We start from the raw sequence: 56860 nt of genomic DNA on the forward strand, positions 1-56860 counted from the left end.
CTTCCCCACATTGGCTCATTGACGCAGCAACCCTGACCGGCGCCGCGCGCGTGGCTTTGGGCCCTGATCTTCCCGCGTTATTCTGCAATGACGAAAAAATGGCGAGCATTTTCCTTCATTCCGGGATCGTTGCGGCAGAACCGTTCTGGCGCCTCCCCCTTCACGAAGGCTACGCCTCTTGGCTTGACAGCCCGGTTGCTGATCTTTCCAATGTTTCCAGCAAGCCGCATGCCGGCGCCATCACCGCCGCTTTATTCCTTAGCCGTTTTGTTTCACGAAATGTTTCATGGGCGCATATCGATGTTTACGCCTGGAACGATTCATCCCGCCCCGGCCGGCCGGAAGGTGGCGAGGCGCAAACTCTGCGCGCACTCACCACCGCGCTTGAGACCCTTTCCCGCGGCGCAACATAGCTCATACATTTTGTGATAGCGGCTACGCGTTTTCATCAATCATGAAACAAATTTTCGACATGTTAGCATCCAAGCCACAAACTAATGTTGTTTTTTGATACAGCCCGGATTGCAAGGATGCCTTTTCTACCCACATGAGTTGTTGAAATGAACGCTTACTTTCCTGTTACTTCCTAGTAGTTGTACCGTTTTATTTCGATATTTCGTTAAGCACACTTGCCGAAATGACTAAGCGTTAATAAAATGGACAAAGATTTTGTATCTATCTGTTAGAAGCTATTGGAATTTCGTGATCAGATAGTGTACTGATCGTTTACCGTATCGGTTGCCTGAATTCATATCGGTGGCATCCGTGTATCTTCGCTTCATTAAGGACCAACAGAATATGGCTGCTGCGCCACTCTCTTCCGACCAACTTGTCGGGATTCTTCGGGACACTATTGTTTCTCTCGTCCGCCGCGACGGGGTCGATCTTTCCGCCCGCCAGCTTGGCGTGTTTCTTACCTGTTACCTGACCGACGGCGCCCACACCGTCCGCGGCCTTGCCCAGGAGCTTAACGTATCGAAGCCGGCGATCACCCGCGCGCTCGACCGTCTGACCGAGCTGGATTTCATCCGCCGCAAGGTCGATCCCTCCGACCGCCGCAGCGTGCTGGTGCAGCGCACCGTTAAGGGGGCTGCTTTCCTGCGTGAAACGCGCCATATTATGGCCGATGCTCTCGCTGCCAACAAAACCGAAGCCGCCAGCCGCCGCGCCGCTGGCTAAACGCAACATTAGCCGCCGGTTCGCACTGGCGGGATTGCTCTTAGGGCTTAGTCTGGCCGCCCCCGCACGGGCCCAGACTACCCCTATGCAGCTCAATGCTGCCGATCAGCAGCTTATTTCGCAGGTCGAAAGCTATCTGAACGAACAAACAGGGCTGACCGCGAATTTCCTGCAGGTCGCCTGGGATGGTTCGACTCGCACGGGCAAGGCATGGCTGCAACGGCCCGGCCGCATGCGCTTTGAATACGACCCGCCAGATCCGGAACTGCTCGTCGCCGGTTTCGGAGTGCTCGTCTATCACGACCCCGCCCTGGACCAGACCACCTACATCCCGCTCGACAGCACCCCGCTTGGCATTCTGCTGGCCACGCATGTCAACCTGACCTCGGCCAATGTCAGCGTCACCGGCATCGACCGCGAGCCCGGTGAATACGACATCACCCTGATCCGCAAGAACAAGGCCGCCCAGGGCACGCTTACCCTGGTGTTTGGCACCAACCCACTGCAACTGCGCCAATGGGTGGTTACCGATGCCCAGGGCAAGCAAACCCGCGTCAGCCTGTATGACGTGCTGCCCGGCGGGCCGTACCCGGACAAGCTGTTCCAGTACAACCGCCCTGCTAACCCGGCGCATCACGGGGGGTAGTTTTTCCCCCAAGCTGCGCTAGGAAGGAGCGATGCAACTCACCATCGCCACCTGGAACATTAACTCGCTGCGCCTGCGCCAGGCGCATCTGCACAAGCTAGTCGCTGAACTCTCGCCGGATGTCATCTGCCTGCAAGAGACCAAGGTGCCGGACGAGTTGTTCCCCGAGGGCATCGCCCAAGCCATTAATTTCCCCCATGTGCTCAAGCGGGGCATGAAGGGCTATAACGGCGTGGCGATCCTCTCGCGCCTGCCGCTTACCCTGGCCGAGAACACGCCCGATTGGTGCGGCAAGTCCGATTGCCGCCACCTCTCCGCCGAAGTGGCCACGGGCGGCGCGCCAGTCACCGTGCATAATTTCTACGTTCCCGCAGGCGGCGACATCCCCGACCGGACGCAAAACGAGAAATTCGCCCACAAGCTTGATTTTCTAGCCGAGACGACGGCGCATTTCGCCAAATATCCGCCCCGGCGCGCCGTGCTTGTGGGTGATCTCAATATCGCGCCTCTGGAGCATGACGTCTGGAGCCACAAACAGTTGCTCGGCGTCGTCAGCCACACGCCGGTGGAGGTGGAGGGGCTGAATGCCTGGATGGCCCAGGGCTGGCACGATGCAGTGCGCCATTTCGTGCCGCCGGCCGAAAAGCTCTACACATGGTGGTCCTACCGCAACCGCGACTGGGCAGCTTCCGACCGTGGACGCCGCCTCGACCATATCTGGGTGACCCAGGACCTCTCCGCCGAACTTAAGAGCTACAAAATTCTGCGCGAGGCCCGGAGCTGGGAGCAGCCCTCGGACCATGTTCCGGTTGCCGTCACGTTAAGTGTGTGACGCGAATGAAGCATGGCTCAGGTTTAAAATATTCGTAACAATAAAGGCTCATTCGCGCCCATATAGCGGGCCGACGGAGCCTTTAGATGAGATTCACCCTCCCCAAACCCGCGATCCTCGGCCTTGCCTTTCTAGTGGGCATGGCCATCGCCGCCCTGACTGGGTAAGACCGCTACTCAGCCTCGGGCGGAAATTCCACACGCCAGTTCCCGTCTTCAGGCAGGCAGAGCATCGGCACCGCGTTCCTGGTCAACCCCTGCTTGGGCAGCCCCATCAGATCCCGCACCGCGCGGAAAATCCCGCCATGCGCCACGATCAGCAGTGGCCCCGGCATTGCGGTGAGCACGCGCTCCATAGCGTCTTCCACGCGCAGCAGCACCTCTGCGAAGCTCTCCGCCCCTTCGGGCGTATTCCGCCCCTCCAGCCATTCGCTGAACCACGGATAGAGCGGCTTGCCTTCCATGCCGCCGAACACCACCTCACGCAGCCCGGGCTCAAACTCCACGGGCAGGTTCAGGAACTCGTTGATGATGCTCGCGGTCTGGCGGGTACGCTGCATCGGCGAGCAGATGATCGTGGTAATCCCCCGCCCAGCCAGCATCGGCCCCGCAATGGCGGCCTGTGCCCGGCCGGTGGCGTTGAGTGAAGTATCCAGCGCCCCCTGGCTCAGCCCGGCGGCGTTGTAATCGGTCTCGCCATGGCGAAGAAACCAGAACGGGACCTGGGGCAGCGCCAAGGCTTAAGTCAGCCCTTCGGCGGCCAAGGCGCGCTGTACGGCCGGGCGCGCACGCATGCGCTCGAGATGCGCGGTAAGGTTCGCGGGCAGCGAAATATTGGCTCGGCCGACAGCCCAAAACTCGAGGCAGAACAGCATCGCATCGGCAATGCTGTAATCGCCCATAAGATACGCCTTGGCCCCCAGCGCTTGGCTCAGCAGGTTGAACCCGGTGGCGGCGACATCCCGCCCGGTCTGCGCCACGGCGGGCTCATCGGCATTGGTCGGGGTAAAGTTGGCAGGACGGAAAATGCGGGTAAATCCGCGCATATGCACGGTGGCAACCATATAATCCAGCAGCTCCAGCGTCCGGACCTCGCCTTCCAGATCCTCGGGCAGCAGCCCAAGCTCGGGGTGTGTCTTTGCCAGATACCAAGCGATGGCCGGCCACTCGGTGAGCAACGAGCCATCGTCGCGCACCAGCGCCGGCACCTTCGATTTCGGATTGATCGCGGTATAGTCGTGCTTGTACTGCGCGCCGCTGGCGAGATCGAGCCTCACCAGTTCGAAAGACTTGCCGATCTCTTCCAGCAGAATGTGAATGCCAAGCGAGCAAGCACCAGGCGCATAGAAGAGTTTCATCGGCATTCCCTTACATGATCAGTCGAACAGCGAGCTGACGGAGCTTTCGGTCGAGATGCGGCGCATCGCCTCGGCCAGCAGCGGGGCGATGGAGAGCTGGCGGATGTTATGCGCCAGACGCACCGCCTCGGTGGCCGCGATGGAGTCGGTGATGGTCATCATCCCGATCGGCGAAGCGGCAATGCGCGCCACCGCGCCGCCCGAGAGCACGCCATGCGAGACATATACTTCCACGGACTTGGCGCCATTGGCCAGTAGCGCCTCGGCGGCATTGCACAGCGTGCCGCCGGAGTCACAGATATCGTCGATGATGATGCAGTCGCGGCCCTCAACATCGCCGATGATGTTCATCACCTCGGAGACACCGGCGCGCTCGCGGCGCTTGTCGATAATGGCGAGGTCGGTGTTCAGGCGCCGCGCGATGATGCGCGCACGCAGCACGCCGCCCACGTCGGGGGAGACGATCATCGGCTCACGGCCCGCGAAACGCTCCTCGATATCGCGCGCGAAGAGCGGAGCGGCGGGGAGGTTGTCCACGGGAATGTCGAAGAAGCCCTGAATCTGCCCGGCGTGCAGGTCCATGGTCAGCACGCGGTTTGCGCCGGCCTCGGTGATGAGGTTGGCGACGAGCTTGGCCGAAATCGGCGTGCGCGGGCCGGACTTACGGTCCTGGCGGGCATAGCCGAAATACGGAATCACCGGCGTGATGCGGCGGGCGGAGCCGCGGCGCAGCGCGTCGAGCGTGATCAGCAACTCCATCAGGTTGTCATTGGTGGGGTAGGACGTGCTCTGAACGACGAACACATCCTCGCCGCGGACGTTTTCGTGGATTTCCACGAACACTTCCATATCGGCGAAGCGCCGGATGGAAGCCTTCGCCAGCGGAAGGTTCAAACCGGCGGCGACAGCTTCGGCCAGTGGGCGGTTGCTGTTGCAGGCGACAATTTTCATGCTGGCTCTTCCCGGTGAAAGTCTGGTCGGGCGCGGTGTAGCAATCAGGTTCCACCTTGTAAATTAAGCGGAGAGCTCCCGTGACCGTTCCGTGGCGGCCTGGATGGCCTCTCGAAAAGATTTTGGCCAAGCGTCATCCGCGCGCAACACTGCCAAAGCACGCTCGGTGGTCCCCTTGGGCGAGGTCACGGCAATGCGTAACTGCGCGGCATCCTCGGCCGAGGCGGCGAGCAGGGCGGCGGAGCCGATTACGGTCTGACGGGCCATCTGCCGGGCAAGTTCCGGGGGCAGCCCCTGGTCCAGGCCAGCCTGCTCAAGCAGCTCAGTCAACAGGAAAACATAGGCCGGACCGCCACCCGAGATGGCCGTCACCGGGTCCAGCAGCCCTTCCTCCTCCACCCAGGCGATCTCGCCGGTAGCACCGAGCAACGTGTCGGCCAGGGCCTTTTGCACAGGCGTCACGGCCTCCGCGGCATAGGCCACGGTGATGCCCTGACGCACGGCGGCAGGGGTGTTGGGCATGGCACGCACGATAGCGGCGGGAACGCCGAGCAGCCGAGTCACAGCCTCTACGGTCTTACCTGCCATGATCGAGATGAATACCGCGCCTCCCGCAAACCGCGCATAGGCGGGCAGCGCCTCAGCCGCCGATTGCGGTTTTACCGCCAGCACCACCGCTTCTGGCGCGAATCCGGCGGGGATCGCCGCCGCATCCGCCACCACGGTGACATTGGGGCCCGCGAGCTTGGCGGCCTCCGCCGAAGGGTCCACGACGATGGCCTGGGAGAGGCCACGCTCACGCCAGCCTGCGAGCATTGCGCTGCCCATGCGGCCACCGCCGACGAGCAGGAGAGAAGGTAATCCAGTCATGCCAAGCGTTATGTCACGCTTCTCCGGCGCACTCCAGCATGGCCGCATCCAGCGCCTCATCGGCGCTCTTGCCGCCCCAGAGCACAAACTGGAACGCCGGGAAGAAGCGCTCGCACTCGGTAACGGCGATGTCGATCAGGTCTTCGACCGACTCCGCCGAACCCGAGACGCCGCGCAGCAGCACCGAATGGCGGTACACCGGCATGCCGGTCTCCTCATCCATGCCAAAATGCCCGATCCAGAGCCGCTCATTCGCCTTGGCCAGCAGCTCATACATGGCGCCGCGCTGCTTGGCAGGGGCCTTCATGTCGAAGGCGCAGGAGAAATGCATAATGGAGATTTCGTCCGACCAGCAGAAGAACATGCCATAATCGCACCATTTGCCACTGGCCTCGGCGGCCAGCTCGGCATCCGAGCGGCGGTCGAACATCCAGTCGTTACCGGCGATCACCTGTTCCACTAGGTCGAGCGGGTTGGAGACGGTGGCGGTTTCGTCTTCGTGGAGGGCGAGGCTCGTCATGACAAGTCTCCTGGTGCAGCCAGAGGTGCCGGGTGAGACGATGCTGGGGTTTTTCGTGCCGCCGCCAGTGTTTCTCCCCACGACTCCGACTCTATGCGGATTCCCCAACCCGGTGCAACGAAAAGCTTTTCCGCCAGCGCAAAAATACAGCTAACAAATGGTTAGAAAAGCAGCATGCCGTTACAGCCCGTTACCATGTTTCCGGCTGTGGCACCCCCGAGGGGCGTGCTAAGCTGCGGGGCGTGGATATTCATCCGCCCACTCCCCATATGTGGCGTGGTTACAGGAGTTCTTATGAACAAAGTCTTTCTTGCCCCCTTCGCGCTGGCGGGCGCGCTGCTGCTGGCTCCGGCCGCGCAGGCGCAAACCCCGCGTGATATCCAGAACATGATCGCCAACGGCCAGGAGACCCAGGCCATCCAGGCGCTGAACAATGTGCTGGCCCAACACCCGCAGAGCGGCGTGGCGTGGTATCTGCTGGCCGAGGCGCAGGACGCCCAGGGCAATGAGTCCGCCGCCGCCCAGGCGCTGACCAAGGCGCAGACCATCTCCCCCGGCCTGCCCTTCGCCAAACCGCAGGAGGTCTCGGCCCTACAGGCGCATATCAACGCCCCCCACGCCGCCGTCACGCCCGAGCGCCATCATGGCATCAGCCCGGCGATCATGGTCATTGGCGGCTTCATTGTTCTGTTCGTGCTGCTGCGCATGTTCGGGAGGCGGCGCACGGTTTACCCCGGCTATGGCGCGTCCGGCCCCATGCAAAACGGCCCGATGGGCTACGGCGCCCCCCCCGGCTACGGCCCCGGCGGCGGGTTTGGCGGCGGTGGCGGCGGGTTTGGCAGTTCGCTGGTCTCCGGCCTTGCGGCTGGCGCGGGCTTCGCGGCGGGTGAACGGATCATCGACGGCCTGACCGGCCGCGGCGAGGCCCGCGCCGATACGCCGCAGCAGAATTTCCCCGACGATAATCGCGACGACGGGCTTAACGGCACCCCTGGCTGGGGTGACTCCGGCAGCGACGACGACCTGAACAACAATAGCTGGTCGTAAACAAAGAAAAGGGCCGAAGCGGCGAGAGTACCGCTTCGGCCCTTTCTTTCCGACATTTTTGGAAGCGCCCTTTTCCAAAAGGGCGCTTTTTCATACCTTAGACGCGGCGCATCTTGGGGCCGTAGTAACGGCCGGTGCCACCCAGCTCAGCCTCGATGCGGATGAGCTGGTTGTACTTCGCCGTGCGGTCTGCGCGGGCGAGCGAGCCGGTCTTGATCTGGCCGCAGTTCGTAGCAACGGCGAGGTCGGCGATGGTCGCGTCCTCGGTCTCGCCGGAACGGTGCGACATCACGGCGGTGTAGCCGGCGCGGTGGGCCATCTCGACCGCTTCCAGCGTCTCGGTCAGGGTGCCGATCTGGTTCACCTTCACCAGGATGGAGTTGGCGGTACCCGCCTCGATGCCACGGGCCAGACGCACCGGGTTGGTCACGAACAGATCGTCGCCAACCAGCTGCACCTTGCCGCCCAGGCGCTCGGTCAGCAGCTTCCAGCCGGACCAGTCATCCTCGGCGCAACCGTCCTCGATGGAGGCGATGGGGAAGCGCGCGCACAGATCGGCCAGATAATCGACCATCTGTCCGGCGTCGAACTTCTTGCCCTCGCCCTCGAGGTCGTAGATGCCGTCCTTGAAGAACTCGGTGGAGGCGCAATCCAGCGCGAAGGTGATGTCCTCGCCCGGAATATAGCCAGCCTTCTCGCAGGCCTTGGAGATAAAGCCCAGCGCCTCGTCGGCCGATTTCAGGTTCGGGGCGAAGCCGCCCTCGTCACCAACGTTCGTGTTGTGGCCGGCATCATGCAGCTGCTTCTTCAGCATGTGGAAGATCTCGGAGCCAATGCGCACGGCCTCGGCGATAGAGGACGCGCCCACGGGCTGGATCATGAACTCCTGGATGTCGATCGGATTGTCGGCATGCTGGCCGCCATTCACGATGTTCATCATCGGCACCGGCAGGGTACGGGCGGACACGCCACCAATGTAGCGGTACAGCGGCAGGCCGTTATCCACGGCGGCAGCCTTGGCCAGCGCCAGGGAGACGCCCAGGATGGCGTTCGCGCCCAGGCGGGACTTGTTCGGGGTGCCGTCCAGGTCGATCAGGATATTGTCGATCCCGACCTGGTCCTCGGCGTCCAGCCCGCCGATGGTGTCGAGGATCTCGCCCTCGACAGCCTGAACGGCCTGCAGCACGCCCTTGCCGTTATAGCGGGACTTGTCGCCATCGCGCAGCTCGACGGCCTCATGCGCGCCGGTGGAAGCGCCGGACGGCACTGCGGCGCGGCCAAACGCGCCGGATTCCAGCAGCACGTCCACTTCCACGGTGGGGTTGCCCCGGCTGTCGAGAATCTCCCGGGCGACGATATCGGCAATGGCGGTCATCTGACTGGCTCCTGCTTGAATTATGCGGCGCGAGTAGCCCAGCCACGCCCCCCAGGCAAGCACAAAGCCCGCTCTAGGCTTGGCGGTTGCCATTCCCCATATAGAAGGATAACCGAACCGGCAGTATTCCAACCCATCAGGACGCAACCATGCCCGCATATCGCTCCCGCACCTCCACCTCCGGCCGCAACATGGCCGGCGCCCGCGCGCTGTGGCGCGCCACGGGCATGCAGGACGGGGATTTCAACAAGCCGATCATCGCGGTGGTGAACTCCTTCACCCAGTTCGTGCCCGGCCATGTGCATCTCAAGGATCTCGGCCAACTCGTGGCGCGCGAGATTGAGGCGGCGGGCGGCGTGGCCAAGGAATTCAACACCATCGCGGTGGATGACGGCATCGCCATGGGCCATTCCGGCATGCTCTACTCCCTGCCCTCGCGCGAGCTGATCGCGGACTCCGTGGAGTACATGGTCAACGCCCATTGCGCCGACGCCATGGTCTGCATCTCCAATTGCGACAAGATCACCCCCGGCATGCTGATGGCCGCGATGCGCCTCAATATCCCGGCCATCTTCGTCTCCGGCGGGCCGATGGAGGCGGGCAAGTACATCCATAACGGCAAGACCGAGGCGCTGGACCTGATCGACGCAATGGTGTCCGCCGCCGACCCGAACGTGACCGACGAGGAAGCGGCGGGCATGGAGCGCTCCGCCTGCCCCACCTGCGGCTCCTGCTCCGGCATGTTCACCGCCAATTCCATGAACTGCCTTACCGAGGCGCTGGGCCTCTCTCTACCGGGCAATGGCAGCCTGCTGGCCACGCATGCCGACCGCAAGGAGCTGTTCCTGGAAGCCGGGCGCAAAATCGTGGAGCTGGCGAAGCGCTGGTACGAGAAGGACGACGCCACCGCCCTGCCACGCGGCATCGCCACCTTCGAGGCCTTCGAGAACGCCATGTCGCTGGACATCGCCATGGGCGGCTCCACCAACACCGTGCTGCACCTGCTGGCCGCCGCCGAGGAAGGTGGGGTGAACTTCACCATGGCGGATATCGACCGCCTCTCCCGCCGCGTGCCCAACCTGTGCAAAGTCGCGCCCTCCAAGGCCGATGTGCACATGGAGGACGTGCACCGCGCTGGCGGTATCATGGCCATTCTGGGCGAGATGTCCCGTGGCGGGCTGCTGCACACCAATGTCCCGACCGTCCACGCCCCCACGCTGGGCGACGCCATCGCCTCCTGGGACATCCGCGCCCCCGGCCATACCGGCAACGACGCCGCCTCCACCCTGTTCCTCGCTGCCCCCGGCGGCGTGCGCACCACCCAGGCCTTCAGCCAAGCCCGCCGTTACGAGACGCTGGACACCGACCGCGAGAAAGGCGTGATCCGCGACATCGCCCACGCCTTCAGCCCGGATGGTGGCCTCGCCGTGCTCACCGGCAACATCGCGCTGGACGGCGCGATCGTGAAGACCGCGGGCGTTGATCCCTCCATCCTGGTGTTCTCCGGCCCGGCCCGCATCTTCGAGAGCCAGGATGACGCCGTCTCCGCCATTCTCGGCAACCGCATCAAGGCGGGCGATGTGGTGGTGATCCGCTACGAAGGCCCGAAGGGCGGCCCCGGCATGCAGGAGATGCTGTACCCGACCAGCTATCTGAAGTCGAAAGGCCTGGGCAAAGCCTGCGCCCTCATCACCGATGGCCGCTTCTCCGGCGGCACGGCGGGTCTATCCATCGGCCATGTCTCGCCCGAAGCCGCCGAAGGCGGCACGATCGGTCTGGTCGAGGAAGGCGACACGGTCGAGATCGACATCCCCAACCGCGTCCTGAAGATCGCGGTGAGCGACGAGGAACTCGCCGCCCGCCGTGCGCGCATGGAGGCCAAGGGCAAGGATGCCTGGACCCCGAACCGCGAGCGCCACGTCTCCGCCGCCCTGCAGGCCTACGCGGCCATGACCACCAGCGCCGCCCGTGGCGCTGTGCGCGACGTAAGCCAGCTCAAGCGCTGCTGAACGAGAAAAGGCCATGCTCAACAGAGCATGGCCTTTTTGTTTGAGACGCCGCTTTTTTGAAAAAAAGCGGCACCAAAAAGCTTTTATTCGTTTTAGGCCGCAGCCTCTTTCGAATACACAGCAAGTGCCTCCAGCACCTTCGGCGCCAGATGCTTCTGGCAGATCAGCAGATCCGGCAGATACGGGTTGGCGTTGTTATACGCCAGCGGCGACCCATCGGCGCGCGAGGCATGCAGCCCGGCGGCCAGCGCCACGGCGGCGGGGGCGCAGTTGTCCCACTCATACTGCCCGCCAGTGTGCAGATAGATATCCGCCTCACCCCGCAGCACCGCCATCGCCTTCGCGCCCGCCGAGCCCATAGGCACCAACTCGGCGCCGAGCGCCTCAGCCACCGCCACCGCCTCCTTGGCCGGGCGGGTGCGGCTGACCAGCATCCGCAGCTTCGGGGCCACTTCAGGCAGCATTTGCGGCTCGGAGGCCAGGGTTAGCCCCAGCCCAGGCAGTGCCACCGCGCCAATCTCCGGCTTGCCGTCGATAGCCAGCGCCACATGCACCGCCCAATCCCCGCGCCGCTCACCATATTCGCGCGTACCGTCCAGCGGGTCCACGATCCACACCCGCTTGGCGGCAAGCCGCTCCTCATTGTCCTTCTCCTCCTCGGAGAGCACGGCATCATCCGGGCGCTGCTGCTTCAACGCCTCCATGATGAAGGCATTGGCCACGCGGTCCCCCGCCTTGCCCAGCGCTTTCTCGGCGAACAGCCCGCAAGCCTGCAACTCCAGCAGCAGCTTGCCCGCCGTGGTGGCGATATGCTTCGCCAGTTCCAGATCGTTCACGGAATCAGCCTTTCGATGATGAGATCCGCCGCTTCCTCCGGCGTGATCTTCGACGTATCGATATGAATCTCCGGGACCTCCGGCGGCTCATAGGGGCTGTCGATGCCCGTGAAGTTCTTCAGCTCGCCGGACCGGGCCTTCTTATACAGCCCCTTCACGTCGCGCTTCTCGGCTTCTTCCAGCTTGGTGTCGATGAAGATCTCGATGAACTCGCCCGGCTGCATCATCTGGCGCACCATCTCGCGCTCCGAGCGGAACGGCGAGATGAACGCGGTGAGCACGATCAACCCGGCATCGGTCATCAGCTTCGCCACCTCGCCCACGCGGCGGATATTCTCGATCCGGTCCGCCTGGGTGAAGCCGAGATCCTTGTTCAGCCCGTGACGGACATTATCGCCATCGAGCAGGAAGGTATGCCGGTTCATCCGCACCAGCTTCTTCTCGACAAGGTTGGCGATGGTGCTCTTACCCGCGCCCGAAAGCCCGGTGAACCACAGCACGGCGGGCTTCTGGTTCTTCAGCCCCGCATGCACCTCACGCGAGATATCCAGCGCCTGCCAATGCACGTTCTGCGAGCGGCGCAGCGCGAAATGGATCATCCCCGCCGCCACGGTGGCGTTGGTCATCTTATCGATGAGGATGAACCCGCCCAGCGTGCGATTGCTCTCATAAGCCTCGAAGGGGATCGCCCGATCGGTGGCGATATTGGCGACACCAATAGCATTCAGCTCCAGCGTCTTAGCCGCCATATGCTCCAGTGTGTTCACGTTCACCTGGTATTTCGGCGCATGCACGCTGGCCGAAACCGTCTGCGTGCCCAGCTTCAGCCAATAAGCGCGGCCCGGCGTCAGCGCCTCGTCAGCCATCCACACGATCGTCGCCTCGAACTGGTCCGCCACCTGCACAGGCGCATCGGCCAGCGTAATCACGTCACCACGCGAGCAATCGATCTCATCGGCAAAGCACAGGGTAATAGACTGCCCCGCCACCGCCTGCGGCAGATCGCCATCCAGCGTGACAATGCGCGTCACCGTCGAGGTCTTGCCCGAAGGCAGCACCCGCACCGCATCGCCCGGCTTCACCACGCCGGAGGCAATCAGCCCGGAGAAGCCACGGAAATCGAGATTCGGGCGGTTCACCCACTGCACCGGCAGGCGGAAGGGCTTGGCCTGATCGGCCGCAACATCCAGTTCCACCGTCTCCAGATGCTCAATCAGCGGCACGCCATGATACCAGGGCGTGTTGGCCGATTTGGTGGTGATGTTATCGCCCATGAAGCCCGAGATCGGCATCGGCACGAAGCTCTTGATGCCGATGCTGTCAGCGAATTTGCGATACTCCTCGACAATCGCCTCATACTTCGCCTGATCATAGCCGATCAGGTCCATCTTATTCACGGCAAGCACGATATTACGGATGCCGATGAGATGCGCCAGATAAGAGTGCCGACGCGTCTGCGTCAGCACGCCTTTGCGCGCATCAATCAGAATAACGGCGAGATCGGCGGTGGACGCGCCGGTGATCATGTTGCGCGTGTACTGCTCATGGCCCGGCGTATCAGCCACGATGAACTTGCGCTTCTCGGTGGCGAAGAATCGATACGCCACGTCGATGGTGATCCCCTGCTCGCGCTCGGCGGCAAGACCATCGACCAGCAACGCGAAGTCAATATTCTGCCCCTGCGTGCCAACCTTCTTGGAATCCGCCTCAAGCGCTGCAAGCTGGTCCTCAAAGATCATCTTCGAATCATACAGCAGCCGCCCGATCAGCGTGGATTTACCGTCATCCACCGAACCGCAGGTGATGAAGCGCAGCATCGACTTATGCTGATGCTTCTCCAGATACGCGTCGATATCCTGCGCGATCAGTTCGTCGGTCTTGTAGGAGCTTTCCTGAACCTCGGACATCAGAAATACCCCTCCTGCTTCTTCTTTTCCATGCTGGCTGAGCCTGCATCCTTATCAATCACACGCCCCTGGCGCTCCGATGTGGTGGTCAGCAGCATCTCCTGAATCACCTCAGGCAGGGTGGTGGCGTTGCTTTCCACCGCGCCGGTCAGCGGGTAGCAGCCCAGCGTGCGGAAGCGCACATTCTTCATCTCTGGCACCTCGCCAGGGCGCAGGCGGAAGCGCTCGTCATCGACCATGATGAGCATCCCATCGCGCTCCACCACCGGCCGCTTGGCCGCGAAGTACAGAGGCACGATAGGAATTTTTTCTAACTGGATATATTGCCAAATATCCAGCTCGGTCCAGTTGGAGATGGGAAACACGCGGATACTCTCACCCTTGTTCTTGCGGGCGTTATAGAGGTTCCACAACTCCGGGCGCTGGTTCTTCGGATCCCAGCGATGGTTGGCCGACCGGAAGGAGAAGATGCGCTCCTTGGCGCGGGATTTCTCCTCGTCGCGCCGCGCGCCGCCGAAAGCCGCGTCGAACCCGTATTTGTCCAGCGCCTGCTTCAGCCCTTCGGTCTTCCACATATCGGTATGCAGCGAGCCATGGTCGAACGGGTTGATCCCTTTCTCCATCGCCTCCGGGTTGTGATAGACGATCAGCTCCATGCCGCTCTCACGCGCCATGCGGTCGCGCAGTTCGTACATGGCCTTGAACTTCCAAGTCGTATCAACATGCAGCAGCGGGAAAGGCGGCGGGCTAGGGTAGAAGGCCTTGCGCGCCAGATGCAGCATCACGGCGGAATCCTTGCCCACCGAGTACAGCATCACCGGCTTCTCGGTCTCAGCCACCACCTCGCGCATGATGTGGATCGATTCCGCCTCAAGACGCTGTAAATGCGTCAGTCTCACCGTCGCGTCCGCGGCTGCCATGCAACTCTCCGTCCTAGCCAAACCAGCCCCGGCGCGAATGCGGGCGGAGCATCATTCGGCTCTCTTGGCACGCTCCAGCAGGCTCCGCAAATTAGAAAATTTTTTTATCGAGCCAGCCATGACCCGGCAAAACCATGCCAGCACCACAAAAATGGAGAGGATTCCCCTCTCAGCCTACCAAGCACCTAGATGAAATTACTTTATGCCGCCGTGAGTTGCAGCGGCTTCGCCACCGAGCCATTGGTCAGGCGGTAATTCGCCTGGTCGGCATAGAGCGCACGCAGCAACTGGTTGTTCAGCGCATGCCCGGTGCGGTTGCCGATAAACCGGCCCGAGATCGGCGCGCCGGCCAAAGCCAAGTCACCAATCACGTCCAACAGCTTGTGGCGCACGAACTCATCCGCATAGCGCAGCCCTTCCGGGTTCAGCACCTTGTCATCGTCCACCACCACCGCATTGGCCAAAGAGCCACCACGGGCAAGCCCAGCCTTGCGAAGCGCCTCGATCTCGCCCACCAGCGTAAAGGTGCGGGCCTTGGCAATCTCGCTGGCAAAGCCCTCTTCCGAAAGGTGGAAATTATACGCCTGCGCCCCGATGGCCGAAGCCGCGAACTCGATCGAAAGCGAGATATCGAACCCCGCCCCACCAGGATTATGCGGGCGCAACTCGGCAAAAGCACCATGATGCTCCACCCGCACCGGGCGCAGGATCTCCAGCCGTTCGCGCAGCCCCCCATGCTCGGTAATCCCGGCACTCTCGAGCAGAAACAGGAAGGGGGCCGCTGATCCGTCGAACACCGGCAGTTCCGGGCCATCCACCTCGATCAGCAAATCATCCACGCAGCATGCCGCCAGCGCCGCCATCAGGTGCTCGATGGTTCCGATCTTCGCCTCGCCCAGCGAAATCAGCGTGCAGAGCCGGGTGTCTGTCACGTAGTCGAACCGGGCCGGAATGCTCACGCCCAGATCGCTGCGATGAAACACGATGCCACTATTCACCGCCGCCGGCTTCAGCCGCAGCATCACATCCGCACCGCTATGCAGCCCGCGCCCGACGGCGGAAATCTCCGCCTTCAGCGTGCGCCGCGGGGCCGGAGCGGCCTCGGACGGGGTAAAGCTGTACTTCTCGCGCAGGGACGACATCGTGAATCCGTCAGTTAACATCAAGTTTAATCTAAACCCTGCAGCGCCCCCGCCTCCAGTCAATCATTATTTCTAATTATTTCCGCACAAATATCTGATATTAAATTGTTTTATCATCACTCGACATCAGGTGTGTCAGCCTCCGGCCTGTGCACCGGCACCGTGTCATGAAAGCGGCGGTAATCAATCGTCGCTCCACCGTCCGGCGAGCGGGTCACGATATCGATAAAGCGGTGATTGAACCGCACATCCTCGGCGCCATACACATATTTGGCGGTGATGGTGGCGCTCAGCGCCTCGTCCGTACCGGTAAGCAGGCAGACAAACACATTGCCCGCCGCCGCCAAGCTCTCGCGGTCTCTGCCCCAGAGCGGGCTATCCTGAGTGATCTTGTGCGAGACCATCCAACTCAGCGCAAAAACCGGCGAGAAGTCCCGCTCCAGCTTCAGCGGGAGCATCCGACGCATCACCCCGCCTTCCGCCTCATCCTCGTCCATCAGCATCACCACGCTCATATGCGCCTCGGAGATTTCCTCCCGCCGCTGATTGGCGACCCGGAACATCAGCGTCTGCACCCCTCCTATCTCGCGCACCACCATCACCTTGGAGAACAACACACGCGGGCGCGGGCGCGAGAGCCGGGCGAAAAACACGCCCGTGGAAACCGCCAGATTGATCTGGCCGAGCAGAATCTCAACTGTGACGACGATATTGGCCAGGAGAGAGACCGGATAAACGGTGCTGAAACCGCTGGTGGAGAAGGCCTGCACCGAGAAGAAAAAGGCCGAGGCAAAACGGCCATAATCGCCGCCCGGCACCCCGGCAAGCCCACCGATCAGCGTATAAACGCTGGCGAAGATGAGATTGACGGCCACAAAATACAGCCCCAACAGCCCGATGAGCGCCGGCAGCGGCATGGTCATCAGGTCGTAGTACAGATCCTTCAGCCCATGCCGGGCAATGCCGCGCCGCTCAATGGCGCGGATCGCCTCGGCTGAGAGCGGCTTGATCCGGCCGCGCCGCGCCCTGTGCTGATGCTGCTCCATGGCTGGCAGCTTTGGCCCCACTGGCAGCGCCGTCAAGCCGCACGGAAAACGTTGCCGCGGCACAGCAGAAATGCTCTGCTAGGGACCATAGGCAAGGAGGGTTAGCGATGATCGTCGTCACCACCGAAAATGTCGCCAATCATCGGGTCAGGGAGACGCTGGGCCAATGTTTCGGCGTGGTCGTGCGTAGCCGTGGCCTCGGCGGCAATATCATGGCGGGCCTGCGCTCGCTCGTCGGCGGGGAGATCGTGGAATACACCCGCATGCTGGAGGAAGCCCGGCGCCACGCCGTGGACCGGCTGGTGGCCAACGCCACGATGATGGGCGCCAACGCCGTTACCATGATGCGCTTCGACTCCTCGGAAATGGGGCAGACCATGAGCGAGGTCGTGGCCTACGGCACCGCTGTTATCGTGGAGCCATTGTGAGATGCTGCGCAGCTTCGTCATTGGCCTGAGTCTGCTGGCCCTGGGTGGCGGCCTGCTCGGGCTTGTCGCGGGTGGCGGCCCGGGCATGATCGGCTCGATGATCTTCGGCCTGTTTCTGCTCACAGGCACCGTGTTCGAGCGGCATTATCATCGCAACCAGCGCCAGATTCCCGGACCAGGCTGGGAACGCACCGGAGAGACCTTCAAAGACCCGACCGAGGGGGGCGTCGTCGAGGTCTGGTTCAACGAAACCAGCGGCGAACGCCGCTACGTGGAACGCTGACAAAAAACGGCCCCTTCCGGGGCCGTTTTAATATTGGGTCGAGCCCCTTACTGGTTGCGGCGGAGGAAGGCGGGGATTTCCAGCCCCATCTCGTCGATCTGCGCCGGACGCACGGCGGCGCGGGCATGCTCGCGGGCTTCCTCATGCTGCGCCTGCGGCTCAGCGCGCATGGCCGGCTCCTGCCGGTGCGCGGGAGGCTGCGGCGCGGGAGCAGGCTGCTTGGAGCCGAAGCCAAACACCGACTTGAAGATGCTGGTGCTCTTGGGCGGCTCAGGCGCACGCACCGGGTCCGGCGCCACATTGCGCACCGGCACGGCGGGGCGCTGCGGCTGCGGCTGCGGCTGCGGCGCCCGCGGGGCGGCTTCCGCCGCCGGGGCAACGGGGGCTTGATGCATCGGCTGGGCCGGGGCAGTGGGCTGCTCAGCGCCAAGGGCGATCTCGTAGCCACGGTCGACATAGGCCTTGGAGACCAGCGGCGCGGCAGGCGGCTCCGGCACATAGCCAGCGGGCCGGGCGGAACCGGGCAGCACCGGCGCACCGGCATGACCTTGCGCGTTTACCGACTGGCCAGATACGGCATTGGCGAACTGCACGGGCTCGGCATTGCCGCCATTCACCACCTTGAGGTTCGGCATCGTCTGCGGCATCGAGTCGATGCCGGTGGCTACCACGGAGACGCGGAGGCGCCCCTGCATGCTCTCGTCGAGCGACATGCCGAACATAATGTTCGCGTCCTTATCGACTTCCTCGCCAATGCGGTTGGCGGCCTGATCCACCTCGAACAGCGTCACGTCGGTACCGCCGGTGATGTTGATCAGCAGGCCGCGCGCGCCCTTCATATTGGTATCTTCCAGCAGCGGGTTGCTGATGGCGGCCTCGGCGGCGCGGATCGCACGATCCTCGCCCTCAGCCTCGCCGGTGCCCATCATGGCCTTGCCCATTTCGCGCATCACGGAGCGCACATCGGCGAAGTCCAGGTTCACAAGGCCGGGCATCACCATCAAATCGGTCACGCCGCGCACGCCCATGTAGAGCACGTTGTCGGCCATCTCGAACGCTTCTTTCCAGCTCGTGCGTTCGTTGGCGACCTTGAAGAGATTCTGGTTCGGGATGACGATCAGCGTATCCACATAGGCCTGCATCTCGATGATGCCCTCCTCGGCGGCACGCAGGCGGCGCCGGCCCTCGAAGGAAAACGGCTTGGTGACGACACCAACGGTGAGAATGTCACGCTCGCGCGCCATGCGGGCGATCACTGGCGCCGCACCCGTGCCAGTGCCACCGCCCATACCGGCGGTGATGAACACCATATGCGTGTTCTCGAGGTGACGAGCGAGTTCCTCGGCGGCTTCATCGGCGGAGAGCTTGCCGATTTCCGGGCGGCCACCGGCGCCATTGCCCTGGGTGAGATGAGGCCCAAGCTGGATGCGCTTCTCGGCCAGCGAACGCTGCAGCTGCTGCGCGTCCGTGTTGGCAACAACGAAGTCAACGCCAGGCAGATTCAGGCTGATCATGTTGTTAACGGCATTGCACCCGCCGCCGCCCACACCAAACACGGTGATTCGCGGTGTGAAGTCCGTGTGCAACGGCTTCTCGATTGTCAGGTTCAGTGTCATCTGCTCATCTCTCCTCAAGGACAATCGGTAAAGAACGCGCCGATTTCATGTCAAACACGATTTTTCAAAAAATCAACAAAACCGCCGAACCAACCGCGGCCTCGTTCCGCTTCGAAATTGATATCCTGCATATTTTGCCCATCGCCGGTGGCGAAGGCGAGCAGCCCGATCAGCGTGGCGAAGTTCGGGGCGTTCGCCGAGTCGGGCAAGGCTAGCACGGCACCGGGGCGGCCAAGGCGCACATGCCTATCGAGAATTTGCGCCGCGAGTTCGCGTACACCGCCAAGCTGCGAGGCGCCGCCCGTAAGTACCACGCGCACGCCACCCGCGCGGCCAAGGCCCGCGGTTTCGAGCTGGTCCTTCACCAGTTCGAAGATCTCCTCGATTCTCGGACGGATGCAGGAGATGAGATGCGAGCGTGGCATCTGCACGATCTGGTGCTCCGCCTCGCCCACCATCGGCACCGGTAGCAGCTCGCGCGAATCGTCAGGGCTGGAATGGCAGTTGCCATACAGCGCCTTCAAACGCTCCGCATGCGCAATGGATGTCGAAAGCCCTTGCGCGATATCCGTGGTCACATGGTTGCCGCCCACGGGGATCTGCGCCGTGTGTAGCACCTGGCCTTCGGAGAACACCGCCATGGTGGTGGTTCCGCCGCCCATGTCGATCACCGTGGTGCCAAGCTCACGTTCATCGCCCACCAGCGTGGCAAGGCCCGAGGCCAAAGGCGCCGAGATCAGCCCCGCGATATCCAGCTCGCAGCGCGAAAGGCAGGCCGAGAGCGTGCGCAGCGCGGTGTTCCCCGCATCGATGACATGCAGCTGCGCGGTCAGCGTGTTGCAGAATAAGCCGCGCGGATCGGTGATGCCCATCGTCTCGTCGGTGGAAAAACTCAGCGGCAGCGCGTGGATCGTGGCACGGCCATCGGCGGCGGCGCGGGCACGCGCCTCGCGCACCACGCGGCGAATGTCATCGGCCGTCACGGCGCGGCCATCCACCGGCCACTGCACGTTGAACAGGCGCGACTCAGGCTGGCCGCAGGAAAGGTTCACGTAAACGGATTTGAGCCGCATATCCGCAAGCTCCTCCGCCGTGCCCACGGCGGCGCGAATCGCCCGCTCCGCCGCATCGAGGTCCACGATCCCGCCGGATTTGATCCCCTGGCTCTTCTGCCAGCCAAAGCCCAGCGAGCGCAGCCTGCCATCGGACTCCGCGCGGCCGATCAGGCAGGCAATCTTCGTCGAGCCGATGTCCAGCACGCCGAACGGGCCGGAGCGCATCCGGCGCGCGCGCGGCGCCTCATCCTGCTGCGGCTTGGCTGAAGTCTCGAGCGCGGGTGCGCGGCGTGGCGCGTTAGCCATGTTTCTGCGTCGCTCCCTGTTTCGTTGCCGCAGGCGGCGTGGGCGCCGGATAAGGCTTCACCACCAGCCGTCCCTCCTGGCGCAAATCAATCACTTCCACCGGGCGTTCGAGCAACTGCATGCTGGTTTGCAGCGCCGCGAGCTGGCCGATGGCATCCGCCTCATTCTCGGTTGGCAGCTTAACCACGGTCTGGTTCTTCAGGATCAGGTTCCAGCGCAGCCCATCCACACGCTGCGCCGCCGCCACATGCGAGAGCACGGCGGGAGCGGCCTGCAATTCGGTAACGAGCGCATTGGCATTGACCGGCGCATCCTCGCCAGAGAGCAGCAGCAGCGAGGGCTCGCGCCGCTTCGCCTCGGCGGCATCCTGGTTGGCAATCACATTGCCCTGCTTGTCGATGAGCACGAATTTCGGCTGCCCGTTGCTTGTGGTCTGCCAGATCGCAAAGATATTGCGCTCGGTCACGTTCACCACCAGCGTGCCCGGCAACTCGCGCGCCACCACGGCGCTCTGCACCGGCCCGAGCTGTTCCACCCGGTCGCGGATCTCCTGCAATGAGAAGCCTAGCGTCGGGTCGCCCGGCTTCACGCCGATGGCCTGTTGCAGCAAGGCGGGATCGGTCGTGGTGGCGCCGTTGATTTGTACATTGGAGATGCGCAGGCCGAGATCGGCGGTGAAATCCGCCAGAGGCGAGGTCGAAGGCGTTGCCACGGGTGCGGCGGCCTGGGCTATCTGCGGCGCGGGCGGGGCTGAAGGCAGGCTGCGCACCAGCTCATACCCCACGATGCCCACCGAGACGATGACAAGGAACCACAAGCCCGGCTTCAGGCTACGCTTCACACGGCGGAAGAACAACTTGCGCTGGGTCAGGCGGTCCTGCGGTGGCGCCGGCTTGCGCGCGCGCGAGGTGCGCGGGCGCTGCGGCAGCACGTCAACGCGCGACGCCGCAGAAATCTCGATCGTCGGCGGTGCTGCTACACGCGGCATGCCGCCCTCTCAACCATCCAGGTGCAGAGTGTGGAGAAATCCATGCCGGTATAGGCCGCCTGTTCCGGCAGCAGCGAGGTCGGCGTCATGCCCGGCTGGGTGTTCACCTCCAGCAGCACCAGCCGACCGGTCTCTTCGTCGTAACGCAGATCAGCGCGCGAAGCGCCCCGGCACCCCAGCGCCTTATGCGCCGCTAGCGCAATGTCCATCGCCTGGCGTGCCACACCTTCGGGGATTTCGGCCGGCACCACATGGCGCGAACCGCCAGCGGCATATTTGGCGTGGTAGTCGTAAAATTTCTCGGTCGGCAGAATTTCCGTCACCGCCAGGGCATTGTCTTCCAGCACCCCCACGGTCAGCTCCCGCCCCGGGATATACTGCTCCACCATGGCTGGACCGTAATGCCAGTTGGCCACGATCTCGGCGCGGTTATTGTCGCCAGCCTTGACGATGGACACGCCAACAGACGACCCCTCATTCACCGGCTTCACCACGTAAGGCGGCGGCAGCGGATCATGGTCGGCCAGCTCGGCAATGTCGATGATCCGGTGCGGCGCGACCGGCAGCCCGGCGGCGGTGAACACCGCCTTGGCGGCGGCCTTGTCCATGGCCAGAGCAGAGGCCCGCACACCGGAATGCGTATAGGGAATGCCTATATAGTCCAGCACGCCCTGGATCGTCCCATCCTCGCCGAACGGCCCGTGCAGCGCGTTGAACACCACGTCCGGGCGCGGGGTGAGCGCCTTGAGCAGCGCGCCGAGATCCTCGGTCACCTCGACCGCCGTCACCTCGAACCCAGCCTTTTCCAGCGCAGCAGCCACCTGCGCGCCGGAGCGGCGGGAGACCTCGCTCTCCGACGACATGCCTCCAAGAAGAACAGCCACGCGCGTCATGCCGGCACTCCAATCCGTTTAATTTCCCAACGCAGCGCCACGCCGGAATTCTCCTGCACGCGCCGCCTCACCTCTTCACCCAAGCCCTCAAGTTCCGCCGCCGTGGCCTCACCCAGATTCAGCAGAAAATTACAGTGCAATTCAGAAACCTGAGCCTGTCCTTTGGTTAGCCCCCGGCAGCCAGCGGCGTCGATCAGCTCCCATGCCTTCTGCCCTTGCGGGTTAGCGAAGGTAGAGCCGCCCGTGCGCGCCCGCACCGGCTGGCTCGCCTCACGCTTGGCCTTGATCTCCGCCATCTTCGCGCCGATCAGCGCCGCCTCACCTGGCCGCCCACGCAAACGCGCACGCACCACCACGGAATCCAGCGGCAAATTGGCGTGACGGTAAGACAGCCCCAGCTCCTGCGCCGGCACGCGGATCAACTCACCCGCGCGGGTAACAATCTCGGCCCAGTCCAGCACCTGCGCGATCTCGCCGCCATAAGCGCCCGCATTCATCGCCACCGCGCCACCAATGGTACCCGGAATGCCCGAGAGAAACTCCAGCCCCGTCAGCCCGGCCTCTGCGGCGTATTCCGCCACGGTCACATCCAGCGCCGCAGCCCCCGCGATGATGGCATCACCCTCCATCACCACATCGCCAAACCCGCGCGCCAGCTTGATGACAACGCCATTGATGCCGCCATCGCGCACGATCAGGTTGGACGCCGCGCCGATCACCGTCACTGGCATCTCCAGCGGTAAATCCTTCAGGAAAGTGCAGAGATCCTCCACATCAGCCGGGCGCAGCAAGTACTCCGCCGGCCCGCCGACGCGGAACCACGTCATCGGCGCCAACGGCGCATGCTCGGCCAGACGGCCGCGCGTGGCGGGGATCGCCGCCGCCATCATCGCCTGACTCCGGCGGCGCGCGCCGCGTTCTGCAATTCCGCGAGCTGCACCGGCAACGCCGCCGCCCATTGCGTGATATTCCCCGCCCCCAGGCAGACCACGTAATCGCCATGCCGGGCGATGGCATGCACCATCTCGGCCAGATGCGACGGATCGGACAGCGCCACCACCTGCCGGTGCCCGCGCGCGCGCAGGCCTTCAACCAACGCCTCCTTGTCCACACCCTCGATCGGCTGCTCGCCCGCCGCATACACATCAGCCACGATCACCGTGCCCGCATCATTCATGCAGGTGCAGAATTCCTCGAACAGCGATTGCAGGCGCGAGTATCGGTGCGGCTGCACCACGGCGATCACATCGCGCGCTCCGGCCTGACGCGCCGCGCGCAGCACCGCCGCGATCTCCACCGGGTGATGCCCGTAATCGTCGATCACGGTGATTCCGCCCGCCTCGCCGGTCTTGGTGAAACGCCGCTTCACACCTGCGAAATTGGCAAGCGCGGCCTTGATCTGCTGCTCGTCGATGTCCATCTCGGTGGCCACGGTAATGGCTGCCAGCGCGTTCTGCACATTGTGGTTACCCAGCATCGGTAGCTTGAACGGCCCCAGCCTGTGCGCCCGGCCGGTGATACGGTCGGAGATCCGCACCTCGAAACTCGCGCCATCCTTGGAGGTGATGATGCGCTCGGCGCGCACATCCGCCTGCAGCGAAAACCCGTAGGTAACAACGCGATGATCCGAAAGTGTGGGGATCATCTGCTGCACGGCCGGATGGTCGATGCACAGCACCGCGAAACCGTAGAACGGAATATTGGAGACGAACTGCCGATACCCGGCCTCCATCGCCTCCTTGGTCCCCCAATGGTCCAGATGCTCGGGGTCCATATTGGTAACGATGGCAATTACAGCCGGCAGGCGCAGGAAGCTGCCATCGGATTCATCGGCCTCCACCACCATCCAGTCGCCCTTGCCCAGACGCGTGTTGGAGCCATAGGCGTTGATAATGCCGCCATTGATGACGGTCGGATCGAACCCCGCTCCCTCCAGCACCGCCGCCACAAGGCTGGTGGTGGTCGTCTTGCCATGCGTGCCGCCAATGGCCACGGCCCATTTCAGCCGCATCAGCTCGGCCAGCATTTCCGCGCGCCGCACCACGGGAATCAGCTTGCGCCGCGCCGCCAGCACCTCGGGATTGTCCTTCGGCACGGCGGTGGAGATCACCACCACCTGCGCGGCTCCCAGGTTCTTCGCATCATGCCCTATGGCGACGGGAATCCCCGCCTTGCGCAGCCGCGCCACATTGGCATTCTCGGCAATATCTGAACCCTGCACCTGATAACCCAGCTCGTGCAGCACCTCGGCGATCCCGGACATGCCGATACCGCCAATGCCAACAAAATGCAGCGGCCCGATGGAAAGCGGAAGCGCCCTCATGCCACGGCTCCTTGTTGCACGAGGTCCGCCAGCTTTGCCGCGGCATCCACACGCCCGGCCTGCGCGCACACAACGGCGGCATTCGTCAGAGAATCAGAATCCATCAACAAAGTCTCAATCTTTTCAGCCAATATTTCGGGGGTCAACCCAGCTTGGTCCAACCGCCATGCCCCGCCCGCCGCCGCCAGAGCATCGGCATTGGCACGCTGGTGGTCGTCGATCGCCGTCGGCAGAGGAATGAAGATCGCCGGCCGTCCCGCCACGGCCACCTCGGCCACAGTAGACGCGCCTGCCCGCGCGATGACCAGATGCGCCTTGGCCAGCAGCGAGGCGACATCGGTGAAGAACGGCGACAGCTCAGCGGAAATCCCAGCCAGCTTGAACACCTGCCGCGCGGTGTCAATCTCCTCGACCCGGCATTGCTGCGTCACATGCAGCCGGTGGCGCAGCGCCTCGGGCAGCCGCGCCAATGCCTCGGGGATCAGCGTGCCGAACACCTTCGCTCCCAACGACCCACCCAGGACCAGCAGCTCAATGCGCTCTTCCGGAGCATGGTAACCCTCTCCATACAGCGCCACGATCGGCTTGCGCACCGGATTACCCAGAACCTTCGTCTTCACCCCGCGCGGCACCAGCTTGGTGTTGGCAAAGTTCAGCGCCAGCACATTGGCAAAGCGCGAAAGCAGCTTGTTCGCCCTGCCCAGCACCGCGTTCTGCTCATGCAGAATCACGCGCGGCTTGCCCATGAACATAATCGCCACCGCCAGCACAGGCGGTACGGAAGGATAGCCGCCAAACGCCACTACGGCGGAAGGACGAAGCTGCCGGAGCAAAGCCCGCGCCTCGAACACTCCGCGCAGCAGGGCCACCCCCCCCTGCAGCGCACGCTTGAACCCGCGCCCGGAGAGCCCGGCGCCGGAGATGACATGCCGCTCCGCCCGTGCGAAGACCTGCGAAGTCAGCCCGCCAGAGCGCGCATCGGTGAGCAACACCACGCGCTCGCCCCGCGCCAGCAGCTCCGCCGCCAGCGCCTCGGCAGGGAAGAAATGACCGCCCGTGCCACCAGCTGCGATCACAACAGGTTTCGGCGCCCCTGTTCTCATGCGCCCTCTCCGCCATGACGCTTGCGCGTCAGCGCCAGCAGAAAGCCCATCTGGATCGACACCGCCAAAGCCGAGCTGCCGCCATAGGAAAGGAACGGCAGCGTCATGCCCTTGGTAGGGATCAGCGAGAGCGAGGACGCCATGTTCACAAAGGCCTGCAAGCCAAAGCCCACCACCAGCCCGCCCGCCGCCAGCACCACGAACAAATTCGGCTCGGCCAGCAGGCGGAAGAAGGCGCGCAGTACGATGGCGGCAAACACCAGGATGATGAAGGCGCAGAAGAACAGTCCGAACTCCTCGCCCGCCACAGCGAACACGAAATCCGCGCGCGCATCGGGCAGGAAGTGCTTCACCTGCCCCTCGCCCGGCCCAAGCCCCCACATCCCGCCATTGCCGAAGGCCATCAGCGCCGTCTGCGCCTGGCTGCCCTTCGGCGGATCGATGAACATCATCACGCGCGTATGCACATGGCTGATGAAGAAGAACGCATAGACCAGCGCCAGCACCACCAGCACGGCGGCGATGCCGATCCACTTCATGTCCATGCCGTCAAGATAGAATTGCGACAGCACAACCATGGTGAACAGGAAGGTCATGCCAATATCCGGCTGCATCTTCAGCAGCAGCGCGGTGAGCAGATACACGCCAAGCGCCGCGCGCTTGCCCGGAAACCCCGGTGTACGGCGCGATTCCGCGATCAGCCACGCGGTGATGATCACGAAGGCCGGGCGCAGGAACTCACTCGGCTGCACGGTAAAACCGGGCAACGCGAGCCAGCGATTGGCGCCGTCCACCTCGGTGCCATGCACCAGGGTAAAGCCGGTGAGCAGGAAGAACACGATGCCCATCCCCAGCGCCGCCAGCTTCACCTGCCGCAGGCTGAGCATCGACATGCCCAGCATCGTCATCCCGCTGAGGATGAGGAAGAATATCTGCTTGATCATCGCCAGCGTGTGCGGGTCGGTGATATGCGTGGTAGCCGCCGGCATGGCGGCCAGCGCCAGCACGTAGCCAACGCTGAGCAGAATGCCGAGGCCGAGCATGGTCACCCGGTCCACGCTCCACCACCAGCGGCCCAACAGAGAGGTATCGGCGCGCGAAAGCGGGCGCATCAGGCAGCCACCTCCCTAGCAAGTTTGGCGAACACGTCGCCGCGCACCTCGAAATTCGGGAACTGGTCGAAGCTCGCCGCGGCGGGCGAGAACAGCACGATCCCGGCTCCCCCCTTGGCCGCCGAGAAAGCCTTGGGCAGCGCCGCTTCCAGCGTGCCCACATACTCATTGGCCACGCCATGCTGGCTCAGCTTGGCCGCGAAAGCCTCACCATCCCGGCCGATCAGGAACGCTTTCTCGACACGCGGGAAGAACGACGTCAGATCGTCAATCCCGCCCGCCTTGGCCACCCCGCCCGCAATCCACACAAAGCGCTCATGGCAGGCCATGGCGCGACTGGCGGCGTCGGCATTGGTTGCCTTGCTGTCGTTGATGAAGCGCACGCCCTCGCGCAGCGCCACCTCCTGCGCCCGGTGCGCAAGGCCGGGGAATGTCGCAATCCCCTCGGCAATCGCCGCCTCACTCACCCCAAGGGCGCGGGCCATCGCGGCGGCGGCGGCGGCGTTCTGCGCGTTATGCTCGCCTGGCAGCGCCTTGGCGCCTGTGGCTTGGCCAACCCCGGAAATCCGCACCACCTTGGCCGGTTGTGTGTCCAGCCATGCGGCCATCTCACGCGAGGGGGCGTCGTCCACCCCAACCACCGCCGTGCAGCTTTCGTCCTGGCGCGCGAAGATCGCCCGCTTGGCGGCGGCGTAGCCTGCCATGTCGCCATGGCGGTCCAGATGATCGGGCGAAAGATTCAGCATCACTGCTGTATCAAACCGGAGCGTCACGATTCGTTCCAACATATAGCTGGACATTTCCAGCACATACACGCCCTCATCCGGCAGAATCGGCAGCGACAGCGCCGCCGGGCCCAGATTCGCCCCCGCCGCGTTCGGCACCCCGGCCACGTTGAGGATATGCGCCAACAGCGCCGTGGTGGTGGATTTGCCGTTGGTGCCGGTAATCCCGGCGAAGCGCGCCTTGGAGCCCAGCCCCCGCACCGCCCGGTAGAGCAGCTCGGCATCGGTGAGCACCGGCACGCCATGCGCAGCCGCCCAGACGGCCTCGGGATGCGGTTTCGGCAGAATGTGCGGAATACCGGGGGACAGCACCACCCCATCCAGCCGCCCCGTCACCTCGGAGGGCCTGGTCACGGCAAACGCCTTCGCCGCCTCACGCGAGGGAGCAGAATCATCCCACACGAATACCTCGGCGCCAAATTCGCGCAGCCGCTCAGCGGCGGGCAACCCAGCCCGCCCCAGCCCCACCACCGCGAAACGCTGGCCGGAGAACACATTCATCGGATTTTCAGGGTCGCCAGACCGACCAGCCCCAGGATCATGGAAATGATCCAGAAGCGGATGACGATGGTCGGTTCCGCCCAGCCTTTCTTCTCGAAATGATGGTGCAGTGGCGCCATCAGAAACACGCGCCGCCCGGTGCGCTTGTACCAAAACACCTGCACGATAACCGAGATGGTCTCCACTACGAACAGCCCGCCAACGATGGCGAGCACGATCTCATTCTTCGTCGCCACGGCGACAGAGCCCAGCGCCCCGCCCAGCGAGAGCGATCCGGTATCGCCCATGAATACCGCCGCCGGGGGCGCATTGAACCACAGAAACCCAAGCCCAGCGCCGATCAGCGCCGAGAGAAACACCGCCAACTCGCCCACACCGGGAATGAAGTTGATCTCCAGATAGCCCGCGAAGATCTTGTTACCCACCAAATAGGCAATCAGCACGAACACCGCGGCGGCGATCATCGTAGGCACGGTGGCGAGGCCATCCAGCCCGTCGGTGAAGTTCACCGCATTGGCGGAGCCCATCATCACGAACAGCCCCACGAGGGGGAACAGGAAGCCGAACGGGATCAGCAGGCTCTTGAACACCGGCACAGCAAGATCGGTGGCGATGGCATCCGGCATTAGGTAGATCATCCACAGCGCCGCAATCAGCCCAATCACCCCCTCGCCCAGCAGCCGCACGCGGCCCGAGACCCCCTTGGTGTTGCGCTTGGTCAGCTTGAGGAAGTCATCGGCAAAACCGATCGCCCCGTAACCGAAGGTGACCATCAGCACCGCCCAGACATAGCCATTGTCGAGATCCGCCCAGAGCAGGGTCGAGAACCCCAGCGCCAGCAAGATCAGCACGCCCCCCATGGTCGGCGTGCCCTTTTTCTCGATCAGATGCCGCTCCGGCCCATCGGTACGGATAGGCTGGCCACCCCGCTGCATGGCCTTCAGCTTACGGATCACCTTGGGACCCAGCCAGAAGCTGATGACGAGCGCCGTCAGGCACGCGCCGCCGGCCCGGAAGGTGATGTACCGGAACAGGTTGAAAAAATGCACATGCCCGGCGAGCGGGAAGAGTAGAGCGTAAAGCATCAGCCGGGGCTTTCCAGATGCGAGATGACGTCACGCATGCGGCTGCCATAACTTCCCTTAACCAGCACTGTGTCGCCCGCGCGGAGCGCGGCTTTCACCAGGGGGGCGAGGGTGGCCGCGTCAGGCGCATGCGCGCCCTGTTTGGCCAGGGGGAGCGAGTCGAACAAGGCTTTGCTCTGCGTCCCGCAGGCAAAAACAAGATCCGCGCCCTGAATCAACGCCGGGAGCAGGGCCAGATGCTCCGCCTCGGCGTGTTCGCCCAACTCCAGCATGTCTCCCAGCACGGCCACATGCCGCCCAGGTTGCAACTCAAGCACGGCAAGGGCAGCGCGCATCGAGGCACCGGAAGCGTTGTAGCTCTCGTCCAGCAGCAGCACGCTCCCACCTTCGGGCAGCAGCAACTCGCGCCGCGCCCCGCGCCCCGCGAAGGGGGCAAAACCATCCAGCCCGGCGGCGGCCTGGTGCGCGTCCAGCCCCAAAGCCACCGCGGCGGCTAGCGTGGCCACGGCATTGCGCGCCATGTGCAGCCCTGGGGCCAGCAGCGTGAAGCGCACGGTCACACCCGAAATTTCGGCTTGAATCTCAGAGCCTTCCGGCCCAGCCTTCACATCCCGGAGCCATGCCTCCCGGCCACACACGATCTTCAACCGCCCCTCGGGCACCGAATCGAGCAGCAGGCCCAGATAGGCCGAATCGCCCGGGATCACCGCGGTTCCCCCCGGCTCCAGCCCGCCATAGATGGCCGCCTTCTCCCGCGCGATGGCCTCTTCCGAGCCCATCAGCCCCAGATGCGCCCGGTCCACGCAGGTCACCACCGCCACATGCGGGCGCACCAGCGCCACCAGCGGGGCAATTTCGCCGGAATGGTTCATGCCGATCTCGAACACCCCGAAATCCGCATCCTCGGGCATCCGGGCCAGGGTCAGCGGCACGCCGATATGGTTGTTAAAGCTCGCCTCCGCCGCATGCACGGCGCCAAACGCGCCCAAAGTGCGGCGCAGCATCTCCTTGGTCGTGGTCTTGCCCACCGAGCCGGTGACCGCCACGATCTTCGCCGCCGAACGCGCCCGCGCCGCAGCCCCCAGCCGTTCCAGCGCCTTCAGCGTGTCTCCCACCAAAATGGTGTTGCCCGCCATTTCACGCGAAACCAACGCCGCCGCCGCGCCTTTGGCGAAGGCCGCCTCGACGAAATCATGCCCATCCCGCTCCCCGGCAAGCGCCACGAACAAATCACCCGGCTGCAACGTGCGCGTATCAATGCTGATGCCCGAGACATCGAAGCCCTGCCCGAACAGATGGGTCAGCTCCTCAGCACGCCACAGCAAGCTCATGCCACGCCTCCCAGCTCACGGATCACGGCCACATCGTCAAACGGGATCACCTCGCCCTTCACAATCTGCCCCTGCTCATGCCCCTTGCCCGCCACCACCAGCACATCGCCAGGGGCCAAGCCTTCCAGCGCCGCGGCAATGGCGGCGCGCCGGTCGCCGATCTCGCGCGCCTCCGGGCAGGCCGCCATAATCGCGGCGCGGATGGCGGCAGGCTCCTCCGAACGCGGATTGTCATCGGTGACGATGCACACATCCGCCCCCTTGGCCGCTGCCTCGCCCATCAGCGGGCGCTTGCCCGCATCGCGGTCTCCCCCGGCGCCGAACACGATATGCAGCCGCCCCGTGGCGTGCGGACGCAGCGCGCTCAGCACGCGGGCGATGGCATCGGGCGTATGCGCGTAATCCACATAGGCAGCGGCGCCATTTGGTAGCACCAAGGCCCGCTCCAGCCGCCCGCGCACGCCGCGCAACTGCGGCACCAGCTCGAACGCATCCGCCACACCCACCGCTTCGGCGAGGCTCGCCGCCAGCATCGCGTTATCCGCCTGGAAGCGCCCGGGCAGATGCAGCTCCACACTGCGTCCACCGCAGATCACCTCCTGCCCATCGGGGCGCGGCACCACGCGTTCCACCTCAACAGTCTCGAATTCCAGCCCTTTCTCCGCGGCGATGGCGCGCAGCCGGGCCAGCACGCGAGGCTCCAGATCCGCCATGGCCCGCGCCGCCGCCCCGCGCTTCATCAGCGTGGTGAACAGCCGCAGCTTGGCCTCGGCATAGGCTTCCATGGTGCCGTGGTAATCAAGATGATCGCGCGTGAGGTTGGTGAACCCGGCGGCGGCAAATCGCAACCCGTCCAGGCGGCTCTGCTCCAAGCCATGGCTGGACGCCTCCATCGCCACATCCGTTACACCGTCCCGCGCCAGCTCGGCCAGCGTATTGGCCAGCGTCACCGGGTCCGGCGTGGTCAGGCTCTCGGTCACCGGACGGCCAGGGGCAATCACCCCCAGCGTGCCAAGCGATGCCGCCTTGCGGCCCGCCAAGGCAAAAATCTGGCGCAGGAAGTCCACGGTGCTGGTCTTGCCATTGGTGCCGGTCACCGCCACCAGCCGTTCCGGGAGCTTGCCGGCCAACTCCACCGCCAGCTCGGCCAGCTTGGCGCGGGGAGCAGACGCAACAATCAGCCGGCGCGGCGGCACGCCTGGCGGCCATTGCGTGCCCTCGGGTGCCAGCACAGCCACGGCGCCGCGCGCCACGGCCTCGGCGATGAACCGCCGCCCATCCGCCTTCACCCCCGGCAGCGCCGCAAACACATAGCCCGGCTTTACGGACCGGCTATCCGCGGTGATGCCGGTCACGCCGCTCAAGTCAGCCTTGCCCATCGTCATGATCATCCCGCGAAGTCATATGGCTCCCCATCATTGGTGAGACCGGCGCCATGATCCCGTCATGCCGCACATGCGTGCCGTGCGAGGCCGACGGCTCCGGCTCCAGATTGCCGCCCGTCTGCGTCTGCGCCTGCGCGGCCGAGGGCGGCGGCCCCGGTGGGGCGGGCGGCTTCGCACCCATCAGTTGGTAGGCGAAGGGATTGGCCCCCGGCGGCAGCGGATTATCAGGCCCCAGCGCCCTCTGCCCCGGCGGCGGCGTAGGGTTCAGCGGCACGGTCAACTGCTGCTGCAACTGCGCGAGCTGGTCGCCGGTGGCGGGCATAATGCCCAGCATCGGCCCAATGCGCGCGATGATCCGCCCCACCGTGGGCGCCGAAATATAGCCGCCCGTGGTAAAGCCGTAGGTGGTTGCATCCGGCTTGGGCTGCAGCACCAGCACGTAGACCACGTATTGCGGGTTCTCCATGGGGAAGGCCGCCATGAAGGACGCGTTATTGGTGTGCTTCAGATACCCGCCATTCGGCCCCACCACCTGGGCGGTGCCGGTCTTTCCGCCAACCACATAGCCCGGCACGGCGGCATTCTTGCCGGTACCGAACAGCACGACGTCGGTCATGATCTTGCGCATCATGTCCGAGGTGCTTTGCTGCATGATCCGGGTGCCCTGAGGCGGAGCGGCCGGGTCCACCTTCAGCAGGGTCGGATCGTAGCGGATACCGCCATTGACGATCGGCAGAACGCCAGTCACCAGCTGCAACGGAGAGATGGCGATGCCCGCGCCGAAGGAGACAGTCATCGTCGCCGCCAGTCCCCAATTGTTCTTGGAAGGAAATTGCGGGCGCGGCGGGCCAGGTAGCTGCACATTCACCGGCTGGAAGAATTGCTGGCGGGTAAACCAGTCCTGCTCGATCTTCGGCCCCAGGATGGTGGCGATACGCGACGCGCCGATATTGGAGGAGACGTTGATGATCTCCGGCACCGCCATCCAACTGTGCGCGGCCTCGTAATCGGTGATGTGGAAACGCCCCACTTTAAGCGGGTGCGTGGTGTCGAAATAATCCCACCAATGGATCATCCCGGAATCCAGCGCCATCGCCACGGTTTGCAGCTTGAATACCGAACCCGGCTCATAGGTGCCGTTCACGCAGCGGTTGAACTGGCTGTTGCGGTCGGCGCTGCCATAGCTGTTCACGTCGTAATCCGGCAGGCTGGCCATGGCCAGTATCTCGCCGGTATGCGCGTTCATCACGATGGCGCAGCCACCCGGCGCCTGGAACTCCTTCACCGCCGCGGCCAGCTCGTCATGCACGATGCTCTGAATACCCGCATCGATGGACAGCTCCAGCGGCTGGGTGTTGCCAGTGGTCAGGCGCTGCTGGAAATACTGCTCCACACCGGCAACGCCCTCGCCATCCACCTTCACCCCGCCCAGGATGTGCGCGGCCAGATTGCCATCCGGGTAGTGGCGCTTCTCGCTGTTCTCGAAATACACGCCCGGAATACCGAGCGAGTTAACCGCCAGTTCCTCCTGAGGAGTGAGCTTACGGTTGAGATAGACGAACTCCTTGCGCTTCTCCACCGGCACGCCCGCACCGAGTTTCATCGCGGTATCAGCCACGTTGATGCCCGGCATGGCATTGGCCAAGAGCTGGGCGGCGGCCTGCGGGTCCGGCACCTGCTGCGGGTCGGCGAAAAGCTGCGCGCCGGGCAGCGAGACGGCGAGGATGGTGCCGTTACGGTCAGTGATGTCCGCGCGCGAGGGCGGCGGCGGGGTCATGTCGAGCTGCGGTTGCATCGCGGCGATCTGCGCGGCGCTCGGCAGCAGCGGGCGCACCACGGTGGACCAGGTGAGCTTGGCCCCCACCCCGGCATAAAGCCCCATGAACAGCAGCGCCGCGATGACCATGCGCCCGCGCGCCTTGTCCAGCGCGCGGCGCTGGTCGAGGTCAGGGGCGGTGACCCGCACATTCTCCATCAGCGGCACGGCGCCACCGCGCGCGGGCGCACCCTTCCGCCGCGAGGGCGGCGGCTGGTCCGGCCGCAGCGTTAATGTCAATTGTCGCCCCCTTGGGCCATGCCGAGCATGGAACCGCCATTATCGATTGGCATCGGCGCCGGGGCGGCGCTGGCCACGGCCCGCACGGACATCACCTGAGCGCCAATCGGCTGAGCACGCGGCGCGGGCGAGGCGGAGGCCACATACAGCGCCGAACCATTCTCCTCATGCGTGGCATGGACGGAATGATGCGCGGTGTGGTGCGTAACGCTGTCGGCACTGGCCAGACGCTCGGGCTGCGCCTCGGCATGCTTGGCCACGGCCGGCTTGGGCGCGGCGGCGGCAACGGCCGCCGCGTTGACGGAAGCCAGCTGCACCTGCGCGGCGGGCTTGGTCGCCAAGCTGGGCGCGGCGGGCTTGGCCGCGGACGCCACGGCGGCAGGCGCTGCCGCCGGCGTGGACGCAAGCGCCGTGGCGGGCGCCGCCTGGGCGAGTTGCGGCATGGCGGGCACCGGATCGGCCGGGTTGGCGCCAGGCGGCGGGCTGCCAGGTGACGGCAAGGCGCTGCCCAGGCTGGCCAGGGTGGTGAGCTGTCCCGGCTTCATCGGCTGCAACCCGGTGAACTGCGCCGCCAGCGAGGCCAGGCGCGACGGGTCCGCCTCCAGAGCCCACTGCGCCTGCAACACGCGGATGCTCTGCTCATCCTGGCGCGTCTGCTGCGTCACCTGGGAGATCTGGTCGTCCAGCGCCTCGCTATGGTGCTTGACCATGAATAGATACGCGCCGGAGAACGCGAACATCATGCCGCTGATGAGGGTAAGGGGCCGTACGATCATGCCGCGAGCCTTTCCATAACGCGCAGCTTGGCGCTGCGGGCGCGGGGGTTGGCGTTGAGTTCCGCCGCACTGGCGGTCACCGGAGACTTGGTGACGAGCGCGAAACGAGGCTTGGCCTGGGCCAGCAGCCCGGCCGGATCATGCCGCGAAGCACCCGGCATACGCCCGGCGCTGCCCGCGAAAAACTGCTTCACGATGCGGTCTTCCAGCGAGTGGAAGCTAACCACCACGAGCCGCCCGCCGGGCTTGAGCATGTCTGCTGCCTGCTCCAGCGCCGCCTGGACATCCGCAAGCTCATCGTTGACCGCGATGCGCAGCGCCTGAAAGCTTCTTGTCGCCGGGTCCAGCCCCGATTTATCCGGTCTCACGACACCCCGTATCACGCCAGCCAGATCCGCCGTCGTTGTAAATTTCTGCACCTTGCGCCGCTCGACGATAGCCTTGGCCACGCGCCGCGCCGCCTTCTCCTCCCCGAACTCGTAAAGAATATCCGCCAGTTCGGATTCGGGGCAAAAGTTCACCAGCGTCTCCGCATTCATTTCGCTGCTGCCCATTTGCATGTTCAAAGGCCCGTCATGGCGAAAAGAAAACCCGCGTGCCGGATCGTCGATCTGGTACGAGGAAACCCCGAGATCGAACACCGCGCCGTCGAGTCCGGCAACTTCATGCGCCGCCAGCAGCTCAGAAATATTGCTGATTCTACCTTCGCAAATCGTAAAGCGTCCGGGATATTCGCGTTCAAGCTCATGCCCGCGCGCCACGGCGGCGGGGTCGCGGTCGGTGGCGAAGAGCCGGCAATCCGCTGCGTCGAGAATCGCTTTGGCATAGCCGCCGCCACCAAAAGTCCCATCCAGATAAACGCCTCCATCGCGCGGCTGGAGCATGTTCACAGCCTCATCGCGTAGAACTGGAATATGTGAAAATTCTGTCATCTTGCTGGCGCCCCAAAGGCAATCTTCGGCGCCGCGGCGCAGGAAGCTTCCAGGAACGCCTTACCCGCCTCGGGCTCCCAGATATGAAAATGATCGCCACGGCCAAGAAAATACACGGCCTCGGCCAGCTTCGCCCGCGCGGCCAGATGCGCCGGAATCATAATCCGCCCCTGCGCATCTAGCTCCACCTCGGCGGCTTGGCTGTAAACCACGCTGGCCAGGGCGTAATGCTCGGGGTCGGTCTCGGCCAGAGCATCGACCTTCTCCTGGAACTTGACGTAATCGGGCAACGGCCAGGCCTCCACGCAGCCATCGAGCAGCGAGGGCCGCAGTACCAGCGTCATCTCCGGCGTGACCTTCCACACATTGCGGAATGCCGCCGGGACGGAGACCCGCCCCTTCGCATCCAGCTTGTTCTCGTGGGTGCCGAAGAGTCGCTTCATTGGGGTTTAAACGCGAGGCCTTCCACCATTTTATGGGAAATCATGGGTTTCTTTCCCACTAGCATGGAGCACTTCACCACGTCAAAGATATTTCCTAGGAATTCCTTAATGACTCGGCGTAACTCCCCCTCGCGGAATCAACAAATTTCGCTGCTTTGTTCGCAATTTGTTCATGTTTCGCGCACGCAGTCCTGCGGCAAATCAATTTTGCAAACGCAACGAAAATTGTTTGGGCCAGAACAAAAAGAGAAAATCCAGACGGTCTGTAAGCCGGGTTCTGTCCACGCCCCTAGGGACGCTGGACGGCCATTCATCTGGGGCGGACGTTACCGCCCGCCTCACGCAACCAACCCGGGCGGCAAACCGGAAATCGTTTCGCGCCCATGCTTTCGCACGGCGCCGGCCGCCCCTATTCGGTCTTGCTCCCGGTGGGGTTTACCCTGCCCTCCCTGTTACCAGCGAGGCGGTGCGCTCTTACCGCACCATTTCACCCTTACCCTGGGCGAACCCGAAGGCGGTATGTTTCTGTGGCACTGTCCCTGGGGTCGCCCCCGCCGGCCGTTAGCCGGCACCGTACTTCCGTGGAGCCCGGACTTTCCTCCCATGGCTTGCACCACCGGCGGCCGTCCAACCGTCTGGAACGCCCTCCCTACTCCCGGGGCTCAGGCGCGGTCAACCAGCGCTCGCAGCGCGGCGGCGCGGGCGCTGGTGGGCGCATCGGCCACGCCGCTCAGGTTTTGTGGCAGAAAATGCCGCTGGAAGGCGGTAATCACATCGCGCTCCGGCAGGCTGACATCATAGCCGATGGCGGCGAGATCCGCCGGCAAATCCCCCGGCACGCCGAACTCATCCGTCCACATGCCGATGCCCGCCTCCGCCAGCCTCTTCCAGTCGAACAACTCGCCTGGGTCCTGCTTGCGGTTGGGGGCGATGTCCGAATGCGCGACCACATTGCGCGCCGGGATCGGATGGCGCGAGAGGATGCCCAGACACAACTCCAGCACAGCATCCATCTGCGCGTCGGGAAACAGCCTGTAACCCCATTCATGCCCCGGATTGACGATCTCGATGCCCACCGAGGCGCCGTTGAGCAAGCGTTGCCCCCGCCAGTAGGAGATGCCCGCATGCCAGGCGCGCTTCTCCTCGGGCACCAGACAGTAAACCGTGCCATCCTCATCCACCACGTAATGCGAGGACACCTTGGCTTCCGGCGAGCGCAGCAGGTCGATAGCCGACTGCGCCGTTGGCATGCCCGTGTAATGCAGCACGAGGAACTCTACTGCCGCGTCGCGCTCATCCACATTCGGTGAGGGCAGCAGGATCATGCGGCCAACCTCCTTGTCAGCAGCAGATCCACCCCCAGCCCGATCATCAGCCCGCCCGCCCCTTGGCGCACGCGCGCAATCACACCTCCGCGCCCGGCCAGGGAGCCGCGCACCGCCCCTGCCGCCAACGCCACGGCGAGGTCCGCGCTGGTGTTCAACGCGACCGAGACCAGCCCAAGGAGCAGGAATTGCAACGCCACATGGCCTCGTGGAAGGTCAACGAATTGCGGCAAAAAGGCGAGGAAGAACGTCGCCGTCTTGGGGTTGAGCGCCTCCACCAGCATGCCGTCGATTACCGCCCGGCGCGGATTGGCGGGCCTGGGCTCCACGGCTTGCAACATCGCCGCATCCCGCCGCGCGGAGCGGATCATGCCGATACCCATCCATACCAGATACACCGCCCCGGCCAGCTTCAGCAGCGCGAACAGCTTGGCGCTGGCCAGCACCAGGGCCGAGAGCCCCAAAGTGCCCGCCACCACATGCACCATGCCGCCAATGCCCGTTCCAGCGCCCGAGGCCAGCCCCTCCAGCTTTCCTGCCGCCAAACTGCGCGAGCTGACGTAAAAAATACTCGGCCCCGGCAGCAGCGCCAGCACCAGCGCCGCCGCGAAAAACATCCAAAAATTCTGAGACATGGCTACAGCCGCCGCTCCCGCTTAATCGCGTCATAGGCGGCGTTGATCCGCGCCACCTTCTCCGAGGCCAGTTTGATCCGCGCCGCCGACGCGCCCTGCGAGGCCAGCACGTCCGGATGATGTTCGCGCACCAACTGCTTCCAGCGAGTGCGGATCTCGTCGCCCGTGGCACTGCGGCGCAGGCCAAGCACGGCATAGGCGTCCTCGGCGGATTGCTGAGGCGCCGCCACTCCGCCCGAAGCCCGGCGGATCGCCGCCTCATCCAGCCGGAAGGCAAAAGCCACCCGGCCCAGAAAATCCGCTTCCGCACCGTTAAGCGCGCCATCGGCCCGGGCGATCTGGTACAATCCCGCAAGCACTTGCTCCAAAATCCCCCGGCTGTCGGAAAAGGCTTGCCCGAGCTGGGTGGCATAGCTCTCGAAGCCGTCGGTACTTTCACGCGCGCTGTCGAACAGCCGCCCCACCTCGGCGACATTCTCCGGCGGAATGGCGAAGCTGCGCTTGAACGCGTCGATCTCCACACGGCCTACCGGCCCGTCGCATTTGGCGAGCTTGGCGGCCAGCACGGTCACGCTCACGGCGAACAGCTGGTCCCGCCCGCCGAGCATGGCGGCCACCCTGGCGCTGTCGAACGGCATCACCCGGTCACCGAAGAAGGAGAAGGCCTGGAACCGCCCCTCATCCGCCGCGTGGCCCAGCGCCGCGCCGAACAGCGCCCCCACCGGCCCGCCCATGGCGAAACCGGCCAGACCACCGATAAACTTGCCCCAGTAGCTCATGTGTTCAGTCTAGCACGCCCTTGAACCCGGCCCAACAATCGGACATCAACCATGGAGCATTCTTGGACAAGCGCATGGGCTGGCAATTCTGGATCGATCGCGGCGGCACGTTCACCGATATTGTGGCCCGCTCTCCCGCAGGCACGCTGGCGACGAAGAAGCTCCTCTCGGAAAACCCCGGGCGCTACCGTGACGCCGCCGTGCAGGGCATCCGCGAATTCCTCGCTTTGGCCGATGATGCGCCGATCCCGGCGGACGCCATCGCCAGCGTGAAGATGGGCACCACCGTCGCCACCAACGCGCTGCTGGAGCGTAAGGGGGCGCGCACGCTGCTGCTGGTGAACCGTGGCTTCGCCGACCTGCTGCGCATCGGCAACCAGGCCCGCCCCAAGCTGTTCGACCTCGATATCCGTCTCCCCTCCATGCTCTATGAGCGCGTCGAGGAAATTCCGGGCCGCGTTTCCGTCACCGGCGAGGAGATCGAGCCGCTCGACAAAGCCACCGCCCTGGCGGCCCTTAGCGCCGCGCGAGCGGCGGGGGTGGAGGCCGTGGCCATCGCGCTCATCCATGCCTGGAAATACCCGGCCATGGAGCAACGCCTCGGCCAGTTGGCGGCCCAGGCCGGATTCACGCAAATCTCGCTCTCGCATATCGCCAGCCCTCTGCTGCGCCTCGTGCCCCGCGCCGACACCACGGTGGCCGACGCCTATCTCTCGCCCGTTCTGCTGCGTTACATCGCCCAGGTTTCCGAAGGGCTAAATAATTCCCCGCTCTATTTCATGCAGTCGCATGGCGGGCTGGCCCGCGCCAATGCCTTCACCGGCAAGGACGCCATCCTCTCCGGCCCGGCTGGCGGCATCGTCGGCGCGGTACGTACTGCCGCAGCAGCGGGATTCAACGCCGTCATCGGGTTCGACATGGGCGGCACCAGCACCGATGTCGCGCTCTATGACGGCGCATTCCAACGCAGCCTGGAAACCGAGATTGCGGGCGTGCGCCTGCGCGCCCCGATGCTCGCCATCAACACCGTGGCGGCGGGCGGTGGCTCTATCTTAAGCTTCGACGGCGCCCGCCTGCGCGCAGGCCCCGAGAGTGCCGGGGCCAACCCCGGCCCCGCCGCCTACCGCAAGGGCGGCCCCCTCACGGTGACGGACGCCAACGTGCTGCTGGGCAAAATCTTGCCCGCGCATTTCCCCGCCATCTTTGGCCCGAACGGCGACGAAAAGCTCGACGCCGAGACCGTCCGCAACATGTTTACGCATCTGGCGGCCCAGGTCGGCGGCTACACGCCCGAGCAACTGGCCGAGGGCTTCATCCAGATCGCCGTCGCCAACATGGCCCAGGCCATCCGCCAGATTTCCGTGCAGAAGGGGCTAAACCCGGCGGATTTCGCCCTGGTCTGCTTTGGCGGCGCGGGTGGGCAGCATGCCTGCCTGGTGGCCGACGAGTTGGGCATGGACCGGGTGTTCATCCACCCCTTCGCCGGGGTGCTCTCGGCCTACGGCATCGGCCTTTCCGATTTCTCGCTCCTGCGTGAACAGGCGGTGGAACTCCCCTTCACCGAAACCGCGCTGGACGCCCTGGCCCAAACCGCCGCGCGCCTCGCCGCCGAGGCCGAAACCTCCCTACGCGCCCAAACGCCAGGGGCCGACATCACCCACAGCACCACCATCCTGCTGCGCTATGCAGGCACGGACACCGCCCTGCCGGTGTCATTCGCCCCTTACGCCGAGATGCTCGCCGAATTCACCGCCGCGCATCAGCGCCTGTTCGGCTTCACCACGCCCGAAAAACCGCTGGTAGCGGAAACCGTGCTGGTGGAAGCCAGCGCCCCCGGCGAGCCCCTGGCCGAGCCGGGGATCTCCCCCGCGCCGCTCCCCGCCCCGCTGGAAACCACGCATATGTTCACCGGCGGCGAGGCCCGCGTCACTCCGGTCTACGACCGCGCCTCCCTGGGCGCTGGTGTCAAAATCCCTGGCCCGGCGATTTTGAAGGAAGCCATCGCCACCACCATCGTGGAGCCAGGCTGGACAGCCGAGATCACCCCGCACAACCATTGCGTCCTGCGCCGCACGGAGGCCCGCGCCAACGCGGTCATCGCCGAGGCCGAGACGCCCGATCCAGTGCTGCTGGAACTCTTCACCAACCTGTTCATGTCCATCGCCGAGCAGGCCGGGGCAGTCCTGCGCAACACCGCGCAGAGCGTGAACATCAAGGAGCGGCTGGATTTCTCCTGCGCCATCTTCGACGCCGAGGGCAATCTCGTGGCCAACGCGCCGCATGTGCCGGTACATCTGGGAGCCATGGGGGCTTCAGTGCGCCATGTCATCGCGCTCCGTGGCGGCACGCTGCGCCCCGGCGACGCCGTGGCCCTGAACAATCCCTACGCCGGCGGCACGCACCTGCCGGACATAACCCTCATCACTCCAGTTTTCGACGAAACGGACACAGAAATCCGCTTCTTCACCGCCTGCCGTGGCCATCATGCCGATATCGGCGGCCTCACTCCCGGCTCCACCCCGCCTTTCTCCACCACGCTGGAGGAAGAAGGCGTGGTCATCGACAATTTCCTGTTGCTATCCGGTGGTGAATTTCGGGAAGACGGCTTCCGCGCATTGCTGGCGGGAGCAAAATACCCAGCTCGCAACCCGGAGCAAAATGTCGCCGACATCAAGGCGCAGATCGCCGCCAACGCCACCGCCAGCGCGGCACTGGGGCAGATCGTCTCGCATTACGGCTGGGCCGTGGTGCGTAACTACATGCGCCATGTGATGGACAATGCCGAAGCCGCCACCCGCGCGGCCATTCTCCACCTGCGCGATGCCGATTTCGCCTATACCATGGATGACGGCACGCCTTTGCATGTGTCGCTCCGCATAAACCGCGAAACCGCCTCCGCCACAGTGGATTTCACCGGCACGGGCCTTGCGGGGGCGAACAACTTCAACGCCCCCAAAGCGGTAACCACGGCAGCGGTGCTCTACGCCTTCCGCTGCCTCACCGGCTCCGATCTGCCGCTGAACGAGGGCTGCCTGAAGCCGCTCTCCATCATCATCCCCGAGGGCAGCTTCCTCGCCCCACCCCCAGGCTCCGCCGTGGTGGCGGGCAATACCGAGGTTTCCCAGGCCGTCACCGTGGCGCTGCTGGGCGCGATGGGGGCGGCGGCGTCCTCCCAGGCGACGATGAACAATTTCCTCTTTGGCAACGCCCAATACCAGTATTATGAAACCATTTGCGGTGGGGCCGGAGCTGGGCCGGGCTTCAACGGCTGCTCGGCAGTACATACGCACATGACCAACACGCGTATCACGGACCCCGAGGTGCTGGAGTTGCGCTTTCCCGTCCGCGTGGAGGAGTTCTCCATCCGTAAAAATTCGGGCGGCGGCGGAAAATTCATCGGCGGGGATGGCGTTACGCGCAAAATCCGGTTTTTAGAGCCCATGACCGCCACCATCACCGCCTCGCGCCGCACCATACCACCCTTCGGCCTGGAAGGTGGCGCCCCTGGCGCCTGCGGCGCGCAATACGTGCAACGCGCCGCAGGCACGGTTGAGCCCCTGCCCGGCCGCGCCGCGGCGGAGCTGGCGGCGGGCGACGCCTTCGTCATCGAGACCCCGGGCGGCGGCGGGTACGGCGCGCCTTGAAAAAACGCACCGCCTTCTGGCTGCTCTCCGCCGGGCTGGTCCTGGCCCTGCTTGGCGCTCTGCTGGCTTTACCCGGCTTTGTCGGCTCGCAGGCGCATCGTCCCGCCATGGAGGCGTTCGCCTCATCGCTCACCGGCCGCAAAGTGCAGATCGGCGGCAAGCTCTCTCTGGCCCTGCTGCCCCGCCCCGAGATCACCGCCACCGACATCACCATCTCCGGCCCCGACAAGGAGATCATCACCGCCCACGCCCTGGTGATGGACATCTCACCACTCGCCCTGCTGCGCGGCCAGTTGGCGGTACAGACGCTCGACCTGGAGCAGCCGAGCGTGGACTTCCCCTGGCCGCTGCCCGCCGGGCCGAAATCCATCGCCCCGCCGCCCTGGCTGGCGGCGCTGCATGCGCATCTCAGCAACGGCACGGTCCGCTTCGGCGGCATCGGCTTCACCGAGGTCAGCGCCGATCTCTTCACCGGCCCGGACGGCGCGGTCAGCGTCTCCGGCAATGGCGCGCTGCTGGGCCAGGGCGTCACGCTCAGTCTGGCTCTGGGAGCAACGGCGCTGGACCAATCAGCGCCGCTCTCCATCCAGGCCGGGACTTTGGGCAGCAGCCTGAATTTCTCCGGCACGCTGGACGCGGATAGCAGCCTGACCGGCAACCTTACCGCCAAGCTGCCGCAGGACATCACCGGCAACGCCACGCTCTCCGTGGATGCCAACGGCGTCAATGCCACCCAGCTTACCATACAGCAAGGCAATACCAGCCTGTCGGGCAATGCCTCCGTCGGCTTCGCCGCCCCGGGCATGAATGCTACACTCAGCGGCCAGAATCTCAATCTCGACGCCCTGGCCCGGCAGACCCAGCCGCTCACCTTGTTCTGGCCTGCTTTGCCGCCGCTCTCCCTCACCTTGCAGGCCAGCAACGTCACCCTGGCGGGACAAAATTTCCCGGCGCTGCAGACCAGCCTGACCACCGGACCGGGCGGACTGGCGCTCAACAGCCTCACCCTTAGCCTGCCCGGCGGCGGTACGCTGAACGCCTCGGGTAGCGCCAGCCAAGCGGGGGTGCTGAGCGGACAGGCGAGCCTGACTGTGCCCGACAGCACCGCCCTTGCCGCCGCCTATCACCTGCCCCCGCCCGTTGGCTGGCCCAGCGCCAAGCTTTCCGCCCAGCTCGGCGGCACACTGGCGGCGCCGGTGCTGCGCAATCTCTCCGGCACGCTGGGACAGGACCGCGTCACCGGCAATCTGATTCTCACCCCCGGCCGCGCGGCGGGCAGCCTGGGCTTCGACCATCTCGACCTCGCCCCACTCATCGCCTGGGCCGGGCAACGCCAACCTGGCGGCTTTGTCTTCGACGGCGAGATCTCCGCCGCCCGCGCCGATGCCGGGCCAATAAAACTGCAAAACTTGGCTGTGGACGCAGAACTGGACGGCACGCTGAACATCCGCCGCGCCTCCGCCAACCTGTATGGCGGGCTGGCGGCAGGCAGTTTCACGCTCGATTCGTCGGGGCAGGTCACCTCCGCGCACGGCTTCCTGCAACTTCCCTCCGCCACGCCACTGGCCGCGTTGCTGCCTGCAGGCTGGATGCCGCCCGCAGCGCTCACCGCCGGGCGCTTCTCCGTACTGCTCGCGGCGCAAGGCCCGGCCAATGCGCTCTCCGCCAGCGCGGTGGCCAGCCTCGCCGTGCAGGCGCGGGCCCAAGCCACGGGCAAGCTGGCCGATGTCGGCACCCTCACCGTCACCACCTCACCGGTTATCGATCTAATCCATCAGAGCGCCTCCGGCGCGGTCTCGGTGCAGTTCCCCGAGGCTATCCGCCTCGCACATATCCTCGGCTTCGACCAAGGTGTGGCATTCCCGGGCGCGGGCTCGGTCTCGCTGCGCGCGGGCTTTACCGCCTCAGCCAACCAGTATGGGCTGAATGACTTCATCCTCAGCTTCGGCGCGCTGGCGGCCAATGGCCGGCTGATGGTGCAGAACGGCACCGTCTCCGGGCAGATCGACGCCGACACCCTGGCCTTGCCGCCTCTGCCCACGACACTGCCCCTGCCCGCCAGCCTACCCGTGCAGGGCAAGATCGGCCTGAACGCCACCAGCGTGCTCTATGCCGGCACGCCGGTGCTGGGCCAAAGCAGCGCCACCCTCACTTTGGCGCAAACCAGCGCCAAGCTGGACCTCGCCACGGCGGCGCTCGGCAATGGCAATCTGTCCGGCAGCCTGACCGCCACGCTCAGCGCCACGGCCGCACCACAATTCAACCTCAGCCTTCTGGCGCAGAATATCGACGCACAGTCTTTGGCCCTGCCGGTGAGTTTCCCCTTCAGCCTGCCCATCGGCACGATAAATGCCACCGCCAGCCTCACCGCCAGCGGCTACAGCCCAAAGAACTGGCTGGCGACTCTGGGCGGCACCGCCAGCCTCACGGCCACGCATGGGCGGCTGGGAGGCATCAGCCTCGGCAATTTCATGGCCGCGCTCGGCACGCCAAACGCCACCGCCAAGCTGCGCGCCGCCCTCGCCTCCGGCAGCACACCGTTTTCCACGCTCAACCTTGCCGGCACGCTGGCCCAGGGCAATTGTACCCTCACCCGGGGCACCCTAACCGGGCAGAACGGCATGATCGCCGCCGCCACCGATAGCGGAATCGATTTTTTCGACAGGGCCCTGGCCCTGCGCCTGACACTGCAGCCCGCGGTGAAACCGCCGGTTAGCGCCTCGGTGCTGGTGCTGGGCCCCTGGAGCGCGCCAAAGCGCACGGCGCAGCTTAAATCCGCATTAGGGTGGAAGCCCGCCGCGCCATAAAAAACCCGGCTCAAAGCCGGGTTTTTTCTTACAGGGAGCGGTTGATTACCGCTCGTCGTCATTGCCCTCGGGCTGCACGTCGATATCGGCCTCGATCACGCCGGTATCGTCGTCGAGGTCATCCGCATCCTCCAGGATGTCCTCGTCATCGCCGTCATCGGGCACTTCCACGTCCACCTCATCGCCATCGAGCATCGGCTTGGCAGCCTTCTTCTGCTCTTCCGGCAGCGGCGCCGCGCGCCTCAACCGCGGCTGCTCAGCCGGCTGCTCGGTGCCGCATTTCGGGCACACCGCCGGCTCCTTGCCGAGGTCGAAAAACCGCGCCCCGCAGGATACGCAGGTATGTTTTTCTCCAAGCTCCGGTTTCGCCATGTCCAACCTCAGGTCAATTCAGCACAATATCTCTCAAGGGCGGCGCGATGCCACGCCCTGCGGCCTATGTCAAACCGCGCAACCCATGCTAATCGGCCCGGCATGGAATCGCTCACGCCCCGCCCGCACATCTCCGCCCGCCCCGCCGCACCGCTCACCGGCAGCATCGGCGTTCCTGGCGATAAATCCATCAGCCATCGCGCCCTGATGTTCGGGGCCTTGGCGATCGGCCAGACTCGCATTTCCGGCCTGCTGGAGGGCGAGGACGTGCTGCGCACCGCCGGCGCCATGCGCGCCCTGGGCGCAGAAATCAGCCGTGACGGCGCGGACTGGCTGGTGGCCGGGCGCGGCATTGGCGGGCTCACGGAACCGGCTGACGTGCTGGACATGGGCAATTCCGGCACCGCCGCGCGGCTTCTGGCGGGGATTCTCGCCAGCCACGACCTTTACGCCGTGATGACCGGCGATGCATCGCTGCGCAAACGCCCGATGGCCCGCGTGATCGAACCGCTGAAGGGCACCGGCGCGCAGTTCTTCGCCCGCTCGGGCAACCGCCTGCCGCTCACCATCATCGGCACGCGCGAGGCCATGCCTCTCACCTACCGCCTGCCCGTGGCCTCGGCGCAGGTGAAATCCGCAGTGCTGCTCGCCGGGCTCAACGCCCGCGGCGTGACCGAGGTGGAGGAGCCGGAGCCGACCCGCGACCATTCCGAGAACATGCTCCGGCATTTCGGCGCGCAGGTCAGCGTGGAACGCGCGGGCAAGGGGCGGCTCATCCGCCTCACCGGCCAGCCGGAGCTGCGCGCGGCCGATGTCGTCGTGCCGGGCGATCCGTCCTCCGCCGCCTTCCCCATCGCCGCCGCCCTGCTGGTGCCGGGCAGCAAAGTCACCATCACCGGCGCGGGGCTGAACCCGCTGCGCACCGGGCTGTTCGAGTCCCTGCGTGAGATGGGCGCCGAATTGACCATCGAAAACGCGCGCATCGAAGGCGGCGAGCCGGTGGGCGACATCGTGGCCGCCTATACCGAACTCCGCGCCGTGGACGTGCCCGCCGAGCGCGCCCCCAGCATGATCGACGAATACCCGATCCTCGCCGTGCTCTGTGCCGCCGCCAACGGCACTTCCCGCCTGCGCGGGCTCTCCGAGCTGCGGGTGAAGGAATCTGACCGCCTCTCCGCCACCGCCGCCCTGCTCCGGGTGAATGGCGTGCAGGTGGAGATCGAGGGCGACGACCTCATTATCCACGGCACCGGCAGCATCCCCGGCGGCGGGCTGGTGGAGACGCATATGGACCACCGCCTCGCCATGTCCGCCCTGGTGCTGGGGCAGGCGAGCAAGGAGCCGGCGCGCATCGACGACGCAAGTTTTATCGACACCTCCTTCCCCGGCTTCCTGACGCTGATGCGCGGGCTGGGCGCCAATATGGTGGCGGCGTGATGATCGTCGCCATCGACGGCCCGGCCGCCGCCGGCAAGGGCACACTGGCCAAGCGCCTCGCCGCCGCTCTGGGGCTGCCGTATCTTGATACGGGCGTCCTCTACCGCGCCACCGCCAAGCGAGTGCTGGAGGCAGGCAAAGACCCCGCCGACACCCAGGCCGCCGTGGAGGCCGCCAGGAGCCTCGGCAAGGACGACCTCGCCCGCACCGATCTGCGCGACGCCGTAACCTCCAAGGCCGCCAGCCAAGTTGCCTCCATCCCCGCCGTGCGCCAGGCGCTGCTCGACTTCCAGCGCCATTTCGGCAACTCGCATGGCGCGGTGCTGGATGGGCGCGACATCGGCACCATCATCTTCCCGCACGCGGATGTGAAGCTCTTTGTCACCGCCAGCGTGGAGGCCCGCGCCACGCGCCGCCACCTGGAGTTCCTCGGACGCGGGGAGGATGTGGCGCTTGCCGATGTCATCGCCGATGTTCAGGCACGCGACGAGGCCGACCGCACCCGTGCCGCCGCCCCGCTAATGAAGGCCGCGGATGCGGAGCTGATAGACACCACCTACATGGACGCCGATGCCGCCTTCACCCATGCGCTTGAGATGATCCGCCGCAAGACGACAGTGCGGGCCTGACAACATCCAGCTTGTAAAACTTCCGAAACGGCCCATTATCGCTCCCAATCAAGGCAAGACGGGAGCGAAAAGATGCCAGCCCAGGACTACCAGCTTCTTATCAAGAACCTGCTGAAAACGCCCCTGGCCCAGGCCAGCGGCAAGCAGATCGTGTATCGGGGAGAACGGCGCTTCTCCTATCCTGAACTCGCCGAGCGCATCCACCGGCTAGGTGGGATACTCGGGCATCTCGGCGCCGTCCACGGCACCCGCGTGGCGGTGATGGACTGGGACTCCAACCGCTATCTGGAAACCTATTTCGCCGTGCCTATGCTGGGCTGCGCGCTGATGATGGTGAATATCCGTTTAAGCCCGGAACAGATTGCCTATACCATCGACCATGCGGAAGCCGAGATCCTGTTCATCAACAAGGATTTTTATCCGGTCTTCAAGCAGATCCACCACAAGCTGCCGCGCCTGCGGCACATCGTCTGCCTGGCCGATGACGGCGAGGCTGAGGTTATCGGCGGCCCGCTCTATTCCGGCGAGTACGAGGCGTTGCTCGCCGCCGCCACGCCGGTCGCCGAGTTCCCGGATTTCGACGAGCACACCATCGCCACCACCTTCTACACCACCGGCACCACGGGCCTGCCCAAGGGGGTGTATTTCACACACCGGCAGCTGGTTCTGCATTCGCTCACGCTGATGTCCACCTTCCTGATGGCGGGGCTGAATGGGCGCATCTCGCGGGAGGATGTGTATCTGCCCCTCACCCCGATGTTCCATGTCCATGCCTGGGGCTTTCCGTATGTCGCCACCTTGATGGGCATGCAGCAGGTCTATCCCGGCCGCTTCCTGCCCAGCACGGTGCTGAAGCTGCTGGCGACCGAGGGGGTGACCATCTCGCATTGCGTGCCGACCATCCTGCATATGATCCTCACCGCGCCCGAGGCGCAGAGTATTGATCTCAAAGGCTGGAAGGTCATCATCGGCGGCTCCGCCCTGCCGCAATCGCTCTGCCGCGCTGCCATGGCCCGGGGGCTGGACGTGTTTACCGGCTACGGCATGTCCGAGACCTGCCCCATCCTCTCCTTGGCACTGCTGAAGCAAGAGAGCGTGACCGAAGAAAACGACGTGGCCACGCGCTGCTCCACCGGCCTGCCAGCCGCGCTGGCGGAAATCGCGATTGTGGACGAGGAAATGAACATTCTGCCGCATGACGGGCAGAGCGTGGGCGAGATTGTTGCTCGCAGCCCAAGCCTGACGGCTGGCTACACCAAGAACCCCGAGGCCTCAGAGACGCTCTGGCACGGCGGATGGCTGCATACGGGAGATATCGGCGCCATCGACCCGAATGGCTATCTGCACATCATGGACCGCAGCAAGGATGTCATCAAAACCGGCGGGGAGTGGATTTCCTCGCTAACGCTGGAGAACATCCTGCTGCACCATCCTTCGGTGAGCGAATGCGCGGTGATCGGCATCGAGAACGCGCGCTGGGGCGAGCGGCCGATTGCCATCGTAGTGCTGAAGCCGGATGGCGAGGCGAGCGAGGAGGAGCTGAAGGACCTCGTGCGCAAGCGCGTGGATGCGGGGGAGCTGTCGCGCTACGCCATCCCGGATCAGGTGATCTTCGCGCAGGAGCTGGAGAAAACCTCCGTCGGTAAGCTGGATAAGAAACGCATGCGCGCGATTTACGGCGTGACGGCGAACTCGGCGGCCTAAGTTTTCAGCGCCGCCCTTTTCAAAAAGGGCGGCGTTCTTTGCAGCTTTTTGAAAACAGCTGCGTCAAAAACTTCTATCCCAATCCTACTCGTGGATGGCGACGAGCCTTGCCGGATAGCCACAGCCCTTGAGCGGCTTGGGCCAGCTTGCCAGCAGCAGCGCCCCGGCCTCCGGCACCTTGTCCAGATTCGCCACCAGCTCGATCTGCCAGCGATCCTGGCTCAGCACGTAATATTCCAGCCCGTAATCACCCTTGGAGGTGGACAAGCCCCGGTCGGTATCCGTCTGCTCATGGCCGACAGCACGGACATCGCGCTCGGTGAACAGAAACTCCAGCACCTCGCGCGACCAGCCGGGGTAATGCGCCACACCCGCTTCATCCTTGTTGGCGAAGGCCACCGGGTCGGGCCAGCGCTTGTGCCAATCCGTGCGCAGCGCCACGAACGCGCCCTTGGGGATGCGCCCATTCCGCGCCTCCCAACCCCGCACATCCTCCAGCACGGGCATGGTGTCATGGTCCTGGGCCGCGCGGGGGCTGATATCCAGCACCACCAACGGCAGCAGCATGTCCTCCACCGGCAATTCGTCCAGGCTGCGCCCGCCCGCCACGAAATGGCTCGGCGCATCCACATGCGTACCCCATTGGCCGACATGCGAGTAGCGCGTCACCTCGAACCCATGCTCGGCCACAGAGAACAGCGTCTCCACGGTTTCGTCGGGAAAGAGCGGGAAATGCGGCTGGCCCGGATGGAAGGCGTGGGTGAGATCGGTGAAGCGGGCCTTCGACAATACGTTGTCATACAAGGCCCAGAGGGGATTCGCGGCGGGTAAAAAATCCATGGCCTGAATGTCAAATGCGTTTCATCAGCGGTCAAGCGTTTTTGCGCAGTGCAACAAAAAAGGCGGCATCCGCGCGGGATGCCGCCTTTTCACGTTCAGGCTGATGCCGCTTACGCGCCCATCTGCGTCACGAACTTGGTGACCAGATAGGGCTCAAGCCCTTCGGCGCCGCCTTCGGAGCCATAGCCGGAATCCTTCACGCCGCCGAACGGCGTCTCGGGCAGGGCCAAGCCGTGATGGTTGATGCCGATCATGCCGGACTCGATCTGCGCGCCGAGCGCCGTGGCGGTGGCGGTGCTGCGGGTATAGGCATAGGCGGCCAGACCATAAGGGAGACGGTTCGCCTCGGCGATCGCGTCGTCGAAGGTCCTGAATGGCAGGAACAGCGCCAGCGGGCCGAACGGCTCCTCGTTCAGCACGCGGGCATCAGCAGGGATGTCGGTCAGCACGGTCGGCTCGAAGAAATAGCCCTTGTTGCCAGCGCGCTTGCCGCCGGTGGCGATTTTCGCGCCCTTGCCCACGGCATCGGCGATCAGCGCCTCCATGGCCGCCACGCGGCGGTCATTGGCGAGCGGGCCCATGGTGGTGTCGGCGTCCAGCCCGTTGCCGAGCTTCAGCGCCTCGCACTTGGCGACGAACTTCTCGAGGAACGGCTGGTAAACGCCTTCCTGCACGATGAAGCGGGTCGGGGCCACGCAAACCTGCCCGGCATTGCGGAACTTGTTGGCGGCCAGGATGGTGGCGGCCTGGTCGAGATCCGCGTCGTCGAACACGATGGAGGGGGCATGGCCGCCCAGCTCCATGGTGGCGCGCTTCATGTGCTTGCCGGCCAGGGCGGCAAGGTGCTTGCCCACCACGGTGGAGCCGGTGAAGGAAATTTTGCGCACGACCGGGTGCGGGATCAGGTACTCGGAGATTTCAGCCGGAATGCCGAACACCAGCTGCACCACGCCCGCCGGAATACCGGCATCGACATACACGCGCACCAGCTCGGCGCAGGAGGCCGGGGTCTCCTCAGGCCCCTTCAGGATGAACGAACAGCCCGCCGCCAGCGCCGCGGAGATCTTGCGCACGGCCTGGGAAACGGGGAAGTTCCACGGGGTGAAGCCCGCGACGACGCCCACCGGCTCACGCAGGGACATCTGGTACACGCCCGGCACACGGTTGGGGATGACGCGGCCATAAGCGCGGCGGCCTTCCTCGGCAAACCAGTCGATCACATCGGCGGAGCCCATGATCTCGATCTTGGCCTCGCCCACCGGCTTGCCCTGCTCCATGGTCATCAGCTTGGCGATGTGGTCGGCGCGCTCGCGCATCAGCTCGGCGGCCTTACGCAGCAGCTTGGAGCGCTCATACGGCACCATCTTGCGCCAAACGGCGAAGCCCTTGGCGGCAAAGTCCAGCGCCTCGTCCAGATCCTCGCGCGAGGCATGAGCTAGCGTGCCGATCACCTCTTCGGTGGCCGGATTGACAACGTCGAGCGTGCGCCCGCCGGTGGCGGCGCGCCACTGGCCGCCAATGTGCAACTGTACGTCCTGATACATTTTTTATGTCCTCTTTTTAGTAGCCTTGGCGGATGAGTTTCCGCACGATGTCAATCATCTCACTGATCTGGTCCGGGGTAGCAGCGAAAGGTGGCGCCAGCACAACGGAATCGCCGGAGCAGCGCAGCACCAGCCCTTCCTCGAACGCTTTGCACAGGAACTTGAAGCCGCGTTCGCCGGGTTTGCCCTTCGGCGCCAGCTCGACAGCCCCCAGCAACCCAAAGCCGCGCGTGTCGACCACCTCCGGATCGCCCTTGAAGCTGGCGATCTGTTCGAGGAAGCCTGGGGTGAGTTCGCGCACGCGGCCGAAGGTATTTTCCTCGCGGTAGATCTTCAGCGTGGCCAGACCGGCGGCGCAGGCCACCGGATGGGCCGAATAGGTGTAGCCATGGTAAAACTCCACGGCGTTGGGCGGGGCGGCGTCCAGAATGGTCTGCTGGATGTCCTCGCGCACCGCGATGGCCGACATCGGGATCGAGCCATTGGTGATGGCCTTGGCCATGGTGATGATATCGGGCGTGACGCCGAAGGTCTGGGAGGCGAAGGCCTGTCCAGTGCGACCGAAACCGGTGATCACCTCGTCGAAGATCAGCAGGATGCCGTGCTTGGTGCAGATCTCGCGCAGGCGCTGTAGATAGCCCTTGGGCGGCGGCAGGATGCCGGTGGAGCCCGCCACGGGCTCGACGATGCAGGCGGCGATCGTGTCGGCGCCGTGCAGGTTGACGAAGCGTTCCAGATCGTCGGCAAGGTCGGCGCCATGGGTGCCCTGCCCCATCTCGAAATAGTTTTCCTTGATGTGCGTGTGGCGCATATGCAGAGCGCCCGGTAGGCCAAGGCCGAACGCCTTGCGGTTATTCACCATGCCGCCCACGGACCAGCCGCCGAAATTCACGCCGTGATAACCGCGCTCACGCCCGACGAAGCGCTGGCGTGCCCCCTCGCCTCGCACGCGGTGATATTGCAGCGCCACTTTGAGCGCCGAATCGACGGCCTCGGACCCCGAGCCCGCAAACATGATTCGGTTGAGACCCGGCGGTGTCAGCTCCGCCACCTCGGTGGCAAGCTGGAAACCAGGCGGAAAACCGTATTGGAAGGGCGGTGCGTAATCCAGCACCTCCATCTGCCTGGATACGGCCTCGCGAATCTCTCGCCGCCCATGGCCAAGCGGAATGCAGTACAGGCCGGAGGAGCCATCGAGCAATTTCTCGCCCTGCGTGTTATAATAATAAACGCCTTCGGCCCGGGCGATGATCCGCGGCTGGTCGTGAAACTGGCGGTTGGCGGTGAACGGCATCCACTGATTGATCAGCGGATCGTTGCTCGGGCGCTGGGCAGCACTCATAGTTGGCACACTCCTTCAGGTGCGGATAGTTTACTATTTTAAACAGCGTTGACCAGGGGTTTGTTGCTTTCGGGAACACGAAATGCCCCTGCGGAACACAACGCCAGCTAGCTAACAAAAATCAATAATCGCGGCACGCGAGCCTGACCCGCAAATTCCGTTTGGCGTTCGGAAAGATATTGGGGTTAATGTACTGACTAAATTAGCCGACTGAGATATTTTATGCTTAAACTATGTGTAAATTTTAACACTCGCCAACGCCCTGCTTACCTTCAGCCTTTTGTCCTCGCCTCCATAAAGACGGACATCTGCCGAGGACAGCAGGGAGGCCCAGCGTGATCATCGAACACGGCGCAGGCACAAAAGACAAAATCGCTGAACTGATCTGTGAGGGACGCGTCCTGGTGCTTGCCGGGGACGAGGCGGATTTGGCGGCCCTGCCCAGCGGCCGCTGGATCGGCGGTACGGCGGCACACTTCATCACTGCGGAAGGCGGACAGGAAGCCAACGGACGGATCTTCTATTCCGACCTCACCCGCATCGCTCAGGATGTAAGGTTGAATCACTTCAACCTTACGGAAATGCGGCAGATCGGACGACTGCATCCGGCCAATGGCTTCACCATCGCCATTGTTCCCGGCTTCAGCGAGCTGCTGGCTGGCCTCTCGGCCGAAATCCTGGATTATGAAGGCATCTACAGCGCGCCGCTGTTCGGCTGGGTCAGTGCGGTCTCGGCGGGCCAGCTGGGCACGCGGCGGCCCAAGAGCTTTGCCGGCAACCCGGTCGGCAGCGCCGAGCAGGCGGCGGTAATGGGCATCGCCCTGCCCGATGAGTTCTTCGCCCAGCTGCATATCGCCAATCTGTTCAGCCCTGGCACCGGGCCGGGGATTCGCTTTGCCAACCCCGGCTTCGTGACCGATGGCGAGTGCCTGATCGGCGGCAAGCCGGGCAATTTGGCCCGCTATATCGAAGCGAAGAAGATCGACCCGCGGCTGCCCTTGGTGGCGGACCATGAGGGGGCGCTGATTAATATTTCAATCATCTCCTCCTGCCCGCAAACTGGCCGCTCCACCTTCTTGGCCCCGGTGAACCCCGCCCTGACCTACCGTTTTGCCGTGGAAGTGCTGGACTATCAGCACGAATTCTCGCGCTTGCTGGGCGAGCTTGGCCCAGTCAGCGGGGCGCTCTCCTGCGTTTGCGTTCAAAACTATGAACACGCGGGGCTTCACGAAGCTGCGGACCTGCCGTTTCAAGGGCCGGTGACCTTCGGGCAAATCGCCTATAGCGTGCTCAACCAGACGCTCGCCTGCCTCACTGTCAGCCACAACGCGGAGGACGACACCGGACCAGGAAGCGGCTAACCGCCGCAGGCCTGCACCACCAGCGGCGCCATGGCGCGGTACTCGGCGCCGCGCGGGCTGCCGGGACGCCAGGCCATCGACAAGGTACGCCAGCCGCCTGCGCCTTCCAGGCGGCGCAGCTCCACCCCGGTGCCTTCGGCCAATCCCACCGAGATGGCAAGTCGCGGCACCAGCGTAACCCCGAGCCCGCCTGCCACCATCTGGATGAGTGTGTGCAGCGAGGTGGCGGCGAATTTCTGCTCCCGCCCCATCCCGGCGCTACATACGGCCAGTACCTGGTCGCGCAGGCAATGCCCATCCTCCAGCAGCAGGAAATTTTCGGCACTCAACGCCGCTACGGGAATGCTCTCACGCGCCGCCAGCGGATGTCCCGGCGGGAGGGCCGCGAGGAAGTCGTCACGCGCCAGCGGAAAGGTCTCGGCACCGCCGCAGGTACAGGGCTCGGCCAGGATCAGCAGGTCGAGCAGCCCATCATCGAGCTGCTCCAGCAGCCGCTCGGTCTGGTCCTCGCGCAGAAATAGCTTGAGCGCCGGGAAGCCATGACGCAGGGCGGGCATCAGCTTGGGCAGCAGGAACGGCCCGACCGTGGGGATAATGCCCAGACGCAGCGGGCCGGACATCGGGGCACGGGCGGCATCGGCCGTTTCGGCCACCGCCGCGATGGCCGTCAGCGCCGCCCGCGCCTTTGCAACCAGCTCCAGCCCGAGCGGCGTAAACACGGCGTGCTTGGGTGCGGCACGGTCGAGGATCTGCGCATCCAGCCCGCGCTCCAGCGCCAATATCCCGGCGGAGAGCGTGGACTGCGACACCGCGCAAGCCGAGGCGGCACGGCCGAAATGTCCGGTTTCGGCCAGCATCACCAAATAGCGAAGCTGCTGCGGTGTCGGCAGATAGGTCATGCTACGCGGCCTTAGCCTCGGCCTGAGGCTGGCGGATCAGATAGTCAAAGGCGGAGAGTGCGGCTTTAGCGCCCTCGCCCGCGGCGATGATGATCTGCTTGTAAGGCACGGTCGTCGCGTCGCCAGCGGCGAAGATGCCAGAGACCGAGGTCTCCCCGCGCGCGTCGATCTCGATTTCGCCGCGCGGGGTGAGCGCGACCGTGCCCTTCAGCCACTCGGTATTCGGCACCAAGCCGATCTGCACGAAGATGCCCTCCAGCTCCAGACGCTTGATCTCGCCATTCGTCCGGTCCTCATAGGACAGGCCAACGACCTTCTCGCCATCGCCATGCACTTCGGTGCTACGGGCGGAGACGATGATCTCGGCATTCGGCAGGCTGCGCAGCTTGGCCTGGAGCACGGCGTCGGCGCGGAGCTGGCTGTCGAACTCGATGAGCGTGACGTGGGAGACGATGCCCGCGAGGTCAATGGCCGCCTCGACGCCGGAATTGCCGCCGCCGATCACCGCCACGCGCTTGCCTTTGAACAACGGGCCATCACAATGCGGGCAATAGGCCACGCCCTTGTTACGATACTCGGCCTCGCCGGGCACGTTCATCTGGCGCCAGCGGGCACCCGGCGAAAGCACCAGGGACTTCGCCTGAAGCGCGCCGCCGCCGGCCACCTGCACCTCGAACAGCCCGCCCGGCTGCGCGGGCGGCACGATCTTCTCGGCCTTGAAGCCCTTCATGATGTCCACGCCGTATTCACGGGTATGGGCTTCCAGGGCGGAGGCGAGCTTCGCCCCCTCGGTATGCTGCACGGAGATGAAGTTCTCGATAGCCACGGTATCCAGCACCTGCCCGCCGAAACGCTCGGCCAAGATGCCAGTGGCGATGCCCTTGCGCGCGGCATAGATGGCCGAGGCGGAACCAGCCGGGCCAGCGCCGACGACCAGCACGTCGAACACACCCTTGGCGTTCAGCTTCTCAGCCTCGCGGGCGGCGGCGCCGGTATCCAGCTTGGCCAGGATTTCCTCCAGGCTCATACGGCCCGAGCCGAACTCGGCGCCATTGAGGAACACGGCGGGCACGGCCATGATCTTGCGCCCCTCAACCTCGAACTGGAAGGCAGCGCCGTCGATAGCGGTGTGGGTGATGCGCGGGTTCAGGATCGCCAGCAGGTTGAGCGCCTGCACCACGTCCGGGCAGTTCTGGCAGGACTGGGAAAAATAGGTCTCGAAATGATACTCGCCCGGGAGCGCCTTGATCTGCTCGACCACCTCCGGCTCCACCTTGGGCGGGTGCCCGCCGGTTTGCAGCAGCGCCAACACCAGCGAGGTGAATTCATGGCCCATCGGCAGACCGGCGAAACGCACGCCATGGCTCTCGCCAGCGCGACGAATCTCGAACGAGGGGGCACGGGCATCGGCGCCATCGAAGCGCAAGGCGATCTTGTCGGTCTGGGCGGCGATATCTTCCAGCAGCCCGCGCATCTCGGCGGCGGTTTCGCTGGCGTCAAGAGT

The 56860-nt window shown here is 64.7% G+C and carries 50 protein-coding genes and 1 other RNA gene (2 of these 51 only partly in view); 14 read left to right on the top strand and 37 right to left on the bottom strand.

Translation table 11 applies throughout. From position 1 onward, the window contains the following. The 4 genes from HNP71_RS00570 to HNP71_RS00585 all read left to right on the top strand — a co-directional run. Positions 1 to 413, top strand: the final stretch of a protein-coding gene (locus HNP71_RS00570) for a leucyl aminopeptidase family protein (RefSeq protein WP_183264908.1). Its footprint begins 979 nt before the window's first position; the window shows 413 of its 1392 coding nt (coding positions 980-1392); the start codon falls outside the window, past its left edge; its stop codon occupies positions 411 to 413. Positions 414 to 798: 385 nt separating this feature from the next. After that, positions 799 to 1179, top strand: coding sequence for a MarR family transcriptional regulator (locus HNP71_RS00575; RefSeq protein ID WP_183264909.1), 381 nt, complete (start codon positions 799 to 801; stop codon positions 1177 to 1179). An 85-nt stretch (positions 1180 to 1264) separates the two neighbouring features. Beyond that, the gene (locus tag HNP71_RS00580) at positions 1265 to 1825 is read left to right on the top strand and encodes a LolA family protein (RefSeq protein ID WP_183264910.1); all 561 of its coding nucleotides are present in this window, start codon (positions 1265 to 1267) and stop codon (positions 1823 to 1825) included. Between the two features lie 31 nt (positions 1826 to 1856). Beyond that, positions 1857 to 2657 (top strand): exodeoxyribonuclease III, encoded by an 801-nt coding sequence (locus HNP71_RS00585; protein ID WP_183264911.1) that lies wholly within the window; start codon positions 1857 to 1859, stop codon positions 2655 to 2657. Between the two features lie 172 nt (positions 2658 to 2829). Here the strand turns inward: HNP71_RS00585 and HNP71_RS00590 are convergent, their stop codons facing one another. From HNP71_RS00590 to HNP71_RS00610, 5 genes are all read right to left on the bottom strand, one after another. Beyond that, positions 2830 to 3393, bottom strand: a complete 564-nt coding sequence (locus HNP71_RS00590; RefSeq protein ID WP_183264912.1) for a histidine phosphatase family protein — start codon at positions 3391 to 3393, stop codon at positions 2830 to 2832. A gap of 3 nt (positions 3394 to 3396) precedes the next feature. Beyond that, positions 3397 to 4014, bottom strand: coding sequence for a glutathione S-transferase N-terminal domain-containing protein (locus HNP71_RS00595; protein WP_183264913.1), 618 nt, complete (start codon positions 4012 to 4014; stop codon positions 3397 to 3399). Between the two features lie 18 nt (positions 4015 to 4032). Further along, positions 4033 to 4965 (bottom strand): ribose-phosphate pyrophosphokinase, encoded by a 933-nt coding sequence (locus tag HNP71_RS00600; protein WP_183264914.1) that lies wholly within the window; start codon positions 4963 to 4965, stop codon positions 4033 to 4035. Between the two features lie 63 nt (positions 4966 to 5028). Beyond that, positions 5029 to 5835, bottom strand: coding sequence for a pyrroline-5-carboxylate reductase (gene proC, locus HNP71_RS00605; protein WP_183264915.1), 807 nt, complete (start codon positions 5833 to 5835; stop codon positions 5029 to 5031). A 13-nt stretch (positions 5836 to 5848) separates the two neighbouring features. Next, positions 5849 to 6355: a type III secretion system chaperone family protein gene (locus tag HNP71_RS00610; protein ID WP_183264916.1), complete on the bottom strand. Its 507-nt coding sequence runs from the start codon at positions 6353 to 6355 to the stop codon at positions 5849 to 5851. 294 nt (positions 6356 to 6649) lie between these two features. Here HNP71_RS00610 and HNP71_RS14295 point away from each other — a divergent pair, with 294 nt between their 5' ends. Continuing rightward, complete coding sequence (locus tag HNP71_RS14295; RefSeq protein WP_183264917.1) at positions 6650 to 7402, top strand: tetratricopeptide repeat protein; 753 nt, start codon at positions 6650 to 6652, stop codon at positions 7400 to 7402. Positions 7403 to 7499: 97 nt separating this feature from the next. Here the strand turns inward: HNP71_RS14295 and eno are convergent, their stop codons facing one another. Further along, entirely contained in the window at positions 7500 to 8777 is a 1278-nt protein-coding gene (gene eno / locus HNP71_RS00620) for a phosphopyruvate hydratase (protein WP_183264918.1), read from the bottom strand. Positions 8778 to 8926: 149 nt separating this feature from the next. Between eno and ilvD the strand changes: the two genes are divergently transcribed. Further along, a complete protein-coding gene (gene ilvD / locus HNP71_RS00625) occupies positions 8927 to 10786 on the top strand; it encodes a dihydroxy-acid dehydratase (protein ID WP_183264919.1) in 1860 nt (619 codons plus the stop codon). A gap of 92 nt (positions 10787 to 10878) precedes the next feature. Here ilvD and HNP71_RS00630 read toward each other — a convergent pair whose 3' ends face one another. The 5 genes from HNP71_RS00630 to HNP71_RS00650 form a co-directional block, all read right to left on the bottom strand. Further along, the gene (locus HNP71_RS00630) at positions 10879 to 11622 is read right to left on the bottom strand and encodes an inositol monophosphatase family protein (protein WP_183264920.1); all 744 of its coding nucleotides are present in this window, start codon (positions 11620 to 11622) and stop codon (positions 10879 to 10881) included. Next, the gene (gene cysN / locus HNP71_RS00635; RefSeq protein ID WP_183264921.1) at positions 11619 to 13529 is read right to left on the bottom strand and encodes a sulfate adenylyltransferase subunit CysN; all 1911 of its coding nucleotides are present in this window, start codon (positions 13527 to 13529) and stop codon (positions 11619 to 11621) included. Before cysN ends, HNP71_RS00630 begins: the two co-directional genes overlap by 4 nt. Continuing rightward, positions 13529 to 14449, bottom strand: a complete 921-nt coding sequence (gene cysD, locus HNP71_RS00640) for a sulfate adenylyltransferase subunit CysD (RefSeq protein WP_183264922.1) — start codon at positions 14447 to 14449, stop codon at positions 13529 to 13531. Before cysD ends, cysN begins: the two co-directional genes overlap by 1 nt. A gap of 200 nt (positions 14450 to 14649) precedes the next feature. Next, positions 14650 to 15591, bottom strand: a complete 942-nt coding sequence (gene lpxC / locus HNP71_RS00645; protein ID WP_183264923.1) for a UDP-3-O-acyl-N-acetylglucosamine deacetylase — start codon at positions 15589 to 15591, stop codon at positions 14650 to 14652. Between the two features lie 116 nt (positions 15592 to 15707). Next, positions 15708 to 16637, bottom strand: a complete 930-nt coding sequence (locus HNP71_RS00650) for an ATP-sensitive inward rectifier potassium channel 10 (protein WP_183264924.1) — start codon at positions 16635 to 16637, stop codon at positions 15708 to 15710. A 107-nt stretch (positions 16638 to 16744) separates the two neighbouring features. Here HNP71_RS00650 and HNP71_RS00655 point away from each other — a divergent pair, with 107 nt between their 5' ends. Beyond that, positions 16745 to 17065 carry a YbjQ family protein gene (locus HNP71_RS00655; RefSeq protein WP_183264925.1) on the top strand — a complete coding sequence of 107 codons (321 nt, stop codon included), beginning with the start codon at positions 16745 to 16747 and terminating at the stop codon, positions 17063 to 17065. 1 nt (position 17066) lies between these two features. Next, a complete protein-coding gene (locus HNP71_RS00660) occupies positions 17067 to 17348 on the top strand; it encodes a hypothetical protein (protein ID WP_183264926.1) in 282 nt (93 codons plus the stop codon). A gap of 47 nt (positions 17349 to 17395) precedes the next feature. On the opposite strand, the gene ftsZ is transcribed toward HNP71_RS00660, so the two are convergent. The 20 genes from ftsZ to HNP71_RS00760 all read right to left on the bottom strand — a co-directional run bounded on the left by ftsZ (position 17396) and on the right by HNP71_RS00760 (position 38777). Then, positions 17396 to 18964 carry a cell division protein FtsZ gene (ftsZ, locus tag HNP71_RS00665; RefSeq protein ID WP_183264927.1) on the bottom strand — a complete coding sequence of 523 codons (1569 nt, stop codon included), beginning with the start codon at positions 18962 to 18964 and terminating at the stop codon, positions 17396 to 17398. Between the two features lie 50 nt (positions 18965 to 19014). After that, positions 19015 to 20325 carry a cell division protein FtsA gene (gene ftsA / locus HNP71_RS00670; protein WP_183264928.1) on the bottom strand — a complete coding sequence of 437 codons (1311 nt, stop codon included), beginning with the start codon at positions 20323 to 20325 and terminating at the stop codon, positions 19015 to 19017. Then, positions 20318 to 21313, bottom strand: coding sequence for a cell division protein FtsQ/DivIB (locus HNP71_RS00675; protein ID WP_183264929.1), 996 nt, complete (start codon positions 21311 to 21313; stop codon positions 20318 to 20320). Before HNP71_RS00675 ends, ftsA begins: the two co-directional genes overlap by 8 nt. Beyond that, positions 21301 to 22206: a D-alanine--D-alanine ligase gene (locus tag HNP71_RS00680; protein WP_183264930.1), complete on the bottom strand. Its 906-nt coding sequence runs from the start codon at positions 22204 to 22206 to the stop codon at positions 21301 to 21303. The genes HNP71_RS00675 and HNP71_RS00680 overlap by 13 nt, the downstream gene beginning before the upstream one ends. Then, a complete protein-coding gene (gene murB, locus HNP71_RS00685; protein WP_408840387.1) occupies positions 22203 to 23096 on the bottom strand; it encodes a UDP-N-acetylmuramate dehydrogenase in 894 nt (297 codons plus the stop codon). The genes HNP71_RS00680 and murB overlap by 4 nt, the downstream gene beginning before the upstream one ends. Then, entirely contained in the window at positions 23093 to 24529 is a 1437-nt protein-coding gene (gene murC, locus HNP71_RS00690; protein WP_183264931.1) for a UDP-N-acetylmuramate--L-alanine ligase, read from the bottom strand. Before murC ends, murB begins: the two co-directional genes overlap by 4 nt. After that, complete coding sequence (murG, locus tag HNP71_RS00695; protein WP_183264932.1) at positions 24526 to 25632, bottom strand: undecaprenyldiphospho-muramoylpentapeptide beta-N-acetylglucosaminyltransferase; 1107 nt, start codon at positions 25630 to 25632, stop codon at positions 24526 to 24528. Before murG ends, murC begins: the two co-directional genes overlap by 4 nt. Then, positions 25629 to 26744 carry an FtsW/RodA/SpoVE family cell cycle protein gene (locus HNP71_RS00700; RefSeq protein ID WP_183264933.1) on the bottom strand — a complete coding sequence of 372 codons (1116 nt, stop codon included), beginning with the start codon at positions 26742 to 26744 and terminating at the stop codon, positions 25629 to 25631. Before HNP71_RS00700 ends, murG begins: the two co-directional genes overlap by 4 nt. Continuing rightward, positions 26744 to 28030 (bottom strand): UDP-N-acetylmuramoyl-L-alanine--D-glutamate ligase, encoded by a 1287-nt coding sequence (murD, locus tag HNP71_RS00705; RefSeq protein WP_183264934.1) that lies wholly within the window; start codon positions 28028 to 28030, stop codon positions 26744 to 26746. Before murD ends, HNP71_RS00700 begins: the two co-directional genes overlap by 1 nt. After that, entirely contained in the window at positions 28027 to 29115 is a 1089-nt protein-coding gene (mraY, locus tag HNP71_RS00710) for a phospho-N-acetylmuramoyl-pentapeptide-transferase (RefSeq protein ID WP_183264935.1), read from the bottom strand. Before mraY ends, murD begins: the two co-directional genes overlap by 4 nt. Beyond that, complete coding sequence (locus tag HNP71_RS00715; protein ID WP_183264936.1) at positions 29115 to 30446, bottom strand: UDP-N-acetylmuramoyl-tripeptide--D-alanyl-D-alanine ligase; 1332 nt, start codon at positions 30444 to 30446, stop codon at positions 29115 to 29117. The genes mraY and HNP71_RS00715 overlap by 1 nt, the downstream gene beginning before the upstream one ends. Next, entirely contained in the window at positions 30443 to 31831 is a 1389-nt protein-coding gene (locus HNP71_RS00720; protein ID WP_408840390.1) for a UDP-N-acetylmuramoyl-L-alanyl-D-glutamate--2,6-diaminopimelate ligase, read from the bottom strand. Before HNP71_RS00720 ends, HNP71_RS00715 begins: the two co-directional genes overlap by 4 nt. After that, positions 31812 to 33887, bottom strand: coding sequence for a peptidoglycan D,D-transpeptidase FtsI family protein (locus HNP71_RS00725; RefSeq protein WP_183264937.1), 2076 nt, complete (start codon positions 33885 to 33887; stop codon positions 31812 to 31814). The genes HNP71_RS00720 and HNP71_RS00725 overlap by 20 nt, the downstream gene beginning before the upstream one ends. Next, positions 33884 to 34663 (bottom strand): cell division protein FtsL, encoded by a 780-nt coding sequence (gene ftsL / locus HNP71_RS00730; RefSeq protein ID WP_183264938.1) that lies wholly within the window; start codon positions 34661 to 34663, stop codon positions 33884 to 33886. Before ftsL ends, HNP71_RS00725 begins: the two co-directional genes overlap by 4 nt. Then, positions 34660 to 35595 carry a 16S rRNA (cytosine(1402)-N(4))-methyltransferase RsmH gene (gene rsmH / locus HNP71_RS00735; RefSeq protein WP_183264939.1) on the bottom strand — a complete coding sequence of 312 codons (936 nt, stop codon included), beginning with the start codon at positions 35593 to 35595 and terminating at the stop codon, positions 34660 to 34662. Before rsmH ends, ftsL begins: the two co-directional genes overlap by 4 nt. Continuing rightward, complete coding sequence (locus tag HNP71_RS00740; RefSeq protein ID WP_183264940.1) at positions 35592 to 36038, bottom strand: division/cell wall cluster transcriptional repressor MraZ; 447 nt, start codon at positions 36036 to 36038, stop codon at positions 35592 to 35594. The genes rsmH and HNP71_RS00740 overlap by 4 nt, the downstream gene beginning before the upstream one ends. 250 nt (positions 36039 to 36288) lie before the next feature. After that, an RNA gene (gene rnpB, locus HNP71_RS00745) (RNase P RNA component class A) lies at positions 36289 to 36677 on the bottom strand. 23 nt (positions 36678 to 36700) lie between these two features. After that, positions 36701 to 37363, bottom strand: a complete 663-nt coding sequence (locus tag HNP71_RS00750) for an N-acetylmuramoyl-L-alanine amidase (protein ID WP_183264941.1) — start codon at positions 37361 to 37363, stop codon at positions 36701 to 36703. Further along, positions 37360 to 37998 (bottom strand): LysE family translocator, encoded by a 639-nt coding sequence (locus HNP71_RS00755; protein ID WP_183264942.1) that lies wholly within the window; start codon positions 37996 to 37998, stop codon positions 37360 to 37362. The genes HNP71_RS00750 and HNP71_RS00755 overlap by 4 nt, the downstream gene beginning before the upstream one ends. A 2-nt stretch (positions 37999 to 38000) precedes the next feature. Then, a complete protein-coding gene (locus tag HNP71_RS00760) occupies positions 38001 to 38777 on the bottom strand; it encodes a TerB family tellurite resistance protein (protein WP_183264943.1) in 777 nt (258 codons plus the stop codon). Positions 38778 to 38839: 62 nt separating this feature from the next. Between HNP71_RS00760 and HNP71_RS00765 the strand changes: the two genes are divergently transcribed. Together HNP71_RS00765 and HNP71_RS00770 are read left to right on the top strand one after the other, a co-directional pair. Further along, positions 38840 to 42421 carry a hydantoinase B/oxoprolinase family protein gene (locus HNP71_RS00765; protein ID WP_456304175.1) on the top strand — a complete coding sequence of 1194 codons (3582 nt, stop codon included), beginning with the start codon at positions 38840 to 38842 and terminating at the stop codon, positions 42419 to 42421. Then, a complete protein-coding gene (locus HNP71_RS00770; protein ID WP_183264944.1) occupies positions 42418 to 45228 on the top strand; it encodes an AsmA family protein in 2811 nt (936 codons plus the stop codon). Before HNP71_RS00765 ends, HNP71_RS00770 begins: the two co-directional genes overlap by 4 nt. A gap of 45 nt (positions 45229 to 45273) precedes the next feature. Here HNP71_RS00770 and HNP71_RS00775 read toward each other — a convergent pair whose 3' ends face one another. Continuing rightward, positions 45274 to 45600, bottom strand: a complete 327-nt coding sequence (locus HNP71_RS00775; RefSeq protein WP_183264945.1) for an FYDLN acid domain-containing protein — start codon at positions 45598 to 45600, stop codon at positions 45274 to 45276. 102 nt (positions 45601 to 45702) lie between these two features. On the opposite strand from HNP71_RS00775, the gene aroA reads away from it, so the two are divergent. The 3 genes from aroA (at position 45703) to HNP71_RS00790 (ending at position 49370) form a co-directional block, all read left to right on the top strand. After that, positions 45703 to 47037 (top strand): 3-phosphoshikimate 1-carboxyvinyltransferase, encoded by a 1335-nt coding sequence (gene aroA / locus HNP71_RS00780; protein ID WP_183264946.1) that lies wholly within the window; start codon positions 45703 to 45705, stop codon positions 47035 to 47037. Then, the gene (cmk, locus tag HNP71_RS00785; protein WP_183265260.1) at positions 47037 to 47666 is read left to right on the top strand and encodes a (d)CMP kinase; all 630 of its coding nucleotides are present in this window, start codon (positions 47037 to 47039) and stop codon (positions 47664 to 47666) included. The genes aroA and cmk overlap by 1 nt, the downstream gene beginning before the upstream one ends. Before the next feature lie 72 nt (positions 47667 to 47738). Next, on the top strand, positions 47739 to 49370 hold the full coding sequence (locus HNP71_RS00790) for a fatty acid--CoA ligase (RefSeq protein ID WP_183264947.1): 1632 nt from the start codon (positions 47739 to 47741) through the stop codon (positions 49368 to 49370). An 84-nt stretch (positions 49371 to 49454) separates the two neighbouring features. Here the strand turns inward: HNP71_RS00790 and HNP71_RS00795 are convergent, their stop codons facing one another. The 3 genes from HNP71_RS00795 to HNP71_RS00805 all read right to left on the bottom strand — a co-directional run bounded on the left by HNP71_RS00795 (position 49455) and on the right by HNP71_RS00805 (position 53096). Next, positions 49455 to 50159 carry a cyclase family protein gene (locus HNP71_RS00795; RefSeq protein WP_221246557.1) on the bottom strand — a complete coding sequence of 235 codons (705 nt, stop codon included), beginning with the start codon at positions 50157 to 50159 and terminating at the stop codon, positions 49455 to 49457. Positions 50160 to 50320: 161 nt separating this feature from the next. Continuing rightward, positions 50321 to 51754 carry an NAD-dependent succinate-semialdehyde dehydrogenase gene (locus HNP71_RS00800; RefSeq protein WP_183264949.1) on the bottom strand — a complete coding sequence of 478 codons (1434 nt, stop codon included), beginning with the start codon at positions 51752 to 51754 and terminating at the stop codon, positions 50321 to 50323. A gap of 16 nt (positions 51755 to 51770) precedes the next feature. Next, positions 51771 to 53096, bottom strand: a complete 1326-nt coding sequence (locus HNP71_RS00805) for an aspartate aminotransferase family protein (RefSeq protein ID WP_246344005.1) — start codon at positions 53094 to 53096, stop codon at positions 51771 to 51773. A 335-nt stretch (positions 53097 to 53431) separates the two neighbouring features. Between HNP71_RS00805 and HNP71_RS00810 the strand changes: the two genes are divergently transcribed. Continuing rightward, positions 53432 to 54457: a DUF6976 family protein gene (locus HNP71_RS00810; protein WP_183264950.1), complete on the top strand. Its 1026-nt coding sequence runs from the start codon at positions 53432 to 53434 to the stop codon at positions 54455 to 54457. Here HNP71_RS00810 and HNP71_RS00815 read toward each other — a convergent pair. Further along, positions 54454 to 55356 (bottom strand): hydrogen peroxide-inducible genes activator, encoded by a 903-nt coding sequence (locus tag HNP71_RS00815; RefSeq protein WP_183264951.1) that lies wholly within the window; start codon positions 55354 to 55356, stop codon positions 54454 to 54456. The two genes, HNP71_RS00810 and HNP71_RS00815, sit on opposite strands and share 4 nt — an antisense overlap. 1 nt (position 55357) lies before the next feature. Beyond that, on the bottom strand, positions 55358 to 56860 hold the 3' portion of the coding sequence (gene ahpF, locus HNP71_RS00820; protein WP_183264952.1) for an alkyl hydroperoxide reductase subunit F. It continues 75 nt past the right edge of the window; 1503 of the gene's 1578 nt are visible here — the last part of the coding sequence; its start codon lies off the right edge, out of view — the gene reads right to left on this strand; it ends in the stop codon at positions 55358 to 55360.

This window comes from Acidocella aromatica (assembly GCF_014201825.1).
Lineage (GTDB): Bacteria > Pseudomonadota > Alphaproteobacteria > Acetobacterales > Acetobacteraceae > Acidocella > Acidocella aromatica.

What these genes read in the sequence shown, in the direction of transcription:
- cysN (WP_183264921.1), bottom strand. Translation starts at nt 13,529, where the DNA reads ATGTCCGAGGTTCAGGAAAGCTCCTACAAGACCGACGAACTGATCGCG.
- HNP71_RS00790 (WP_183264947.1), top strand. Translation starts at nt 47,739, where the DNA reads ATGCCAGCCCAGGACTACCAGCTTCTTATCAAGAACCTGCTGAAAACG.
- cysD (WP_183264922.1), bottom strand. Translation starts at nt 14,449, where the DNA reads ATGGCAGCCGCGGACGCGACGGTGAGACTGACGCATTTACAGCGTCTT.
- ftsA (WP_183264928.1), bottom strand. Translation starts at nt 20,325, where the DNA reads ATGGCTAACGCGCCACGCCGCGCACCCGCGCTCGAGACTTCAGCCAAG.
- ftsZ (WP_183264927.1), bottom strand. Translation starts at nt 18,964, where the DNA reads ATGACACTGAACCTGACAATCGAGAAGCCGTTGCACACGGACTTCACA.
- ilvD (WP_183264919.1), top strand. Translation starts at nt 8,927, where the DNA reads ATGCCCGCATATCGCTCCCGCACCTCCACCTCCGGCCGCAACATGGCC.
- HNP71_RS00760 (WP_183264943.1), bottom strand. Translation starts at nt 38,777, where the DNA reads ATGAGCTACTGGGGCAAGTTTATCGGTGGTCTGGCCGGTTTCGCCATG.
- HNP71_RS00740 (WP_183264940.1), bottom strand. Translation starts at nt 36,038, where the DNA reads ATGAAGCGACTCTTCGGCACCCACGAGAACAAGCTGGATGCGAAGGGG.
- HNP71_RS14295 (WP_183264917.1), top strand. Translation starts at nt 6,650, where the DNA reads ATGAACAAAGTCTTTCTTGCCCCCTTCGCGCTGGCGGGCGCGCTGCTG.
- rsmH (WP_183264939.1), bottom strand. Translation starts at nt 35,595, where the DNA reads ATGACAGAATTTTCACATATTCCAGTTCTACGCGATGAGGCTGTGAAC.
- murG (WP_183264932.1), bottom strand. Translation starts at nt 25,632, where the DNA reads ATGAGAACAGGGGCGCCGAAACCTGTTGTGATCGCAGCTGGTGGCACG.
- aroA (WP_183264946.1), top strand. Translation starts at nt 45,703, where the DNA reads ATGGAATCGCTCACGCCCCGCCCGCACATCTCCGCCCGCCCCGCCGCA.
- proC (WP_183264915.1), bottom strand. Translation starts at nt 5,835, where the DNA reads ATGACTGGATTACCTTCTCTCCTGCTCGTCGGCGGTGGCCGCATGGGC.
- HNP71_RS00660 (WP_183264926.1), top strand. Translation starts at nt 17,067, where the DNA reads ATGCTGCGCAGCTTCGTCATTGGCCTGAGTCTGCTGGCCCTGGGTGGC.
- HNP71_RS00600 (WP_183264914.1), bottom strand. Translation starts at nt 4,965, where the DNA reads ATGAAAATTGTCGCCTGCAACAGCAACCGCCCACTGGCCGAAGCTGTC.
- HNP71_RS00650 (WP_183264924.1), bottom strand. Translation starts at nt 16,637, where the DNA reads ATGGAGCAGCATCAGCACAGGGCGCGGCGCGGCCGGATCAAGCCGCTC.
- HNP71_RS00680 (WP_183264930.1), bottom strand. Translation starts at nt 22,206, where the DNA reads ATGACGCGCGTGGCTGTTCTTCTTGGAGGCATGTCGTCGGAGAGCGAG.
- HNP71_RS00585 (WP_183264911.1), top strand. Translation starts at nt 1,857, where the DNA reads ATGCAACTCACCATCGCCACCTGGAACATTAACTCGCTGCGCCTGCGC.
- HNP71_RS00700 (WP_183264933.1), bottom strand. Translation starts at nt 26,744, where the DNA reads ATGCGCCCGCTTTCGCGCGCCGATACCTCTCTGTTGGGCCGCTGGTGG.
- HNP71_RS00715 (WP_183264936.1), bottom strand. Translation starts at nt 30,446, where the DNA reads ATGAGCTTGCTGTGGCGTGCTGAGGAGCTGACCCATCTGTTCGGGCAG.
- HNP71_RS00800 (WP_183264949.1), bottom strand. Translation starts at nt 51,754, where the DNA reads ATGTATCAGGACGTACAGTTGCACATTGGCGGCCAGTGGCGCGCCGCC.
- murC (WP_183264931.1), bottom strand. Translation starts at nt 24,529, where the DNA reads ATGAGGGCGCTTCCGCTTTCCATCGGGCCGCTGCATTTTGTTGGCATT.
- murB (WP_408840387.1), bottom strand. Translation starts at nt 23,096, where the DNA reads ATGATGGCGGCGGCGATCCCCGCCACGCGCGGCCGTCTGGCCGAGCAT.
- HNP71_RS00575 (WP_183264909.1), top strand. Translation starts at nt 799, where the DNA reads ATGGCTGCTGCGCCACTCTCTTCCGACCAACTTGTCGGGATTCTTCGG.
- mraY (WP_183264935.1), bottom strand. Translation starts at nt 29,115, where the DNA reads ATGCTTTACGCTCTACTCTTCCCGCTCGCCGGGCATGTGCATTTTTTC.
- eno (WP_183264918.1), bottom strand. Translation starts at nt 8,777, where the DNA reads ATGACCGCCATTGCCGATATCGTCGCCCGGGAGATTCTCGACAGCCGG.
- HNP71_RS00595 (WP_183264913.1), bottom strand. Translation starts at nt 4,014, where the DNA reads ATGAAACTCTTCTATGCGCCTGGTGCTTGCTCGCTTGGCATTCACATT.
- HNP71_RS00610 (WP_183264916.1), bottom strand. Translation starts at nt 6,355, where the DNA reads ATGACGAGCCTCGCCCTCCACGAAGACGAAACCGCCACCGTCTCCAAC.
- HNP71_RS00815 (WP_183264951.1), bottom strand. Translation starts at nt 55,356, where the DNA reads ATGACCTATCTGCCGACACCGCAGCAGCTTCGCTATTTGGTGATGCTG.
- HNP71_RS00720 (WP_408840390.1), bottom strand. Translation starts at nt 31,831, where the DNA reads ATGACGATGGGCAAGGCTGACTTGAGCGGCGTGACCGGCATCACCGCG.
- HNP71_RS00755 (WP_183264942.1), bottom strand. Translation starts at nt 37,998, where the DNA reads ATGTCTCAGAATTTTTGGATGTTTTTCGCGGCGGCGCTGGTGCTGGCG.
- HNP71_RS00675 (WP_183264929.1), bottom strand. Translation starts at nt 21,313, where the DNA reads ATGCCGCGTGTAGCAGCACCGCCGACGATCGAGATTTCTGCGGCGTCG.
- HNP71_RS00775 (WP_183264945.1), bottom strand. Translation starts at nt 45,600, where the DNA reads ATGGCGAAACCGGAGCTTGGAGAAAAACATACCTGCGTATCCTGCGGG.
- HNP71_RS00750 (WP_183264941.1), bottom strand. Translation starts at nt 37,363, where the DNA reads ATGATCCTGCTGCCCTCACCGAATGTGGATGAGCGCGACGCGGCAGTA.
- cmk (WP_183265260.1), top strand. Translation starts at nt 47,037, where the DNA reads ATGATCGTCGCCATCGACGGCCCGGCCGCCGCCGGCAAGGGCACACTG.
- murD (WP_183264934.1), bottom strand. Translation starts at nt 28,030, where the DNA reads ATGAATGTGTTCTCCGGCCAGCGTTTCGCGGTGGTGGGGCTGGGGCGG.
- HNP71_RS00805 (WP_246344005.1), bottom strand. Translation starts at nt 53,096, where the DNA reads ATGAGTGCTGCCCAGCGCCCGAGCAACGATCCGCTGATCAATCAGTGG.
- ftsL (WP_183264938.1), bottom strand. Translation starts at nt 34,663, where the DNA reads ATGATCGTACGGCCCCTTACCCTCATCAGCGGCATGATGTTCGCGTTC.
- lpxC (WP_183264923.1), bottom strand. Translation starts at nt 15,591, where the DNA reads ATGTCGTCCCTGCGCGAGAAGTACAGCTTTACCCCGTCCGAGGCCGCT.
- HNP71_RS00655 (WP_183264925.1), top strand. Translation starts at nt 16,745, where the DNA reads ATGATCGTCGTCACCACCGAAAATGTCGCCAATCATCGGGTCAGGGAG.
- HNP71_RS00580 (WP_183264910.1), top strand. Translation starts at nt 1,265, where the DNA reads ATGCAGCTCAATGCTGCCGATCAGCAGCTTATTTCGCAGGTCGAAAGC.